General features: G+C 35.3%; 49 protein-coding genes (1 of these 49 running past the window's edge). 28 read left to right on the top strand and 21 right to left on the bottom strand.

All coding sequences use genetic code 11. The annotated features are described in order from the left end of the window. From rlmN to A6I66_RS00235, 3 genes are all read left to right on the top strand, one after another. Positions 1–287, top strand: the 3' end of a protein-coding gene (gene rlmN / locus A6I66_RS00245; protein WP_067144678.1) for a 23S rRNA (adenine(2503)-C(2))-methyltransferase RlmN. It extends 754 nt beyond the left edge of the window; the window shows 287 of its 1,041 coding nt (coding positions 755–1,041); the start codon falls outside the window, past its left edge; its stop codon occupies positions 285–287. 46 nt (positions 288–333) lie between these two features. Next, the gene (locus A6I66_RS00240; protein ID WP_067144676.1) at positions 334–1,311 is read left to right on the top strand and encodes a polyprenyl synthetase family protein; all 978 of its coding nucleotides are present in this window, start codon (positions 334–336) and stop codon (positions 1,309–1,311) included. A gap of 85 nt (positions 1,312–1,396) precedes the next feature. Then, positions 1,397–2,650 carry a DUF2254 domain-containing protein gene (locus A6I66_RS00235; RefSeq protein ID WP_067144674.1) on the top strand — a complete coding sequence of 418 codons (1,254 nt, stop codon included), beginning with the start codon at positions 1,397–1,399 and terminating at the stop codon, positions 2,648–2,650. 48 nt (positions 2,651–2,698) lie between these two features. Here the strand turns inward: A6I66_RS00235 and A6I66_RS00230 are convergent, their stop codons facing one another. Genes A6I66_RS00230 through A6I66_RS00220 form a run of 3 tightly spaced genes read right to left on the bottom strand, consistent with a single transcriptional unit; the run spans position 2,699 to position 6,044 of the window. Then, positions 2,699–3,652 carry a transglutaminase family protein gene (locus A6I66_RS00230; protein ID WP_067144672.1) on the bottom strand — a complete coding sequence of 318 codons (954 nt, stop codon included), beginning with the start codon at positions 3,650–3,652 and terminating at the stop codon, positions 2,699–2,701. A gap of 8 nt (positions 3,653–3,660) precedes the next feature. Continuing rightward, positions 3,661–4,587: an alpha-E domain-containing protein gene (locus tag A6I66_RS00225; protein WP_067144670.1), complete on the bottom strand. Its 927-nt coding sequence runs from the start codon at positions 4,585–4,587 to the stop codon at positions 3,661–3,663. 14 nt (positions 4,588–4,601) lie between these two features. Then, positions 4,602–6,044: a circularly permuted type 2 ATP-grasp protein gene (locus tag A6I66_RS00220; protein WP_067144668.1), complete on the bottom strand. Its 1,443-nt coding sequence runs from the start codon at positions 6,042–6,044 to the stop codon at positions 4,602–4,604. Between the two features lie 258 nt (positions 6,045–6,302). On the opposite strand from A6I66_RS00220, the gene dnaG reads away from it, so the two are divergent. Beyond that, positions 6,303–8,261, top strand: a complete 1,959-nt coding sequence (gene dnaG, locus A6I66_RS00215; protein ID WP_067144666.1) for a DNA primase — start codon at positions 6,303–6,305, stop codon at positions 8,259–8,261. On the opposite strand, the gene A6I66_RS00210 is transcribed toward dnaG, so the two are convergent. Together A6I66_RS00210 and nadE are read right to left on the bottom strand one after the other, a co-directional pair. Further along, entirely contained in the window at positions 8,256–8,885 is a 630-nt protein-coding gene (locus tag A6I66_RS00210) for a response regulator (RefSeq protein ID WP_067144665.1), read from the bottom strand. The two genes, dnaG and A6I66_RS00210, sit on opposite strands and share 6 nt — an antisense overlap. Positions 8,886–8,988: 103 nt before the next feature. Beyond that, positions 8,989–9,777, bottom strand: a complete 789-nt coding sequence (gene nadE, locus A6I66_RS00205; protein ID WP_067144663.1) for an NAD(+) synthase — start codon at positions 9,775–9,777, stop codon at positions 8,989–8,991. 92 nt (positions 9,778–9,869) lie between these two features. Between nadE and gldB the strand changes: the two genes are divergently transcribed. Both gldB and gldC read left to right on the top strand, forming a co-directional pair. Then, positions 9,870–10,826, top strand: a complete 957-nt coding sequence (gldB, locus tag A6I66_RS00200; protein ID WP_067144661.1) for a gliding motility lipoprotein GldB — start codon at positions 9,870–9,872, stop codon at positions 10,824–10,826. Beyond that, positions 10,826–11,164 (top strand): gliding motility protein GldC, encoded by a 339-nt coding sequence (gene gldC, locus A6I66_RS00195; protein ID WP_067144659.1) that lies wholly within the window; start codon positions 10,826–10,828, stop codon positions 11,162–11,164. Before gldB ends, gldC begins: the two co-directional genes overlap by 1 nt. Before the next feature lie 14 nt (positions 11,165–11,178). Here gldC and def read toward each other — a convergent pair whose 3' ends face one another. The 8 genes from def to A6I66_RS00155 all read right to left on the bottom strand — a co-directional run bounded on the left by def (position 11,179) and on the right by A6I66_RS00155 (position 19,902). Then, positions 11,179–11,799, bottom strand: coding sequence for a peptide deformylase (gene def / locus A6I66_RS00190; protein WP_067144657.1), 621 nt, complete (start codon positions 11,797–11,799; stop codon positions 11,179–11,181). 126 nt (positions 11,800–11,925) lie between these two features. Further along, complete coding sequence (gene rodA / locus A6I66_RS00185) at positions 11,926–13,203, bottom strand: rod shape-determining protein RodA (RefSeq protein WP_067144655.1); 1,278 nt, start codon at positions 13,201–13,203, stop codon at positions 11,926–11,928. Beyond that, entirely contained in the window at positions 13,184–15,139 is a 1,956-nt protein-coding gene (gene mrdA, locus A6I66_RS00180; RefSeq protein WP_067144653.1) for a penicillin-binding protein 2, read from the bottom strand. Before mrdA ends, rodA begins: the two co-directional genes overlap by 20 nt. Then, positions 15,136–15,642: a rod shape-determining protein MreD gene (gene mreD / locus A6I66_RS00175; protein WP_067144651.1), complete on the bottom strand. Its 507-nt coding sequence runs from the start codon at positions 15,640–15,642 to the stop codon at positions 15,136–15,138. The genes mrdA and mreD overlap by 4 nt, the downstream gene beginning before the upstream one ends. Beyond that, complete coding sequence (gene mreC, locus A6I66_RS00170) at positions 15,635–16,459, bottom strand: rod shape-determining protein MreC (RefSeq protein WP_067144649.1); 825 nt, start codon at positions 16,457–16,459, stop codon at positions 15,635–15,637. Before mreC ends, mreD begins: the two co-directional genes overlap by 8 nt. 18 nt (positions 16,460–16,477) lie before the next feature. Then, positions 16,478–17,506 (bottom strand): rod shape-determining protein, encoded by a 1,029-nt coding sequence (locus tag A6I66_RS00165; RefSeq protein WP_067144647.1) that lies wholly within the window; start codon positions 17,504–17,506, stop codon positions 16,478–16,480. A gap of 189 nt (positions 17,507–17,695) precedes the next feature. Continuing rightward, positions 17,696–19,228 (bottom strand): bifunctional phosphoribosylaminoimidazolecarboxamide formyltransferase/IMP cyclohydrolase, encoded by a 1,533-nt coding sequence (gene purH / locus A6I66_RS00160; protein WP_067144645.1) that lies wholly within the window; start codon positions 19,226–19,228, stop codon positions 17,696–17,698. Between the two features lie 218 nt (positions 19,229–19,446). Next, a complete protein-coding gene (locus A6I66_RS00155; RefSeq protein WP_067144643.1) occupies positions 19,447–19,902 on the bottom strand; it encodes a GAF domain-containing protein in 456 nt (151 codons plus the stop codon). Between the two features lie 131 nt (positions 19,903–20,033). On the opposite strand from A6I66_RS00155, the gene xrtF reads away from it, so the two are divergent. The 9 genes from xrtF to A6I66_RS00110 all read left to right on the top strand — a co-directional run bounded on the left by xrtF (position 20,034) and on the right by A6I66_RS00110 (position 29,969). After that, positions 20,034–20,591 (top strand): exosortase family protein XrtF, encoded by a 558-nt coding sequence (gene xrtF / locus A6I66_RS00150; protein WP_067144641.1) that lies wholly within the window; start codon positions 20,034–20,036, stop codon positions 20,589–20,591. After that, positions 20,578–21,006, top strand: coding sequence for an exosortase F system-associated membrane protein (locus A6I66_RS00145; RefSeq protein WP_067144640.1), 429 nt, complete (start codon positions 20,578–20,580; stop codon positions 21,004–21,006). The genes xrtF and A6I66_RS00145 overlap by 14 nt, the downstream gene beginning before the upstream one ends. A gap of 68 nt (positions 21,007–21,074) precedes the next feature. After that, positions 21,075–21,476, top strand: a complete 402-nt coding sequence (locus A6I66_RS00140; protein WP_084399350.1) for an HYC_CC_PP family protein — start codon at positions 21,075–21,077, stop codon at positions 21,474–21,476. 115 nt (positions 21,477–21,591) lie between these two features. Then, positions 21,592–23,838 (top strand): TonB-dependent receptor, encoded by a 2,247-nt coding sequence (locus tag A6I66_RS00135; protein WP_067145558.1) that lies wholly within the window; start codon positions 21,592–21,594, stop codon positions 23,836–23,838. A gap of 26 nt (positions 23,839–23,864) precedes the next feature. Next, a complete protein-coding gene (locus A6I66_RS00130) occupies positions 23,865–24,227 on the top strand; it encodes a heavy-metal-associated domain-containing protein (RefSeq protein ID WP_067144636.1) in 363 nt (120 codons plus the stop codon). 277 nt (positions 24,228–24,504) lie between these two features. Continuing rightward, positions 24,505–26,889 carry a TonB-dependent receptor gene (locus tag A6I66_RS00125; RefSeq protein ID WP_084399348.1) on the top strand — a complete coding sequence of 795 codons (2,385 nt, stop codon included), beginning with the start codon at positions 24,505–24,507 and terminating at the stop codon, positions 26,887–26,889. A 30-nt stretch (positions 26,890–26,919) separates the two neighbouring features. Continuing rightward, entirely contained in the window at positions 26,920–28,140 is a 1,221-nt protein-coding gene (locus A6I66_RS00120; RefSeq protein WP_067144634.1) for a DUF4374 domain-containing protein, read from the top strand. Between the two features lie 83 nt (positions 28,141–28,223). Then, complete coding sequence (locus A6I66_RS00115; protein WP_067144632.1) at positions 28,224–29,408, top strand: PepSY-associated TM helix domain-containing protein; 1,185 nt, start codon at positions 28,224–28,226, stop codon at positions 29,406–29,408. 162 nt (positions 29,409–29,570) lie between these two features. Continuing rightward, positions 29,571–29,969 (top strand): hypothetical protein, encoded by a 399-nt coding sequence (locus tag A6I66_RS00110; protein ID WP_067144630.1) that lies wholly within the window; start codon positions 29,571–29,573, stop codon positions 29,967–29,969. A gap of 207 nt (positions 29,970–30,176) precedes the next feature. On the opposite strand, the gene groL is transcribed toward A6I66_RS00110, so the two are convergent. The 7 genes from groL to miaB form a co-directional block, all read right to left on the bottom strand. Further along, a complete protein-coding gene (gene groL, locus A6I66_RS00105; RefSeq protein WP_067144629.1) occupies positions 30,177–31,805 on the bottom strand; it encodes a chaperonin GroEL in 1,629 nt (542 codons plus the stop codon). A gap of 102 nt (positions 31,806–31,907) precedes the next feature. Beyond that, the gene (locus A6I66_RS00100) at positions 31,908–32,183 is read right to left on the bottom strand and encodes a co-chaperone GroES (protein WP_067144628.1); all 276 of its coding nucleotides are present in this window, start codon (positions 32,181–32,183) and stop codon (positions 31,908–31,910) included. A gap of 154 nt (positions 32,184–32,337) precedes the next feature. Then, positions 32,338–32,688, bottom strand: a complete 351-nt coding sequence (secG, locus tag A6I66_RS00095) for a preprotein translocase subunit SecG (protein WP_067144627.1) — start codon at positions 32,686–32,688, stop codon at positions 32,338–32,340. A 2-nt stretch (positions 32,689–32,690) separates the two neighbouring features. Next, positions 32,691–33,653 carry a hypothetical protein gene (locus A6I66_RS00090; protein ID WP_067145554.1) on the bottom strand — a complete coding sequence of 321 codons (963 nt, stop codon included), beginning with the start codon at positions 33,651–33,653 and terminating at the stop codon, positions 32,691–32,693. Between the two features lie 27 nt (positions 33,654–33,680). Further along, complete coding sequence (gene lptE / locus A6I66_RS00085; RefSeq protein WP_067144625.1) at positions 33,681–34,190, bottom strand: LPS assembly lipoprotein LptE; 510 nt, start codon at positions 34,188–34,190, stop codon at positions 33,681–33,683. Positions 34,191–34,233: 43 nt separating this feature from the next. After that, positions 34,234–35,505: a sigma 54-interacting transcriptional regulator gene (locus A6I66_RS00080; RefSeq protein ID WP_067144623.1), complete on the bottom strand. Its 1,272-nt coding sequence runs from the start codon at positions 35,503–35,505 to the stop codon at positions 34,234–34,236. A gap of 116 nt (positions 35,506–35,621) precedes the next feature. Next, positions 35,622–37,061, bottom strand: coding sequence for a tRNA (N6-isopentenyl adenosine(37)-C2)-methylthiotransferase MiaB (gene miaB, locus A6I66_RS00075; RefSeq protein WP_067144621.1), 1,440 nt, complete (start codon positions 37,059–37,061; stop codon positions 35,622–35,624). A 195-nt stretch (positions 37,062–37,256) separates the two neighbouring features. Here miaB and A6I66_RS00070 point away from each other — a divergent pair, with 195 nt between their 5' ends. From A6I66_RS00070 to A6I66_RS00030, 9 genes are all read left to right on the top strand, one after another. Further along, positions 37,257–38,018 (top strand): hypothetical protein, encoded by a 762-nt coding sequence (locus tag A6I66_RS00070; protein WP_067144615.1) that lies wholly within the window; start codon positions 37,257–37,259, stop codon positions 38,016–38,018. A 139-nt stretch (positions 38,019–38,157) separates the two neighbouring features. Next, positions 38,158–40,665: a type I DNA topoisomerase gene (topA, locus tag A6I66_RS00065; protein WP_067144613.1), complete on the top strand. Its 2,508-nt coding sequence runs from the start codon at positions 38,158–38,160 to the stop codon at positions 40,663–40,665. 6 nt (positions 40,666–40,671) lie between these two features. Next, the gene (locus A6I66_RS00060) at positions 40,672–41,838 is read left to right on the top strand and encodes a formimidoylglutamase (RefSeq protein WP_067144611.1); all 1,167 of its coding nucleotides are present in this window, start codon (positions 40,672–40,674) and stop codon (positions 41,836–41,838) included. A gap of 164 nt (positions 41,839–42,002) precedes the next feature. Then, positions 42,003–43,367 (top strand): T9SS ring complex lipoprotein PorK/GldK, encoded by a 1,365-nt coding sequence (porK, locus tag A6I66_RS00055; RefSeq protein ID WP_067145552.1) that lies wholly within the window; start codon positions 42,003–42,005, stop codon positions 43,365–43,367. Positions 43,368–43,426: 59 nt separating this feature from the next. Further along, a complete protein-coding gene (gene porL, locus A6I66_RS00050; protein ID WP_067144609.1) occupies positions 43,427–44,065 on the top strand; it encodes a type IX secretion system motor protein PorL/GldL in 639 nt (212 codons plus the stop codon). A gap of 53 nt (positions 44,066–44,118) precedes the next feature. Next, positions 44,119–45,681, top strand: coding sequence for a type IX secretion system motor protein PorM/GldM (porM, locus tag A6I66_RS00045; protein ID WP_067144607.1), 1,563 nt, complete (start codon positions 44,119–44,121; stop codon positions 45,679–45,681). A 153-nt stretch (positions 45,682–45,834) separates the two neighbouring features. Then, complete coding sequence (gene porN, locus A6I66_RS00040) at positions 45,835–46,725, top strand: type IX secretion system ring subunit PorN/GldN (protein ID WP_067145550.1); 891 nt, start codon at positions 45,835–45,837, stop codon at positions 46,723–46,725. A 158-nt stretch (positions 46,726–46,883) separates the two neighbouring features. Continuing rightward, positions 46,884–47,690 (top strand): hypothetical protein, encoded by an 807-nt coding sequence (locus A6I66_RS00035; protein WP_067144605.1) that lies wholly within the window; start codon positions 46,884–46,886, stop codon positions 47,688–47,690. Between the two features lie 128 nt (positions 47,691–47,818). Beyond that, the gene (locus A6I66_RS00030; protein WP_245683407.1) at positions 47,819–48,889 is read left to right on the top strand and encodes an NAD(P)/FAD-dependent oxidoreductase; all 1,071 of its coding nucleotides are present in this window, start codon (positions 47,819–47,821) and stop codon (positions 48,887–48,889) included. A gap of 179 nt (positions 48,890–49,068) precedes the next feature. On the opposite strand, the gene A6I66_RS00025 is transcribed toward A6I66_RS00030, so the two are convergent. Further along, entirely contained in the window at positions 49,069–49,455 is a 387-nt protein-coding gene (locus A6I66_RS00025; protein WP_067144599.1) for a DUF983 domain-containing protein, read from the bottom strand. An 86-nt stretch (positions 49,456–49,541) separates the two neighbouring features. On the opposite strand from A6I66_RS00025, the gene A6I66_RS00020 reads away from it, so the two are divergent. From A6I66_RS00020 to A6I66_RS00005, 4 genes are all read left to right on the top strand, one after another. Beyond that, positions 49,542–51,455, top strand: coding sequence for an ABC-F family ATP-binding cassette domain-containing protein (locus A6I66_RS00020; protein ID WP_067144597.1), 1,914 nt, complete (start codon positions 49,542–49,544; stop codon positions 51,453–51,455). A 75-nt stretch (positions 51,456–51,530) separates the two neighbouring features. Next, positions 51,531–52,664: an efflux RND transporter periplasmic adaptor subunit gene (locus tag A6I66_RS00015; protein WP_067145548.1), complete on the top strand. Its 1,134-nt coding sequence runs from the start codon at positions 51,531–51,533 to the stop codon at positions 52,662–52,664. Next, positions 52,664–55,861: an efflux RND transporter permease subunit gene (locus A6I66_RS00010; protein WP_067144595.1), complete on the top strand. Its 3,198-nt coding sequence runs from the start codon at positions 52,664–52,666 to the stop codon at positions 55,859–55,861. Before A6I66_RS00015 ends, A6I66_RS00010 begins: the two co-directional genes overlap by 1 nt. Further along, positions 55,851–57,167, top strand: a complete 1,317-nt coding sequence (locus A6I66_RS00005; protein WP_067145546.1) for a TolC family protein — start codon at positions 55,851–55,853, stop codon at positions 57,165–57,167. The genes A6I66_RS00010 and A6I66_RS00005 overlap by 11 nt, the downstream gene beginning before the upstream one ends. Positions 57,168–57,671 lie beyond the last annotated feature (504 nt).

Raw genomic sequence — 57,671 nt, 5'->3', positions numbered from 1 at the left:
ACCTAAAAACAAAACGTAAAATAAGTTACGAATACGTTGTTTGGAGGGGGATTAATGACACCCAAAAAGATATTGATGCTTTCGTAAAGTTTTGTAAATATGTGCCTTGTAAAGTAAATATTATAGAGTACAACCCTATTGATGATGGCGAATTTCAGCAAGCTAGTAATGAAGCTCTAGAAAATTATATTTCCACCTTAGAAAAAAATAGAATTGTGGTGAATGTTCGCCGCAGTCGTGGTAAGGATATCGACGCTGCATGCGGACAATTAGCTAATAAATCTTAAAATATTATTTTCAATCCTTATATTTGAATATTCATAATCGCATCGTTTGAAAATAGTAGAGCAAATTAAACAGCCCATAGCCTTTGAAATGGATCTTTTTGAACAAAAGTTCCTGTTATCAATGTCTAGTAAAGTGGCTTTACTTAACCGAATAACCACCTATATTGTAAATAGAAAAGGGAAGCAAATGCGTCCCATGTTCGTGTTTTTAGTGGCTAAAATGGTCTCTAACGATGAGGTTAACGAGCGTACCTACCGTGGAGCTTCGGTTATAGAGCTTATACACACCGCAACTTTGGTTCATGATGATGTGGTAGACGATAGTAACCGTCGTCGCGGATTCTTCTCTGTAAATGCCCTTTGGAAAAATAAGATTGCCGTTTTAATTGGCGACTTTTTACTGTCAAAAGGTTTGTTGTTGTCTATTGATAACAATGACTTCGATTTACTTAAAATCATTTCTATTGCTGTTCGTGAGATGAGCGAAGGTGAACTGCTTCAAATTGAAAAGGCTAGAAAACTAGATATTACCGAAGACATTTATTACGAAATTATTCGTCAGAAAACCGCAACTTTAATTGCTGCTTGCTGTAGTTTGGGAGCTGCTTCGGTAAAACCAGAATCTACCCATGTAGAAACCATGCGTAAATTTGGAGAGCTCATAGGTATGGCCTTTCAAATTAAAGATGATTTGTTTGATTATGGTGATACTAAAATTGGAAAACCGACTGGTATCGATATTAAGGAGCAAAAAATGACGCTACCTTTGATTTATGTTCTTAATCAAGCTTCCAAAGAGGATAAAAAATGGTTGATCAACTCCATTAAAAATCATAATAAAGACACAAAACGTGTTAAAGAAGTGATTGCTTTTGTGAAAAATAACGGTGGTTTAGATTACGCCGTTGAAAAAATGAAACAATTTCAATCTGAAGCGCTTCAGATTTTAAATACCTACCCAAGCTCAAAATATAAAGACTCCCTAGAGCTTATGGTCAATTATGTGATTGATAGGAAGAAGTAACATTAAATTATCGTTTTACTAAAAGAAAACGTAACTTCATAGTTGATACGTTGTGGAAGCTCACATCTAATTATATAATCAAGTTATGAAAACAAAGTTTGTTATTTTAATCAATAGAATTCAAGAACATTTATGGTTTAGGCCTTTTGTTTTCTGTTTATTATCGGTCGCAGCGGCACTTTTTGCACATCAGGCCGATGAAACTTCGCTTAACGAACTGGTTCCCGAAATTAAAACAGAATCGATTGAAGATCTCTTGGACATTTTATCAGCGAGTATGTTGGTAATCGCCATCTTTGCAGTAGGTTCTATGCTGTCGGCATATTCAGCAGCGGGTAGGACAGCAACACCACGTTCGTTTAAAATTATTATTACCGATGATGTTTCCCAATACGCGCTTTCAACATTTATAGGTGCCTTTATATTCAGTATTGTAGCAACCGTAGCATTGGGCAATGGCTATTACAATAAAGCAGGGAAGTTTATCCTATTCGTGATTACCTTGATATTTTTCACTGCAGTGATTCTCATTTTTTTAAGGTGGGTAGACCGCATTTCAAGATTGGGCAGGTTAGAGCATACTATTTTGCAAGTTGAAAAAGTGGCGGAGAAATCAATATCCAAGTACAATAAAAATCCGCTACGGAATGCCTTACCTGTTTCTGGAGAATTTATAGGAGGACAAGCCATATTGGCGCATAAAACAGGCTATGTTCAAAATATAAACATGGAGGCTTTACAAGAGTTGGCAGAATCTTTAGATTTAAAAATAAGATTGAATTGCTTGCCCGGAAAATTTGTAAATGAAAATTTTGAGATCGTACATTTGCGTTCGACTGGCGATACAGAAATAACTAAGGAGGTTGAAAAGAAAATAAATCAAACCATTGAAATTGGTCATACAAGATTGTTTGATGAAGACCCGCGATTCGGACTCATAACATTAACAGAAATTGCAAGTAGAGCGTTGTCTCCTGGGATTAATGATCCGGGAACCGCCATTCAGATTATTGGTTGTCATGAGAAGCTCTTTTATTTATGGAACAATCCTGAAAAAACAGAAAATGACCTGTTATACGATCGTTTGGAAATTCCTCAAATAGAAATAAGTGATTTTTTTGATGATGCTTTTAAGCCAATTTCTAGAGATGGTGCTGGTTTTATGGAAGTGATGCTACGCCTACAAAAGGCATTTTGTGCCTTAGAAAAGATAAATCATAATGCTATAAAAACAGCCTCAAAGCAACATTCTAAATATGCTTTTAAAAGAGCCCAAATCACCATGGATATGGAAGAAGACCTCGAAATTTTAGAAAAAGCATCTTTGTTCAGAAAATAGTTTTTTCAGTTGAGTTCTTCTTTTAGACTAACGCATCTCAATTTTTATTTATTGTTGCTGTTGGTTTGGGATGTTTTGAAGACTTTGTCTGTAACTGTTTCGATTCTTTATGTGTTCTCCTTCATTATGGTGGTAAAGGTTTGGATTAAGCATACTTTTTGTCGTGTTAATTTCAACCTTAACGAATAAGTCTTCTTCGGCTTGACCGGTATAAACACCTTTAACCGGGGTGCAATCTTTAAAATTTCGGCCTACAGCCAGTCTTACATGATATTGATTAGCAATCACGTTGTTTGTTGGGTCTAAACCTAACCAACCGTAAAATGGAATGTAGACTTCTACCCAGGCATGTGTAGCCCCTTCACCACGAGAACCAGCTTGATTCGGACAAATATAACCGCTAACATAACGTGCTGGAATGCCTAACATTCTCACCATTTGAATTAATAATATTGAAAAATCTTGACATACTCCAGCCTTTAACGCCCATACATCATTTAGGTTTGAATCCACATTGGTTATACCTTGTATGTATTTAAAGTTGTTATAAATGTAATCACACAGGGTCATTGTGGCCTTAAAAGGGGAGGTGCTCAATAGTTTTTCGTCGTTAATAAGATTTGAAATCACACTTGTACCATCGAAAGGTTTATGGTTTAAGAAATCCATAAAGGATGGGTTGTATTGCAACTGTTTATAGGTATCCCATTGTTGTTCTAAAGGTGCTTGATCTTCTGGTAGCGCACGCTCAAAGGTTACAGCCTCAATTTCCGAAATAATGGAAAGTTGATTGTGAGGTTCAATAATCATAAAAGTAGCCACCGTATTACCAAAAAAGTCTTTACGCGTTTCAATTTTAGGATTATTAGTAATGCTTAATGTATGCGAGGGAATGTTTTGGTATTCGTCTTGAATAGGGTGCAACATCATTTGACTTGCAGCATCGTAAACCGGATCACTATAATTATATTCCGTAATATGTTTGATATAAAATGTTGGCATAAGTCTAATTAATTAATTTCAGAAAAATAGATGGTGTTTATATTAATTGAAATATCTCTAATGTCCTTTTTAATTTGTGTTATGAAATTATCAAGACCTTGATTGTTAATGCTTTCAATTGTCGTGTATTTGATGGTGCTCTCTAGCTTTCCTAATGAAAATTCGATATAGTTTTTATCTAATTGGCCACCTTCAATAAGTTTTCCAACGCTAAGGTTTAATTTGTTAACGCAATAATATAGCGATCTAGGAAAAAGCTTTTCTTGAAAAACCATCGATATAATATGGTCTTCTTTAAAGGCCGATTTATATTTTTTAAGATATAACTGGTAGCCTCCCATAGAGAGTAGTAAGTTTTTCCAATAGAAACTCTGCTCCAGTTTATCGGTGGTTTTGGAGATTTCGGTCAATTTTATGGCCGTAAAATCGGAAACTAAAATCATCCGTTCTAAGTACTTTCCCAGATTTAAAAAATAGTAAGGTGCCCCGCGTTCTTGAGTGATATCCATAGTGCCATAAAACATTAAGTGAAAATTCCTTAAGTTGTCTATAAATTCAATCGGGTCTTCGGTATTCAGCTTTTTACGCAGATTTTTTTTAGTTAGAAAAAGGTAATAGTTATTTAAACAAATCCACAGTTCCCTAGAAATATGTTCTTGGACACCTCTGGCGTTTTCTCTAGCTCTAGTAACAATATTTAAAATAGAATTAGGGTTTTCTGTATTAAAAACCATAAAATCTAAGCATTCAACGGTATTTTCTGTATAAAAGGTGTTATTTAAATCGGTGTAGTTTTTTATAATGGGTGTCCACGGAAAAAGCTCTGGTGAGTCTTGGTTTGCATAAAAATTGACTTTAAGCAAACTCAATATGCCATGGCCTCGCTCCATATAACGTTCTAACCAAATTAAATTATTTGCAACTCTACTAAGCATATTTTATTTTTTAATTATTGAATAACCCAGGTGTCTTTACTACCACCACCTTGCGAGCTGTTTACCACCAACGAACCTTCTTTTAAGGCTACACGGGTTAAGCCACCTGGTGTAATATCGATACCATCTGTACCCGTTAAAGCAAAAGGCCTTAAATCGATACACCTTGGCGATAAAACCCCATTAATGCAGCACGGTGCTGTAGATAAACTGAGGATAGGTTGAGCAATAAAGTTTTCAGGTTTTTTGTCTACCGTAGCTAAGTAATCGGCAATCTCCTCATCCGAAGCTTCGTGGCCCATGAGCATACCGTAACCACCGCTACCATCGGTCTTTTTCAAAACCATTTTCTTTATGTTTTCAACTACATATTTATAGTCTTCAGGATTGGCAAGTTGGTATGTTTTGATGTTGTTTAAAATAGGTTCTTCATTTAAGTAATACCGAATCATATCTGGTACATAAATGTAAATGGCTTTATCGTCGGCAATCCCAGTTCCCGGAGCGTTTACAATATTGACATTACCTTTTCTATAGGCTGCCATGATACCAGCAACACCTAAGGCACTCGATGCATTAAACTCTAAGGGATCTAGAAAATCATCATCCACACGACGGTAAATCACATCAACCCGTTTTAATCCGCTAGTCGTTTTCATATACACGACATGATCCTGAACAACGAGGTCGCTGCCTTCAACCAATTCTATACCCATAAGTCTAGCTAAAGTGGTATGCTCATAATAGGCAGAATTATAAATTCCAGGTGTTAAAAGCACGACATTCGGATTACTTTGGTAGGATAACTCCTTAAGTTTTCGATATAATAAATTCGGATAGTCTGATACCGGCCTGATATTATTTTTAGGTAATATTCCAGGAAATATACGTTTTGAAATTTCTCTGTTTTCAAGCATATAACTGACACCTGAAGGCGTTCTTAAATTATCTTCAAGAACATAAAATTCACCATCACTATTACGAATTAAATCGACCCCCGCAATATGTACATAAATGTCATGAGGCACATGTACACCTTTCATTTCTCGTAGAAAGTAGGGGCAGGAGTATATTAATTCGGCTGGGATAATGCCATCTTTAATAATAAACTGGTCGTGATAAATGTCTTTAATAAATAAATTAAGAGCCTTTAAACGTTGCTTAATACCTTTGTCTATATGGTCCCATTCTGATGCGGTGATAATTCTAGGCACAATATCGAAAGGAAATATTTTTTCAACGCCTTCCTTGTTATTGTAGACGGTAAAAGTCACACCCTGACTCATAAATAACTGTCTGGAAAGTTCTTCTTTTTTATATAAGACCTTAGTTGATGTATTTCGCAAATAATCGTTGATAATTTCGTACTGCGAACGAATGTTAGAATTGTCGCTGTACATTTCATCCCAAGTGTTAGGAAGTAATTGGTATGAAGAAAATAATTGTTTATTCGTCATTAGCTTCACTTTTTTTAAAGATAGTTAATTTTGAATTAAATTCAATGAATTGTCTTGTTAACAAATAATTAATCATGAAATTTTAAAAAACGATAAATATTTTATTATAAAAACTAAAATTTGAGTGGTAATTTTGTTATTTATTCATTTATTAAGGGCTAACCCGAGGAATGTAAGGGTATTATGAATGAAGCAGGTTTATAGTTAAATTTACCGGTAGAATTCTTTAATTTTGTGTCATAATATTATAACTGCATTTTGATATCACCATCTTCCATAGATCAAATTTTTGAAACCGCCCGTGTTGAGGAGGTTATTGGCGATTTTGTACAATTAAAAAAAGCCGGGAGTAACTATAAAGGCTTGAGTCCTTTTAGCGACGAGCGCTCTCCTAGTTTTATGGTATCGCCAGTGAAGCAGATTTGGAAGGATTTCTCAACTGGTAAAGGCGGAACAGCTGTGTCTTTTTTAATGGAGCATGAGCATTTTACCTATCCTGAAGCTTTAAGGTATTTAGCGAAAAAGTATAATATTGAAATTGAAGAAACGGTTCAGTCCGACGAGCAAAAGGAAAAAGCAAACGAGAAAGAAAGTTTGTACTTGGTGAGTGAGTTTGCTAGTAATTATTTTAAAAATATTCTTCATAAAACCGATCAAGGGAAATCTATAGGACTTAGCTATTTTAAGGAGCGTGGATTTACTGAAGAGACTATAGATAAGTTCGACTTGGGTTACTCATTAAATGAGTGGCAGGCCTTTACCGATGAAGCTCTAAAAAAGGGTTATAACATCGATTATTTGGCTAAAACTGGACTCACTATTGTAAAGGAAGATAAGCGTTTTGACCGTTTTAAAGGCCGCGTCATGTTTCCTATAAAAAGCATGAGTGGTCGTGTTTTAGGTTTTGGAGGTCGAATTTTAATTACCGACAAAAAGGCCGCCAAATATGTGAATTCTCCCGAGAGCGAGATTTACTATAAAAGTAAGGTGTTATACGGTATTCACCTCGCGAAACAAAGTATAGCAAAAGAGGATAATTGCTATTTGGTTGAAGGTTATACCGATGTGATTCAGTTTCATCAAACAGGAATCCATAATGTGGTGTCTTCCTCAGGGACGGCATTAACCTCCGAGCAAATTCGTTTGATTAATAGGTTAACCAAAAACATCACCGTACTTTTTGATGGTGATGCTGCAGGGATGCGCGCCTCTCTTCGTGGAATTGACTTAATCCTTGAGCAGGGAATGAATGTTAGGGTTTGTACGTTTCCAGAAGGGGAAGATCCAGACAGCTTTGCTAAGCAAAATACCTTAGAAGAATTATCGGATTATTTAAATAGTAATGCGAAAGATTTTATACAATTTAAGGCTTCAGTATTGTTTGAGGAGTCTAAAAATGATCCGATTAAAAAGGCTGAAACGGTTAGAGATATCGTTAATAGTATTTCTAAGATTCCAGATCGTATAAAAAAGGAAATTTACATTCAGGAGTGCGCTAAAATCATGGACATTAGTGAAGCCGTGTTGTTTTCAACTTTAGCCCAGATTAATAAAAAGGACAATCAAGACGTAAATAAAAGAGAACAACCGGATCAACAGGCTTTTGAAGTAATAAAAAACCAAGAGGCTCCGAAAAAAGTTGACGTTCAGTACATTTTAGAACGAAAAATAATTGAGCTTTTATTGCTCTATGGTGATAAAACCAAAGATTTTGAAGATTTAGTTCTTAAGGAATCCGAGAGTGGTGAGTTAGAATTAGAACCTGTTATTCAGCAAGCTAAAGTGTTTGAAAAAATATTTTTAGACCTGCAAGATGATGAGATGGAATTTAGTAATCCGCAGTTTAAATTGATTTACTACACGATTATTGAAAGGTTGAACCAAGAGGCCGAATTCGATTTGAAATCCTTTGTAAATTCTGTCGATCAAGACATGGCCAACGAAATCACTTCTATTTTAATGGAGGATGAACGCTATACGCTTGATAATTGGAATCGCATGGATATTTTTCCTAAAGAAAAGGAAACCACCATAGCTCAAATTGTAAGTGAAACGATATTGAGTTTGCGGTGTTTCCTAATTGATCAAAAAGTAAAAGGTTTCCAACAGGAAACCCTACAAAATAAAATAGACACGAATAGAAATATACTTGAAGAAGTAAAAGACTATTCGAGTCTAAAAATGTTATTGTCAAGAAAACTTAACCGCGTTTTATAATTGCTGAGTTAGTTTCGCTTGATTAACTAAATCAACTAAGTTAGTAACTTTTAATTTACGCATTAAACGTGCTTTGTAAGTACTAACTGTTTTTTCGTTAATATCTAATTCCTTTGAAATTTCTTTGTTTTTCTTACCAATAGTTAGAAGTTTTAATACTTCAGATTCTCTGGTTGAAAGTTTCTTGTAAAAAGCTCCTCCTTTATTTACTCGAGAACCAAAGGCTAACTGTTGGGTTAAGTCATTGCTTAAGTAAATACCACCATCAGCTACCTTTAAGATGGCTTCATTAATGGTAATAACATTAACCGATTTATTTAAATATCCAGCAGCTCCAGCTTTTATAGCGTTTATAGCATAAACTTCTTCTGGCTGAGCACTAAAAATAATCGTTTTAATGTCTGGGTAGTCATTTTTTAAATAACGCAAAACAGTTAATCCATTAAGTTTTGGAAAATCTGTTTCCGTTAGAATAATGTCTACTGGGTTCTTCTTTACAAATTCTAAGATGGCATCGCCATCGTCTACGCTACCAACAATATTAATGTTAGGAGATGCCGAGAAAAGTACTTCGAGTCCCTTTCTTGTAATCGGGTGATTGTCTGCTATTAATAAATTTATCATAATTTTAAGAGAGCTTCGTTTTAAGTAACAGATTAGAGAGCGCGTTACTTTGAGAGATAAAGCCTACTGCAAAAGTAATGATTTTATACATTAATTGCAATTCTTATGATAAATTTGTAGGTATTTTACAGATTGGTATAGGAATCATTTTGTGTTTATTGGCATTGTTGAAACGTTTGTAAATGTTAAATACCTCTTGTTTTCTGTCGGAAAAGTCGCTAGAAACCTTGCCTTCGGCATCCATTTGCATGGCCCATTCTAATTCTGGGTAGCTGGCTCCAATTTGATCTTCATCACTTCTTGCATCGCCAAATAATCCATCACTTGGGGTAGCATTTAATATAGATTCAGGAACATTTAAGGCTTTTCCAAGTTCGTAAACTTCCGATTTTAGTAAATCGGCAATCGGACTCAAATCAACACCACCATCACCATACTTCGTATAAAAGCCAACACCAAAATCTTCCACTTTGTTCCCAGTTCCTGCAACAAGAAGCTTGTAGAGGCCTGCGTAGTAATAAAGTGTTGTCATACGTAATCTCGCTCGCGTATTGGCTAAAGCCATATCTATAGTTGCTTGATCGCCATCAAAAAATACTTCTGTCTTAAATTCTTCAAATACAGGCGTTAAATCTGTTCTGGTTTCGCTAACATTATCAAAACGCTCTTTGAGTTGTGCAATGTGTTCTTGGGCTCTAGATACATGACTTTCTGCTTGGTGTATTGGCATTTCAATACATAAGACATTAAGTCCTGTTTTGGCGCATAAAGTCGAGGTGACTGCAGAGTCGATGCCTCCAGAAATCCCTATTACAAAACCATTTACTCCAGCTTTAGTAGCATAATCTTTTAGCCAATTTACGATGTGATCAATTACTTTTTCTGTTTGCATTTTAAATGAATTTAAGTCAAAGAATAGTACCTTTGCAAACAAAAATAACCCAAACACTTAATTAATAAAAATTTATGGCCTTTAAGTTTTTAATGAAATTATTGCTTGTGTTTGTTTTAGCAACAGTGGTTTCTTGTAAGACTGAAAATGGTTTAGAGCACAGCATCGCTAAAATAAATACCGATATACAAGTAGAGCGCTTTGATAGGTTATTTGCTGAAACCACTCCGGAAAATTTAGGGAAGCTAAAACAGGACTATCCGTTTATGTTTTCAAATAAATATCCAGATACCTTTTGGTTGGAGAAGAAAGAGGATTCATTACAGGTAGAATTGTTTGGTGAAGTCAATCAAACTTTTACTAGTTTTGATCCTGTGGAATTCGAAATCGAATCTCTGTTTAATCATCTAAAATATTACTTTCCAGAATTTAAGGTACCAAGAGTTATTACTGTTACCAACGATGTGGATTATAGAAACCGTGTTATTGTTACCGATACCATCGCTGTTATTGCACTCGACGCTTATCTTGGTCGTGACCATAAATATTATGGTAGTATTCCCATGTATTTGAGGGAACAACTTGATAAAAAACAAATTGTTGTTGATATGGCTACGGCCTATTCCGAGAAGATTATCTTTCAACCTAAGCGTAAGTCCTTTTTAGATGAAATGATATACTTCGGAAAACAACTCTACTTTAAAGATGTCATACTTCCTTTTAAAACTGAGGCCGAACGTATAGGGTATACAGAATCGCAATTGGATTGGGCTAAAGTTAACGAAGCTTATATTTGGCGTTATTTTGTAGAGCGCGAACTCCTATTTAGTACCGATTCAAAGCTTCCGAGCCGTTTTATAAATCCAGCACCGTTTTCTAAGTTTTATCTTGCCGAAATTGATGCAGATTCTCCAGGACAGATTGGTCAGTACATAGGCTGGCAAATTGTTAGAGCTTATATGGAAAATAATGAGGTGTCTTTTAAAGACATGCTCCAAAAAAGTAGTGAAGAAATTTTTAATAACTCAAAGTTTAAACCACGTAAATAATGGCCAATACACATAAATCTAGAATTGAACTTAATGTAGAACTTGATGAAAACCGTATTCCTGAAACCCTGCACTGGACGGCAGAAGATGGAGGCATTACTAATGAAGAAGCAAAAGCTATGATGCTTGCTGTTTGGGATGCAAATGCTAAGGAAGCCCTACGAATCGATTTGTGGACAAAAGATATGCCTGTTGATGATATGAAAGTATTTTTTCATCAAACTTTAGTGTCTATGAGTGATACGTTTTATCGTGCGACACAGGATGAAAAAATGAGTGCCACAATGAAGGATTTCTGTGACTATTTTGCAGAGAAGCTGGAGCTGAAGAAAAATTAATCTTTATTGGTTTTTCATTCAGAAGAGTTGTTAGCGTCTTGAATTTCTTTTTCTAGATGATCTAAATAGAGTATGCCGCTTAAGTGGTCTATTTCATGCTGAAAAATCACCGCGGTAAACTTTTCTACAGTTTCTTTCCTATGTTCGTTATCCATCGTATCGTATTCAATATCTATTTGGTTGGAGCGACAGTTTAAAACGTCACTACGGTTTGGAATGGATAAACAGCCCTCTTTTACGGTTTGTTTTCTTTTAGAATAACGGGTTATTTTAGGGTTTAAGTACACCTCAAAAGGAATATTCTCTTTATCAAAACGCTGTACCCAAATAATTTGTTTTAAGACCCCAACTTGCGGTGCTGCGATACCAACACCTAAAGACATGCTATCGCGAACGGTAGCATAAAGCCTGCTTACAAAATGCTTAATTACTGGATCTGTCGGATCTGCTTTTATAGCTTTACTTTTAGTTCGAAGTAGTACGGAATCTTGTTTATTGGTGATTTTGTAAACACGCATAGGGGTTAAGCTATCCGCACTCATAATGAGTTTTGTTTCTTCTTCAGAGAAGGAATGTGATGATGAACAACTCACCACTAGAAATGCAACTAGTAGTATAAAGAAAAAATACTTCATTAAATATGGATTAAGCTAAGTGTTGTTTGTATCCAATTTAGTGAAAATAAATGACTTGTGAATACAAATTTATGAGACACCTTTCTGAGAAGAATGCTTAAACAGACTATGCTGCCTAAACAAAATTTACCACTCGTTAATGCGGTTAGAGTCTAATTTTACAAAAATGAAAATCAATATGGTAAAGGCCCACAGACCCGATCCCCCATAACTAAACATGGGCAAAGGAATACCAATGGTTGGAATTAAGCCCATCACCATACCAATATTAATCATGAAATGGATAAAAACGATACCGGCAACACTGTATCCATAAATTCTACTAAACTGTGATTTTTGTAATTCCGCTAAATGAAGAATTCTTAATAATAATAGCAGAAAAGTAATCACAACCATACTACTCCCTATAAAGCCCCATTCTTCACCTACGGTGCTAAAAATGTAGTCTGTATGCTGTTCTGGAACAAACTTTCCTGTAGTTCGCGTACCTTGCATAAATCCTTTTCCCCATAGACTACCTGAACTTATGGCTTTTTCAGATTCGTTAAGGTTGTATGCAAACGTATGTTTCATTCTTTCAAGCTTTATAGGGTCTTTTTCAAGGCGTAGCCATAAGCTTATTCTGTCTTTTTGATGGGGTTGTAATACGTTGTTATAGAATATTTTGATACTAAAAGATATCGCGATTGCACCAATCAACATTAAAATTAAGTGGTGAATTCTAAATTTCTTTTTGTTAAAAAAGTAAATAGTTATGGTGACTACTGCAGCCAATACTGAAGTGATAACGGCCCCAAATTTTAATGATAAAATGGTTATTAAAATGAGTGACACCGCAATGTTTAAATAAAATTTTGGCAACCCCTCTCGATATAAAACAAAGAAGAAAGCACCATATACAATCGTACTTCCTGTGTCATTTTGAAGTAACACTAATACGGCAGGTGTTGCGATAATAGCAAAAACTTTAAGTTGATCTTTAAAGAAAGACATATTGGTGTTAAGGTCGCTTACATATTTCGCTACGGCCAATGCGGTAGCAGCTTTAGCGAATTCACTGGGTTGCAAAGTAAAGCTTCCAATCCCATACCAAGAGGTGGCTCCGTTTACATTTTTTCCAAAAATAAAGAGGCCTACCAACGAGAGCATGGATATGATATAAATCACGCTAGCAAAACGTTCATAGAACTTGGCATCAATTGCTAAAATAAAAACAATCATGACAAGGGTAAAGGCTATGAAAGCAAGTTGCTTACCGTAAGGTTGGGAGAAATCAAAATAATTTACTTCGGTGCCTACATGGGATGCAGATAGTATATTTAGCCACCCAAAACCAGCTAATAAAAGAAATAGTAAAATTGTAATCCAATCGAATTTAAAATATCTATTTGTCTCCCTTACCATCCTTTTTCGTATTATCTAGTGCATCTACTTTAGCCTTCAGTTTGTGGTATTCCTCATCTGAAACAACCTGGAATGCAGAGTGACCGTTTATTCCAAAAGGTTTTCCAGAATATGGTTTTGCATATTCTGCTTCTAAGCTGTGTTTAAGTAGCCAGGTTTCTAAATCTGTTCTTGTGATGTAGCCTTTAATATGTTTTTCAATCATTAAACTGGCAATTTTTCCAGCATATCGACTTCCCCAATAGCCATTTTCAACAAACACAGCTATAGCAATTTTCGGATCGTCTTTTGGTGCAAAAGCAAGAAAAATGGAATGATCGGTGAGCTGCATTTTCACGCCATCTACTTTGGTAAAATTTTCTACAGTACCTGTTTTACCACAAATATCAATGTCTTTCACTTGTAACGCAGCAGCCGTACCTCTTCTGTATACTTGTAGCATGCCTTCAATTACTGGCTCGAAATGTTGCTTGTCAATAGTCGTGTGTTTAGGCACGGTAAATTGATCAGGTAACGTTTCGTTTTCTATTTTTTTAATGATATGTGGGGTATAAAAGTGTCCGCGATTAGCAATGGCAGCGGCCATATTAGCCAATTGTATAGGAGTCGTAGCAACTTCACCCTGTCCGATAGCATTGGAAACCGTATATGAGGAATAAAACGTTTTAGGATAGGCGTATTTATAGTATTCACGGTCTGGAATTCTTCCTTTTTGACCAACAAATAAATCGTTATTTAAGTATTCTCCTAATCCAAAACTTTTAGCATGTTCGGCCCAAACATCTATACCTTTAGAAGCATTTCCATTTTTATCTAATATTTTACGATAAACTGTAGCGAAATAGGCATTACAAGAGTGTTGTATACCAGAAATTAAATTATTTCTCGTACCATAAGCACAGTGGCATTTCATGAAGCTTCTTCCATAATGGTAACCACGATAGCATGTAACGATATCTGGTGGTGACATAACCCCTTCTTGTAAAGAAATTAAAGCGTTCATCAGTTTAAAAGGTGATCCCGGAGAGTAAACACCTTGTAAACTTCTGTTGAAAAGCGGTTTGGCTATAGAGTCATTGTAGAGTTTGGTGAAGTTTTTTGAGCGATCCCTTCCAACTAAAATATTAGGGTCGTAAGTAGGAGCTGCTACCATGGCTAGAATTTCTCCAGATGCAGGTTCAATGGCAATAACCCCTCCACGTTTGTTTGTCATTAAGATCTCACCATAGGCTTGCAAGTCGGCATCAATAGTAATCGTGATGTCTTTTCCAGGCTCTGGAATGGTGTCGTATTGTCCGTCCTTGTAAGGTCCAATATCTCTGTTAAATCGGTCTTTTTGGATGAATTTGATGCCTTTAACACCACGTAGGGTTTTTTCGTAAGAGGCTTCAACGCCTTGCTTACCTATCAAATCACCCATTTTGTAGTAAGGTTGTTTCTCTATAGTACGATTGTTTACTTCTCCAAGATCCCCTAAAACATTAGCTCCTATAGTGGTTTCGTAATTTCTTAAAGACCTTTTTTGAATATAAAATCCATGAAATTTTCGCATTTTTTCTTGTAAAACAGCGTAATCTTCTTTGGATAAATGCGAAACAAAAACTGAAGGAAGTCTTGGTGAATAGTGTTTGGCTTTATTAAATTGTTTCAGAAAGCGGGCTTTATCTATTTTTAACAAGGAGCAGAACTCTAAAGTATCTAAAGGTTCAACTTCACGAGGAATGACCATCACATCGTAAGACGGTTGGTTGGCAACAAGGAGTTTGCCGTTTCTGTCAAATACAAAGCCTCGTTTGGGGTAGTCGTAAACTTTCCTAATCGCATTATCTTCAAATAGACTGTGAGAACCTCCACTATAAATTTGTAGGTAAAAAAGTCTAGATATAAAGATTAGGGCAACTACAATTATGGTGATAAATAATAAAAATTGTCTCATTTAATTTTCCGACTAAAAATAATGGTCATTAAAACGCCTAATAAAATAGTAAATATACTTGAGTATAACGTTTTTTCTAGGATTAAAATTATTTTTGAAAAACTAAAAACCTCCAATAAAAATAAAATAAAATGATGGGTTACCGTCAGTAAGGAAAAATAAGTTAGCTTGGATCCAAACTCTACGGTGTTAAATTTAATGATTTGGTGTTCAAACATACTTCCGAAAGCAAATTTCAAAAATAACGGTCTTGCGTATGCTACAAAAACCGATGCTCCGGCATGAATACCTCCAGAATCTAGAAAAATATCCAAAATTAACCCTAACAAAAAACTTAGTATAATTATAGCTAAACGGTTATTTTTTATAGGGAATAAGGCAATGAAAAGGATGTATAAATAAGGGTTTATATATCCTAAAAAATTAATATGATTTAATATTAAAACCTGTAAAATGATTAGAACGATAAAACGGACGGTATGAACGGATAAAATACTATTCATCTGCACTGTCGTTTAAAAGGTTTTTTATTTCCTCTGATCCTAAATTTTCGATAATATAAACATGTTCAAGATTGGTCATATCATTAAATAACTTAATCTTAATTTCATAGTAATTTTCGGCACGGTCTAAATTAAAATCGTTTACGGTACCAATAGGGACACCTTTAGGAAATATAAACGAACGACCAGAGGTTATAATGGTGTCTCCAACTTGAACAGGCGCTATTTTAGGAATATCTATTAGCTTGATAAAAGCAGGTGAATCGGCTTCCCAAATTAACGTGCCAAAATGATTGGTCTTTTTTAACTGCGCACTAATTCTACTCGTTGTGTTTAGAATGGAGAGTACACTGGCATAGTTTGCACTTGTTTTTTCAATAATTCCAATAATACCTTTTGAGGAAATAACACCAAAATCCTGCTGAATACTATCCGAATAGCCTTTGTTTAGAGTGATAATATTATTTGCAATGTTATAGCTGTTTTTAATAACTTTTGCGGTAAAGACTTTGTAATTGTGATCGTACGAAGCGGTATCTGTGAAAATAGAATCGGATGTTGCGACATTGTTGTAAAGAGCATCACGAAGGTTTCTATTTTCTTCAGACAATAAGTCATTTTGCGTGTTTAAATCTAAATAACTATTAATATGATGAAAAGATTCGTAAAAACCACCTGTGAAAAAATTGGCAGAATTAATAAACTTACTGGTATGGTACGAATGAGATAAAATTGTAAAGGTTAGCGAGATACAAAACAGCAACAAAAACAGTAAAAAGTTTTTAAACCGAATTATAAAATTAATAATTTGCTGCATGGTGTTTTATAAAGAATCTTATTTGATCAATACGCTTTTAAATTTAGGTAGGTTTTTAAGTGTAATACCCGTACCTCTAACTACAGCTCTTAATGGATCTTCAGCAATATATACTGGTAAATCTGTTTTTTGAGATAAACGTTTGTCTAAACCACGTAGCATAGAGCCTCCTCCTGCTAAATAAATTCCTGTATTGTAAATATCTGCAGCTAATTCTGGAGGTGTTTGAGATAAGGTTTCCATTACGGCATCCTCAATTCTTAAAATCGATTTATCTAGGGCTTTAGCAATTTCTCTATAAGAAATAGATACTTGTTTAGGTTTACCAGTAAGTAAATCTCGTCCTTGAACACTCATATCCTCTGGAGGTAATTCCAAATCTTCAGTAGCAGCACCAATTTGAATTTTTATCTTTTCAGCCGTACGTTCACCAACATATAAATTGTGTTGTGTACGCATGTAATACACGATATCACTAGTAAACACATCACCTGCAATTTTAACCGATTTGTCGCAAACAATACCACCAAGGGCAATAACAGCAATTTCGGTAGTACCACCACCTATATCCACTACCATATTTCCTTTAGGTTGCATGATGTCTACACCAATACCGATAGCTGCAGCCATTGGTTCGTGAATTAAGTAAACTTCTTTTCCATTAACGCGTTCTGCACTTTCTTTTACCGCACGCATTTCAACCTCTGTAATTCCAGAAGGAATACAAATTACTAATCGTAAAGCAGGGGTAAAGAACTTCTTTTTTAATGCTGGAATGTTTTTAATAAACATACTCATCATTTGTTCTGAAGCATCAAAATCGGCAATCACACCATCTTTTAACGGGCGAATGGTTTTAATGTTCTCATGAGTTTTACCTTGCATTAAGCTGGCTTCTTGACCAACGGCTATAATTTTTCCTGAAATCCTATCTCGAGCAACTATGGAAGGCGCATCAACTACGACTTTGTCGTTGTGTATAATAAGAGTATTCGCGGTACCTAAGTCCATCGCAATTTCCTCGGTAAGGAAGTCAAAAAAGCCCATGTGCTAATAGTAGTTTAATAGTAGATTAAAAACGAATTCCGTAAATGTAATAAAAGTATATAAATATACACCTTTTACCGACTTCATTTTATGATTAAAATATAAGTTCTGAATCTTATACGATATTCATCGGTTTTTAGATGCTAGGAAAACATTTAAAAACCGATGAGATCGTTTTTGTTTTAAAATTTAGTGTTTGAAATGACGCGTTCCTGTCATGACCATGGCCACATCATTCGCGTTGCAATAATCAATACTTAACTGGTCTTTTATAGATCCTCCTGGTTGGATAACCGATGTGATTCCAGCGTTTTTAGCAATTTCTACACAGTCTGGGAAAGGGAAAAATGCATCACTTGCCATAGCCGCTCCATTTAAATCGAAGTTAAAGGATTCTGCTTTATGAATGGCTTGTTGTAAGGCATCTACACGACTTGTTTGTCCAGTACCGCTAGCACATAATTGATTGTTTTTTACAAGTACAATAGTGTTGGATTTGGTATGCTTACAAATTTTTGAAGCAAATAATAAATCGTCAATTTGAGCTTGCGTTGGTGCTAAATTAGTCACGTTTGTAAGATCTTCAGCTTTATCTGTAATGTTGTTTCTGTCTTGAACTAAAACGCCGTTTAGACAGCTTCTTACATTCGTTTGTGGTAATTCAATATCGTGAATAACTAATAAAATTCGATTCTTTTTACCTTGAAGTAATTCTAAAGCTTCCGCTGAAAAAGAAGGTGCGATAACCACTTCACAGAATAATTTATGAATCTCTTCTGCCGTAGCTAAGTCAATTTCAGTATTACAAATTAAAACCCCTCCAAAAGCTGAAACAGGGTCGCCAGCTAAGGCGTCTACATAAGCTTGATGTAAGGTGTCACGCTGTGCTAAACCACAAGCATTGTTATGTTTTAAAATGGCAAAAGTAGGCGCTTCGTTTTTAAACTCGTTCATTAAATTAACGGCAGCATCAACATCTAATAAGTTGTTGTAGCTTAACTCTTTTCCGTTCAGTTTCGTGAATAGTTCATCGAAATTACCAAAGAAATAGCCTTTTTGGTGAGGGTTTTCACCATAACGAAGCACTTTACCGTTTTGATCACTAATTTTTAATACAGTTTCTTCATTATTTTGGTTGAAATAGTTGAAGATGGCCGTATCGTAATGCGAAGACACATTAAAAGCTTTACCAGCAAAACGTTTTCTGTCTTCTTCAGAAATGCTTCCGTTGTTTTTAGAGATGATTTCTAAAAATTCAGCATAATCGTTAACTGAAGATACACAAATAACGTCTGCATAATTTTTAGCAGCAGCACGAATTAAAGAAATACCTCCAATATCAATTTTTTCAATAATATCTTGGTTACTTGCTCCTGAAGCTACTGTTTTTTCAAAAGGATATAAATCAACAATAACCACATCAATTTGTGGAATGTCGTATTCTGATAATTCGGCAACATCACCCTCGTGATTTTGTCTATTTAAAATACCACCAAAAACTTTCGGGTGTAATGTTTTAACACGTCCACCAAGAATAGAAGGGTATGAGGTCACATCTTCTACAGGAACAACGTTAATACCTAAATCGTTAATAAATTTTTCGGTACCACCAGTAGAGTAAATGGTAACACCTTGTTTGTTAAGTTCTTTAACTATGGGCTCTAAACCATCTTTACTGAATACTGAAATTAAGGCCGACTTAATTGTTTTTTCGTTGCTCATTTCTATTGTGTTATGTTTTTAATTATTCGTTATTAAAAATAACTTTATGTTGTTTATCAGTGTGTTACACTGGGTTTTGAAAATAAGTGCAAAAGTACTTATTTCTTCTAAAAAACAAGCTGTGATTTGTTAAAAAAAGACAATTAGAATTTGAGATTTATGGATGCGTTTCAGAACTTCTGCTTGAAATAAATGCGACTATGTTTTATTTTTACTTGCTAAAGTATGCTTGCTACTTTTTCGCAAACAAATTCTAAAAACTGTTCGTCTAATTCTGTAAAAGGATCAGCGGTATTAGAGTCAATATCAATTTGTCCTATGTTTTTACCATTTACAAAAATAGGGATGACTATTTCGGCTTTAACGGTAATGCTACAAGCAATATAGTTGTCTTGAGCTTTTACATCGGGCACAACAAAGTTCTTGTTACTTAATGCGACTTGTCCGCAAATACCTTTTCCGAAGGGAATAATTGTATGATCTGTAGGTTCGCCTACATAAGGGCCAAGGTGAAGTTCTTCTTTTGAAGGGTGACTAAAATAAAAGCCTACCCAATTGTAATAGGCGATATTTTTTTCGAGTAATTCACAAATACTGTATAAGCGTTCATCAACCGTTTTTATCTCATTTGAAATAATGGCTTCTACTTGTGGTTTTAATGCTTCAAAAATCATAATTTTAAAAGTTTTGGTAAAAGTATTTAAAAAGACGTAATTTGAACTTTCATTAAGATAAGATTAATACATTTCTTAATCTGAAATTCTATGACAAAGGAGTCGAAAATATAAAAATTGAAGAAAAATCAGTGTCATCACTTTTAAAAAAAAACAAGGCGGTTATTAGATTTATACTCACCTTTTTAGTAGTATATATTACCTTATCGGTCATTTATAGTTTTTATTTGAAGCTTTCCGATGGTAGCGTTTTTTATCCTGATTATTTAACCCATTTGGTAGGCCTACAATGTGTAGAATTACTAGAGTTTTTTGGTTATTCTAGTGAGGTGGTTAAGCATCCTAATGAGCCCTCTTTAAAACTTATTGTAAACGGGCAGTATTTAGCGCGTATTATCGAAGGTTGTAATGCCTTTAGTGTTATTATTTTATTTGCGTCTTTTATTATAGCATTTTCAACAAGACTAAAACCAACCCTTATTTATGTGCTAACGGGAAGTGTTTTAATTTACATCGTAAATTTATTTCGTATTACCATTTTGGGGATAGGGATGTTTCATTATCCAAAGTATGAAGAGGTCTTGCACAATATCATTTTTCCAGGAATTATTTATGGAATGGTATTTTTACTTTGGGTAATTTGGGTTAATATGTTTTCTAATTTAAAGAAGAGTAATGTCGCGAATTAATAAAATGATACTGCTTTCTGTTCTATTTCTATTGCTAATATTAATTCGATATTTTGAAGGCAGCCTGTTTTACGATCCGTATTTGTCTTTTTTTAAAGCTGATTATTTATATATAGATAGCCCGCGTAGGGAATTGGCTAAACTGGTTGGTTTTACTTCATTGAGGTATTTTTTAAATAGCATAATTTCATTAGCCATTATAGCTGTGATATTTAGAGATAAAAATATGGTCAAGTTTTCTGGAATTCTTTATATCCTAGCTTTTGTCGTTATTATGATAATCTATTTATATTTTGTAGTGCATCCTAGACAAGAGGATTATTACATGTTTTTTAATGTACGACGGTTTTTAATTCAACCCATCATTTTAATATTGCTGTTGCCAGCGTTTTACTACCAAAAAATGATAAAATGAAAGTCTTTTAGAATGTTAAACATTTTAAAAAACCATTTATTAGTTGGTCATTTTTGTAGTTTTGTAGCGTGATAAAGTTAATGTTACATAAAGTATTTACAAGTTTGCTAGCCTTAATCGTATTGTTTTCAACGGTTTCATTTACTATTGAAAAGCATTTTTGCGGTGATGTGTTAGTAGATGTCGGGGTTTTTGTTGAAGCTGAAAAATGCGAAATGGAACCTTTAGAAGTACTGATGCAGAAAAACTGTTGTAAAGATGAAGTTGATGTTGTTATAGGACAAGATGAACTGAGTATGTCATCTATAGATGATTTAGATTTTGAGCAACAACAATTTCTTTACGCTTTCACTTACAGCCTTATTTTTGGTTTTGAAAGCTTACCAAAACAAAAGGTTCCTCATGCCAATTATTCACCACCCCTTATAGTTTCCGATATTCAGGTGTTAGATCAGGTTTTCATCATTTGATTTATAATTCATTATCCAATTTTTTAAAAAGAACACGCATATTCTAATTGTTAAGCGTGGCAAGTGGTTTGTAACCACGAAAATTATTTGAATTAAAAATTAAATGTCATTAAATATGAAACCTATTATATTTATGCTTTTACTGATGCCAGCCTGGCTCTTTTCGCAAGACCAACTAGAAGGCGTCATATTAGAAGCAGATAAAGAAAACAAAAACCTTGTTCTAGCAGGAGCAAATGTCTATTGGCTCAATACTACCGTTGGAGCCGTAACAGATATTGATGGAAAGTTTAAAATTCCTTATCAATCCGATTATAAAAAACTTGTTGTCAGTTTCATCGGTTTTCAAACCGATACCATTTCCGTAAGCAGTGCAAAACCCATAAAGCATTGGTTGAAACCAACTGATAATTTAGAGGCCATTACTGTGACATCCCGTAAACAGGCCACAGCAAAATCATATTTGAAAGCCACCAATACTTTTACCGTGAGTAGCGATGAGTTACTAAAAGCGGCTTGCTGTAATCTTGCCGAAAGTTTTGAAACCAACCCCTCAATAGATGTGAATTTTGCCGATGCCCTAACAGGAACACGACAAATAAAAATGTTGGGACTAACGAGTCCGTATATTTTAATAGCTACTGAAAATATACCTTCCATCCGTGGTGCGTCACAAGCCTTTGGTTTGAGTTTTATTCCGGGAACTTGGGTAGAGAGTATCCAAATTACAAAAGGTGCAGGAAGTGTGGTTAACGGATATGAAAGCATAGCTGGGCAGATAAACGCAGAGTTAGTTAAGCCAGCGACCGACGATCGTGTATACGTAAATGGTTACGGTGCTTCTAGTTTACGTACGGAGTTAAATACCCATATTAACAAAAAAGTTAGTGAACGCTGGGATACAGGATTGTATTTACACGGTAATTCGCATCAAGCTGAACATGATGTAAACCACGATGGTTTTCTGGATATGCCTAAGTATAATCAGATTAATGTGATGAATCGCTGGCAATACACCAATCTAGAAAAGGGACTAGTTAGTTTTATTAATTTAAAGTTTTTAAATGATGAAAAACAAACGGGACAATTAAATTTTGATCCTCATACTGATAAACTGACAACCAATGCTTGGGGAAGTGAGATTGATACACGTCGTTATGAAGTTTCCGGAAAAATTGGGTACGTCAATCCTAATATTCCTTATCAAAGTATCGGTGTTCAAGCGGCTTTTAGTAGTCATGAACAGGAATCTTATTTTGGTTTAAATACCTATAATATTACTCAGAATAGTTTGTATACCAATGCCACATATAATTCCATTATTAGCGATTCAAGACATAAAATTAAAACGGGATTGAGTTATACTTACGATCATTATGATGAGTTTGTAAATGCCCTAAACCTGGATAATAATTATGAAAGAACAGAATACGCTATAGGTGCATTTTTTGAGTATAATTACGATAATTTGGAAAAACTTAACTTAACCGCTGGTGTGCGTATCGATCATCATAATTTGTTAGGCACTTTTATAACGCCTAGATTTCATGCTAAATATACACCATGGGAAAAGTCGGCCTTCCGTATGTCTTTTGGTCGTGGTAAGCGAAGTGCTAATATTTTTGCTGAAAATCAAAATATGTTTGCTACGTCTCGTACCTTTAATATATTGAATTCAAATGGAAATATTTACGGATTAGATCCTGAAATTGCTTGGAATTACGGGGTATCTTACTTACAAGGTTTTAATTTATTTGGAAGAAAAGCCGATATCACTTTAGACTACTACAAAACCGATTTTACAAATCAGGTGGTTGTAGACTATGAAAACCCATTAGAGGTTAATTTTTATAATTTAGAAGGTAAAAGTTATGCGAATAGTTTTCAGGCTGAAATGAATTACAATGCTTTTGAACAATTCGATATGAGGTTAGCTTATAAATATTATGAAGTTAAAACGGAATATAAGTCTGGGCTGCTAGATAAACCTTTAGTGCCTAAACATCGTTTGTTTGCTAATCTATCTTATGAAACACAACTTAGTGAAGATGGCAAGCATTGGAAGTTCGATACCACTTTTAATTGGTTGGGTGAACAGCGCTTTTCTTCTACAGCAAGTAATCCTGTAGCGTATCAATTACCGGAATATACGCCTACTGTGACAACCTTAAATGCACAGGTGACTCGCGTTTTTTCTCCGAAATTTGAGATCTATGTAGGGGGTGAAAATATAACCAATGTGAGGCAACCAAACCCGGTTATGGCAGCAAACGACCCATTTGGAGCGAATTTTGATACTACTTTTGTGTACGGACCTATATTTGGGAGCTTGTATTATGCAGGTTTCCGTTTAAAACTATAATACTATAACAATTAAAAACAATTAAAATGAAAAAAACAATATTTCTTATCATGTGTCTTATAGGGACTTTATCTTTCGCGCAAAACAAAAATGCTAGAGCAACCGTAGAAGTTGACGGTGTTTGTTTAATGTGTAAGACGCGTATTGAAAAAGCCTGCTTTAAAACCAAAGGGGTAAAATCTGCAGTATGGGATGTGAAAACCCATGAACTTAGTTTGATTTATGATGAAAGAAAAACAGATTTAGAAACTATAAAAGCGAGTGTACTTGAGGTGGGTCATGATACTAAAGACCAAAAAGCGACCGATGAAGCTTATGCAAGTGTTCACCCTTGTTGTAAGTATCGTGATGAAGCTGTAAAAGACGATCATAACGAAGATACGGATTAATTCATCTTTTTAAACTATTATAAAGTATAAAGCCTCTAAGGTGTCATGTCTTAGAGGTTTTTTTCTGAACCACCCAGATGTAAGTGTATTCTTTAGTGATAGCGTTGCTTTCACGTCGTGTTTTGTAGGTCTTATACTTCGGTTTTGCGGTTTATCGTGTTAAAACTTTCAATTTATTTAGATTTGTTTTAAATAGTTTGCTGATATTAATAGGAGCAGTTATTTTTGCCGGAAATTACTATTTATAATTAGTTTAAATAAGATTTAGATTTTAAGGATGAAGCAACTTTTGGTAGTTATGCTAATTTGGGGTACCTGGTTTACACAGTCAGTTTGGTCTCAAGATAAAAAAAGTGGTCACTTGCAAGGAACGGTTACTACAGAAAATAAGACCCCATTGATAGGCGTCGATGTTGTCCTGTTGCAAACCGGAATTGGGAGTATTACAAATGCCGAAGGGGGGTACAAAATTCAAAATTTACCAGAAGGAACTTATACCGTACAATTTAGTTATATAGGCTTTGTGACCCAGAAAATTACGGTTGCTATTAAAGCCAATGAGACTGTAACTGAAAACATAAGTTTAACCGAAGATGTTACAGAAATTGACGAAGTGACAATAAGAGGCCGCTCTAAAGTCCAAACTGTAGAGCGACAACCGTATACCGTAAAGGCGATTTCCGCAAAACCGTTTTATAATTTGTCTACCGATGTTCAAAGCGTTTTAGGTCGTGTAGAAGGAGTAAAAATTAGAGAAGAAGGTGGTTTAGGATCAAATTCTGAATTTTCATTATTTGGTTTTTCAGGGAATCAGATTAAGTTCTTTATCGATGGGATTCCTATGGATAATTACGGATCGTCTTTAGGTTTAAACACCATTCCTGTTACAGCTATTGAACGTATCGAAGTCTACAACGGCGTTGTGCCAGTGTATTTAGGTACTGATGCTTTGGGGGGCGCGGTAAACATAATCACGAAACAAAATAATAATTTTTTAGATGCAGCTTACACTATCGGATCGTTTAACACACATCGAGCTGAGGTAAATGGCGCTTATACCAATTTGAAAACAGGGTTTACGCTTCGAGGAAATTTCAATTTTAATTATTCCGATAATAATTATGAGGTATTAGCCGATATTACTGATGCCAATGGAAATATTGAAGATACACAATGGGTAGAGCGTTTTCATGATCGTTATAAATCTGGTATGGCAAAAGTGGAAGCTGGTTTTGTAAATAAAACTTATGCCGATCAGCTATTAATTGGGCTTACTGCGGCTAAAGATGAAAACGATGTGCAAACCGGAGCAACAATGGAAACAGTTTATGGCGCTATAGAACAAAACAGCGAATCGTTAATTTCAACTTTAAAATACAGTAAAGCAGATTTGTTTACAGATGGTTTAGATGCGAGTTTCTATGCAGCGTATAATGTTACAAGAACCTTTAATTTAGATACTTTAACGGGTGTGCGCTATAATTGGTTAGGCGATCGTATTTACACGGGTAGTACAGAAGGGGAGCAAGGGGATAGAAATGATGAAACTATGTCTGATAATGAAGTTACAACGCAATTCAACTTAGGGTATCAATTAAACGATACGCATACGGTTTCGTTTAATCATGCTTTTCAATATTTCAATCGAGATGTAAACGATATTTTAAATCCGGATAAAATTGAAAACCAATTTCCAAGGTCTTATTACAAAAATAATTTAGGCCTTTCGTATACCATGTCACCTAACGATAAATGGAATGCTACTTTATTTGGGAAAGGTTATTTTTTAAAGGTTGAAACTAGTAAGCAGTATAATTTTGGAACAGGAGACTCACGAATTGATGCTTATGAAAATTCACAAAACTCATTCGGTTACGGATTAGCGACCACCTATTTTATTCTAAAAAATCTTCAGATAAAAGCCTCCTACGAGCATACCTACAGAATGCCTACACCAGAAGAAGTATTTGGTGATAACCTGTTTGTAACTGCCAATCCAGAGTTAGGGCCTGAACAAAGCAATAATTTTAATGTAAATGCCAAATGGGAATTTGAACCAGCAGAAAAGCATTATGTGCAATTGGACGGGAGTTTTATTTATAGAAATGCTTCCGATTTAATTTATCAACGTGTCACAGTGGCAAGTCCGCAAACGAGTTATGCAAATTTAGCCGAGGTAAGAACAATTGGTTATGCTGGAACCCTTAATTACTCCTTTAAAGATTGGTTGCGTTTAGGTGCTAATGTCACTTATCAGGATATTACAGATCAGGCCGATTTTGTTTATAACGATTATTCTGGGCAACAACCTAATTTTCAGAAAGGATTTCGTATTCCAAATATCCCGTATTTATTCGGAAACTTAAATGCAGGTTTACAATTTAACGATGTGTTTACTAAAGATTCTAATTTAAGTGTAAACTATTTCTTCAATTATATAAAGGAATACTACTTAAGTTGGGCAGAGTATGGATCTAAAGATACCAAGAAAATTATTCCAGAGCAATCGTCTCACGATTTAGCAGTGAGTTATAGCCTTAAAAATGGCAAATACAATATTTCCTTAGAATGTAAAAATTTTACAGATCAGATGTTGTTCGATCAATACAAACTACAGAAACCAGGTCGTGCCTTTTATTTAAAATTACGATACGCATTATAATAACAATTAATAATTTAATATTTAAATACAATGAAAATAACAAGAAAAATAACAGCTTGGAGTTTAGGTCTTATGGCAGCCGTGTCAATCATGTCTTGTAGCTCGGATGATAACGACGATAATTCAGGAAATCCAGATATTACTCAAAAACCCTATGTTTTATCTTTGGCTATTCAAGGTAGTGAAGGCGGATTTACCTATTATACCATACCTTTTGAAAACGTGATGGAAGGTTCGCTAACAGCAGCTGAGGAAGGTATAGATCAACCAGGTTATTACGATTTTACTAAAGTTGATAACACACTTTATAGTATTGGAGGGTTAGACAATACCGATGTATCGGCAATTAGTCAGAATGAAGATCAAACACTTTCTACAGAAGGAAATGTGTCTTTAAGTGAAAGTATTCGTGATTTGGTAAAAGCTGACGATGAAACTTTAATTTCAGCATCAATTGCCGAGGGCGCCGTAACCTTCCGTTTGTTTGATGCAAACACTGTAAGTATTACAGAAACTATAGCTAAACCTACTAGCGACTTACATGCAGCTACAGATGCTAATCCATCATTTTCAGGGATGCGTGTCGTAGGCGATCACGTGTTTTTAAGTTATTATATGAGTAACCCAGATACATGGGCAACTAATTATACAGACCAAGCTCAGGTAGCAGTATATTCTTATCCAGAATTAGATTTCGAAAAAGTGATTACAGACGACCGCGTTGGACCCCTTGGAGGATTTAATATTAAATCTGGTTTAGAAGTTGATGAGGATGGAAACATTTATGCCATTTCGCACTCTAACCCAGCTAATGGATACAGTCAATCTACTAAACCTGCTGGAATTTTAAAAATTAATGCAGGAGAAACAGAGTTCGATCAATCATATTTCTTCGATGTTGAAGACGCTACAGGAGGAAACAACGTATCGCATTTAAAATATTTAGGTAACGGAAAAGCATTTGTAGAAGTAAATACAGCAGCAAGAGCGGAGCAGGGTACATGGTCTGATAGTCCTTTGCGTTCTGCAGTCGTAAACCTAAATGACGAAACTGTTAACTATATAGCTGGAGTGCCAGTGCATAATGGAAATGGTCGTCGTTTAGCTGCTTTACATGACGGTAACTATGTGTATTTATGTATTCCAGAGGAAGGCGGTATTTATGTATATAGAATGGATGTAAACAATTATACATCTACTAAAGGTGCTGAGGTACAAGCTAATTTTGTAGCAGGGTTTTTTAAATTCTAAAATAAACAATTAAGTAACACCTACTGGCTAAGGTTAGAAACCTAGTTAGTAGGTGTTTTTATCTTTCTATGATCCTTTTTTAAATGAATAAAAAGCAAAAAAATCCAAGTAAATTAAGACGGTTAAATGATTGGCTTCACCTTTGGTTGGGGTTAATATCTGGTATCGTAGTATTTATTGTAAGTATTACAGGATGCTTTTATGCTTTTCAGCAGGAAATTAAAGATGTTTTAGAGCCCTGGCGTTTTGTGGAGGTTCAAAACAAAACTTTTGTACCACCTAGTCAGTTGCTAGATACAGCTGCCGTTTATATGCCTAATGCGAAACCAACAGGTTTAACATATGCCAATGTTGATGGTGCTGCCGCAGTTGGTTTTGGTGGAATGGAAAACGGGAAGCGTACTTTCTCTGTAGTTTTTATGAACCCTTACACAGGTGAGTTTCTAAAAAAACAACAAACCATGGGGGGGAGTGAATTTGACTTTTTTAGATTTATAATTAACGGACATAGAGCACTTTGGTTACCTTATAATATTGGTCGTCCTATAGTTGGAGTTTGTACTTTAGTGTTCTTATTATTACTAATTACAGGACTGGTGATGTGGTGGCCAAAAAACTGGAAAAAAAGGAATCGTGATAAGAGCTTTAAAATTAAATGGAAAGCTAAATTTAAGCGTCTAAATTATGATTTACATAATGTGCTTGGTTTCTATTCCTTATTGTTCGGTTTGATTTTAGGTATTACAGGCTTGGTTTGGAGTTTTCAATGGTTCGATCAAGCTGTGTATTTTGTGGCTTCTGGAGGAGAAATAAAAGAGATGGGACACCATCATCCTCATTCCGATTTAGCGAATAAAGATCTAGTCTGGAACGACAGTATTTCACCTATGGATAAGGCCTTGTACAAAACATTAGAGATCGATAAGCGTGTGGCAGGAATCTATTTAACCCCGATTTTAGAGGACGAGGACGATCCAATTGAAATTACCGTGTATCACGATGTAGGGACGTGGTACGATCATAACGAGTATTTTTATGATAGATACACGCTGGAGCCTTTAGAACAAAAAGGCAGTAAGTTTTCTGAAGCTTCTTTCGCCGATCGATTGTCTATGATGAATTACGATATTCATATTGGTTCTATTTTTGGCTTTGCAGGAAAGATTTTTGCATTTTTAATTAGTTTGGTTTGTGCTAGTTTACCTGTTACCGGATTCTTGGTTTGGTACGGACGAAAGTTTAAGAAACAAAAAGAAGTTGTCTCCTAAAGACCTTTTTATGTAGTGTTTGAAAAGTATATTAGAGCTGTATTTATTCTAGAATACTTTTTTAAATTTAACTTCACTGTTAATTTTGGTCAACTAAACAGTGTTGATTTACTATATAAAATATAGTAATATAAGTTGTCTTACTTTCACTATTTTTGATTTATGAAAACGAACATCATAAACTTAGTATTTTTAGCCTTTATTACAACTGGTTTTGCTTCTGAAGGATTACTTTTTAATCTGAAGAATTTCAACAATACCGAACTTGTTCAAATTACTAAAGATGCATCAACTACTGAAGCATTAAAATCTCGTTTTGAAGCTATTCAAAGTGCTTTTAAAACGCAGCAGCATTTATTTTCTACTAAGCACATTTCTGAATCAAAATATTTAAGGCAATTAAAAAAGCTGCGTAAAAAGGAATTAAAACTTTTTAAGGCTGTTAAGAGGCATGAGTTTGGTTCAGATGAAATGACCGACTATAATTTTTGGCATCAGGGTGTTTTAAAATTTCCAACGCAAATCGAGCAAAAACTGTTGCAATATACTTCAAGACCATAGTGCTTTAACATCGCGGTTTTCCTCAAAAGGGTAAGTGTTCTATTGCTTTAAAGGTCTACATTTTAAAAATTTATTTGGTGTTAAGTTCGCATTTTATGTAGTTGAACTTATAGCATTTATATCGTTTTAATTTAGACATAAAAAAACGCTTCAATCCTATATTATCGGGATTGAAGCGTTTTTGTATAATCTATTTATGATGTGCTATTACATCATTCCTGGCATACCACCACCCATTGGAGGCATCGCCGGAGCGTCTTCTTTAATTTCGATTAAAGCACACTCTGTAGTTAAGATCATTCCAGCTACAGAAGCAGCGTTTTCTAAAGCAATACGTGTTACTTTTTTAGGATCGATAATTCCTGCTTTAAGCATGTTTACGTAAGATTCAGATTTAGCATCGTAACCAAAGTCTTTTTTACCTTCTAATACTTTATTGATAACTACAGAGCCTTCGCCTCCAGCATTTTCAACAATCGTTCTTAAAGGCGCTTCAATTGCTTTGTTTACAATTTGAACACCTGTAGTTTCATCTAAATTATCGGTTGTGATTTTAGCTAAAACAGCTTTTGCTCTTACTAAGGCAACACCACCACCAGCTACAATACCTTCTTCAACGGCAGCACGAGTAGCATGTAAAGCATCATCAACACGGTCTTTTTTCTCTTTCATTTCAACTTCACTTGCAGCACCAACATAAAGTACAGCAACACCGCCAGCTAATTTCGCTAAACGCTCTTGAAGTTTCTCTTTATCGTAATCTGAAGTTGTTGTTTCAATTTGTGCTTTAATTTGGTTAACACGAGCCTTAATCGTTTCACCATCTCCAGAACCGTTTACAATAGTTGTATTGTCTTTATCTACAGTTACGGTTTCAGCAGTTCCTAACATGCTTAAATCAGCGTTTTCTAAAGTAAATCCGCGTTCTTCAGAAATCACAGTTCCTCCAGTTAGAATAGCGATGTCTTCTAACATAGCTTTACGTCTGTCACCAAAACCAGGAGCTTTAACAGCAGCAATTTTTAATCCACCACGTAGCTTGTTAACTACTAAAGTAGCTAAGGCTTGTCCGTCTACATCTTCAGCAATGATTAATAAAGGACGACCAGATTGTGCTACAGGTTCTAAAATTGGAAGGATTTCTTGTAAGTTAGAAATCTTTTTATCGAATAATAAGATGTACGGATTCTCTAAATCGGCAACCATTTTGTCTGAATCGGTTACAAAGTATGGCGATAAGTATCCGCGGTCAAATTGCATACCTTCAACAACGTCTACATAGGTTTCCATACCTTTAGCTTCTTCAACAGTAATCACACCTTCTTTACCAACTTTTTCGAAAGCTTTAGCGATTAATTCACCTATCGTATCATCGTTATTTGCTGAAATAGCAGCAACTTGTTTGATTTTTTCTGAAGAACTTCCTACTTTCTGAGCTTGATCTTCAAGATCTTTAGTAATAGCCTCAACAGCTTTGTCGATGCCGCGTTTTAAATCCATTGGATTAGCGCCAGAAGCTACATTTTTTAATCCTTCTTTTACGATTGCTTGAGCTAAAACGGTAGCAGTTGTTGTTCCGTCACCAGCTAAATCGTTGGTTTTTGAAGCGACTTCTTTTACCATTTGAGCACCCATGTTTTCGTGCTCGTCTTCTAATTCGATTTCTTTAGCTACCGATACACCATCTTTGGTTACAGAAGGTGCTCCAAAACTTTTTGAAATAATGACATTACGTCCTTTAGGACCTAAAGTTACTTTTACAGCGTTTGCTAATGCATCAACACCACGTTTTAAACCGTCGCGTGCTTCAATATCAAATTTTATACTTTTTGCCATGATTATGTTTTATTTTTTTATTCCCGCCTGCGCGGGAATCTAATTATTAAAATTTAGTGTGTTTTGTGAGGTTCCCGTCTTCACGGGAACGGAAAAAGTTATTTAAACGATTGCCAAAATATCGCTTTCACGCATGATTAAATAATCGGAACCTTCTAGTTTAAGTTCTGTTCCAGCATATTTACCATATAAAACAGTGTCCCCAACTTTTACAGTAATGGGCTCGTCTTTTGTTCCTGGTCCAGCGGCTACTACAGTTCCTTTTTGAGGCTTTTCTTTTGCGTTATCTGGAATGATAATTCCTGAAGCGGTTTTAGTTTCAGCTGCAGCAGGTTCTATTAGAACACGGTCTGCTAAAGGTTTAATGTTTAATCCCATTTTAATTTATGTTTTTAATTATTAAGTTTAAATTACTAGACTACATGATTACGAAAAATATGCCAATAGCATATAACTGACAAACTTGCAGAAACAAAAAATGCCAACTTAAAAAGTTGGCATTTTTGTCTTGTATATGGTATGCAATGAATACTTATTCTGCTTCTTTAACAGGAGCTGCGTCATTAGTTGCAGCTGGTGTTTCAGGTAAAGCTACAGGTGCTGGAGCAGCTTCAGTATCTAATGCTTTAGATTCTCCTGTACCAGGTCCTCTGTTAATAGCTACATTAGACGCTAAAATTAATACTAAAAGTAAAGTAGCTAAGTACCAAGTGCTTTTATCTAAAAAGTCTGTGGTCTTTTTTACACCACCTAATTGTTGTGTGCCACCACCACCGAAAGATGATGATAATCCGCCACCTTTAGGGTTTTGAACCATGATTACTACGATTAGTAAAAACGCTACCACCACTATAAGGACTAAAAATATTGTAAACGTACTCATTGTTATTTATTATTTTGTTCTTGTAATTGCTCTACTGCTTTAATTTGGTTTGCAAAGAAACTACTTTTTTCTGGATATTTCAAACTTAAAATTTTATAAGATTGAATTGCCTTTTTAAAGTTTTTCTGTTCAACATAAATTCGCGCTAAAGTCTCTGTCATTAACGCTTCCGGCTGTATCATCTGGGCTTGCGCTAAATTTCCCTTTTGCATTAAAGGTTTCGTCGGACTTATTTTAGGGTTTTCAGCAATGAATTTATCAATAAGTTTGAATTTTTTCTCCTTCTCTAAATCGGTTGTTGATGTCGGTTCTGGTGAAGATTCATCACTTTTCATTTCCAGTTTTTCCTTTTCTGGTTCTCTTTCAATAGGTTGAAACCTGGTAAGTTGTAGCCACTCGTTAAAAGAATGTGATTCTTTTTTATTAAAAGGAAGAGGTTTTCCTAACTCCAAAATGGCTTCGGCTGATTTTTCATCAGGGTTTGAGTCTTGCTGTTTTTCTTGACCCTTTTCCGGAGTGTTCGAAATTATAGGTGTTTCTTTTAAAGGTCTAGGTTCTTTAGGTTCAAAGAGTGCTGGATCTAAAACACCATCGGTATCATTAATTTGCTGATTAAGACGATCGTCAATAGATACCTTTTTGTTGATAGAAAGATCTTCAGCTTCAACAGCAAGGTCTCCCAAATAATTACTGTTGCTTTTTATGGTCTCCGAAATTTCATTTTGAAAGAATACTTCCGAAGTAATAAAATCAAACAAAATACTTCTATCGGTTGTATAGGCGGCTGTAATTTTAAGTTCTTTGTTGTACTGTAGACTACTTTGATCTTTTAAACCTTTGAGGTAAATAGCTCTTGCCGCTTGAAAATAAGGGTGTTTTTCAAGAATAGATTTTAATCCATCGGTTTGCTCATGAGTTAACTCCTGGGGCTTTTGAAGGATGTGTATAAAATCTGCTTGTGTCATTTGTGGTTTAAATTTTAAGCCTGCCAATTACCATTTGGCTAATGTAGCGTTAAAGATATCTTGTGTGATACGTTCAAATATTTCTTCTTGGGCTGTTGTTTTTAATGAACCAACTAGTTGATCGGTTCCTGGGTAGTCATAGAAAAACGAAAAACGCTGTTCTAGGTCGTCCTCTGGTTTTTTCTTGTTGAAGAACCGTAGGCTTACACTTATAGTTAATCGGTTTTGAGCAGCTATTTGATCGGAAGTAGCCGTAGTTGGAGAAATTCTGTATTCGGTAATTTCACCTTCGTATACCAAATCACCTCCAGAAGGCACTAAATTTAAATTGGTTTGATTTTGAATTAAGTCTTCTAGCGCCAATTTAAAGTCTCGCTCTAAACCAGGCTCGATAAGTAAAGCGGTATTTTCAAAACGATTTACTTGATATGTCGTTACGCCTGCAGGAATGGAAGCGCCTGTGAAAGAATAGATGCCGCAACCTACAATAGTTAAGCTAAAAAGGATAAAAGTGAAGGGGATAATATATTTTCTCATTCTAAGTACTCCTGATTTTGATGATAAAGGTTTGAGTGTAAACTTAAAGATCGTATTGTTTAATTTTTCTATATAATGTACGCTCGCTAATGCCTAATTCTTGGGCTGCTAATTTACGTTTTCCTTGGTGACGTTCTAGAGATTTTTTAATAAGCTCTAGCTCTTTTTGATGTAGCGATAAGGTTTCTTCTTCTTCAATTTCTTCAGCAAAATGATATTTGTCTTGCACAGGTTGTAAATCCTCTTCCACCGTGTGTTCTGGAATGGAGATCAATTCTGTGTTGGTGTCTAATGATTCTTCATAATCTGTGTCTTCATCATCGGTATCGCCGTAAATTTTCTGAATCAAACTTTCATTGTTTTTTTCAACATCTTTAGTGTTTCCGTTTTTCATCAATTCCATAGTGAGTTTTTTCAAATCGTTCAAATCACTTTTCATGTCAAAAAGGACTTTATACAGAATTTCACGTTCACTACTGAAATCGCTTTCAGATTTTGATGTTTTTATAACCGCTGGCAGGTTGGTCGATGCGGAGTCTGGCAAATAACTACGAAGAATCTCTGAAGTGATTGTTCGGTTTTGTTCTAAAACAGAAAGTTGCTCGGCAATGTTTCGCAGCTGACGAATATTACCGCCCCATCGGAACTTTGTAAGCATGGTTATCGCATTGTCACTAAGTTTTACGGTAGGCATTTTGTATTTCAAAGCAAAATCGCTAGCAAATTTCCTGAATAATAAATGTATATCACCTTGACGCTCACGTAATGGGGGCAGGTTGATATCTACCGTACTTAAGCGATAATATAAATCTTCGCGAAATTTTTCTTTTTCGATAGCTTCAAACATGTTTACATTGGTTGCCGCTACAATACGCACATTGGTTTTTTGAACTTTACTAGAACCCACTTTTAGGAATTCACCATTTTCTAACACACGTAATAAACGTACTTGTGTGGTTAGGGGCAGCTCGCCAACTTCATCCAAAAAAATGGTTCCGCCATCGGCAACTTCAAAATAACCGGCTCTGGTTTGGGTGGCACCAGTAAAAGCGCCTTTTTCATGTCCAAATAGTTCACTGTCAATAGTGCCTTCAGGAATGGCGCCACAGTTAACAGCAATGTATTTGTTGTGTTTTCTATGTGATAACTGGTGTATTATTTTAGGAATACTTTCTTTACCAACGCCACTCTCTCCAGTAACTAAAACCGAAATGTCTGTTGGTGCTACTTGAATCGTTTTTTCAATGGCGCGATTTAAGGCAGGCGTATTTCCAATAATACCAAATCGTTGTTTTATAGCTTGAACTGATTCCATAATTAGCCCCCTAGCCCCCAAAAGGGGAATTTAAAAAGTGAATATTTTGATTCTTTCTATTTTGAGTCATACTTATATTTATTCATTTGAGTAAGAATTCCTCCCCTTAGGGGAGGTTAGGAGGGGCTTATTCCCTCTCCTATAAGTGTTGCACTAGTACAATCTGTGACATTAACATTCACAAAATCGCCAATTTTATAATCGGCTTTAGGGAACACACATACTATATTTTGCGACGTTCTACCAGACCATTGATCGGGTGATTTTTTAGATTCTTTTTCGATTAACACTTCCACAACAGTGTTTAAGTGTTCTTTGGTTCTAATTTCGCTATGAATACGTTGTAAGTCTACAATATCTTGTAGTCTACGTTTTTTTGTTTCCTCAGGCACATCATCTTCCATGTTTCTTCCGGCCATAGTTCCAGGGCGTTCCGAATAGGTAAACATATAGCCAAAGTTGTATTTTACGTATTCCATTAAAGACACAGTGTCTTTAAAGTCTTCCTCGGTTTCTGTAGGGAATCCAACAATCATATCTTGACTAATGGCACATTCAGGAATGATGCGGCGAATATTATCGATTAATTCAAAATACTCCTCACGTGTATGCAGGCGGTTCATGGCCTTTAAAATACGGTTGCTTCCGCTTTGTACTGGTAAATGAATGTGTTTACAGATATTATCGAATTTCGCCATAGTTTCAACCACATCAAGGGTTAAATCTTGAGGGTTAGAGGTAGAAAAACGAATACGCATTTTAGGTTGCGCTTTAGCACAAATCTCTAGTAGTTTTGCAAAGTCAACAGCTGTAGCCTTTTGCATGTCGGTAGCCTTAACAAAATCTTTTTTAAGTCCGCCACCATACCACAGGTAACTGTCTACATTTTGTCCTAATAAAGTAATTTCTTTATAACCTCTTTCCCATAAGTCATTTACTTCTTCGAGAATACTTTGAGGATCTCTACTGCGTTCACGCCCGCGGGTAAAAGGTACCACACAAAAAGTACACATATTGTCGCAACCACGGGTTATAGAAACAAAAGCAGTTACACCATTGGTGTTAAGACGTACTGGAGAAACATCTCCATAAGTTTCTTCTTTGGAAAGAATCACATTAATAGCGTCTCTACCTTCATCAACTTCAGCGAGCAGGTTTGGTAAATCTTTGTATGCATCTGGACCAACAACTAAATCAACAATTTTTTCTTCTTCAAGAAATTTGGTTTTTAGTCGTTCGGCCATACAGCCTAAAACCCCAACTTTCATTTTCGGATTTTGATCGCGTTTTACAGCATTGTATTTTTCAAGGCGTTTGCGAACGGTTTGCTCGGCTTTGTCTCTAATGGAGCAGGTGTTTACTAAAACTAAATCGGCTTCTTCCAATTTTTGAGTCGTATTAAAACCTTGGTCGGCCATAATAGAAGCTACGATTTCGCTGTCACTAAAATTCATTGAGCACCCATAACTTTCAATAAAAAGTTTGCGTTTATTTTCAGCTTTTTGCTCTAAAACTAAGGTGTTTCCTTGTTTGTTTTCGTCTATAATCTTTTCCATAATTTACTGAAACCTTTAACGGTCAATAAGCACGCAAAGATACAATATATTAATGATTTGTGACAAAGTGACAGTTTTATTTTAGCAGAGAATTAAGAACGTTTTTACATATAGTAGACGTTATGCTTTAGTTTGTCTTAAAAAAAATTAATTTTAGGGGCAAATAATAAAAATCAACAAGAACCATCCATTTGTATGAACACATTAGAACACTTATTTAATAAAATTGAAAACGCAAAAGCTTTAGATTTTGGAATCATTATAGACGAGGTTATTACGCTATATAAAATGGTTTGGCAAAAAGGGGCTGTGCTTTTTTTATTAATGATGGTTTGTGGGGCGGCAGTTGCTGTCGTGTTTACCATAATAGGTCTGGCGCCTACTAGTGAGATTTTTGTTAATGGCGAGTTTGATATTGAAGGGTTTGTAAATTCATATTCGAAAAATGCTTTGTATAGCGTCCCTCAAAATATTTTGATGAGTACCTTAACCATGGCCTTTTTAGCCGCCTTTTATAGAATGTGTAGCTTCGAGTTATTAGGAAAACCTTATCAGAACGATTATTTTTATTTTTTTAGAAACGGGTACTTTTCAAAGCTTTTAACTTTAGGTATGATTTACACAGGTATTTCTACAATTGCTCAGTTGTTGTTTTTAATACCATTAATATATGTGTATGTGCCATTGTCGTATATCGCCGTCATTTTTGCGTTTAATCCCGATTTAACCGAAATAGAAATTGTAAAAGCGAGTTTTAAATTAGGAAATAAAAAGTGGTTAATCTCTTTCGGTACGATGTTCGTTGGTGCGTTAATGGGAATGCTAGGGATTTTAGGTTGTGGAATAGGGGTTATATTTACCATAGCTATAGCTTATTTGCCTGTGCTTTTTATTTATAAAGAGGTGATTGGTTTTGAGTATCAAAGTCCAATAGACGAAATTGGTTCTACTTTTTAAGAGGTCTTGTTTTTATCAGAATTGACAATTCACCAATCTAAAAAAAGACCGTTTTTTATTTAATTAATTAACAGATAATGACCAAAATGTTACAGATAACGTTTTTTTCATATACATTTGTAGCTTCAAAAAGTGAAGTATGGCGAAGAATTTAGTGATCGTAGAGTCACCTGCAAAGGCAAAAACCATTGAAAAATTTCTAGGTAAAGATTTTAAAGTTGAATCGAGTTTCGGACATATTTCCGATTTACCATCTAAGGAATTAGGCGTTGATGTTGAAGGTGATTTTAAACCAAAATACGAAGTTTCAAAGGATAAAAAAGCAGTTGTAAAAAAACTGAAGGACCTAGCGAAAAAAGCCGAAATGGTTTGGTTAGCAAGTGATGAGGATCGTGAAGGAGAGGCTATCGCATGGCATTTAGCCGAAACCCTAAAATTGGATAAAGAAAAAACAAAGCGTATTGTTTTTCACGAGATTACTAAATCTGCTATTCAAAAAGCGATTGAAAACCCTAGAGGTATCGATTACGATTTGGTTGATGCGCAGCAAGCCCGTCGTGTACTAGATCGAATTGTGGGCTATGAGTTGTCTCCTGTACTATGGAGAAAGGTTAAAGGTGGTCTATCAGCAGGGCGTGTTCAGTCTGTTTCTGTACGTTTAATTGTTGAAAAAGAACGTGAAATTGAAGGTTTCGAGGCAGTAGCATCTTATCGAATTGATGCTGAATTTTCAAATGAAGATGGGCAAACCTTTAAAGCTAAACTTCCTAAAAACTTTTCAACCAAAGAGGAAGCTCAAAAATTCTTAGAACAAAATGCTACGGCCGATTTTAAAGTAGCAGATCTTCAAAAGAAACCTGCTAAAAAATCGCCAGCAGCACCATTTACAACATCAACACTTCAGCAAGAAGCTTCTCGTAAGCTGTATTTTTCAGTAAGTAAAACCATGACTATGGCACAGCGCCTATATGAAGCGGGTTTAATTACTTATATGAGAACGGATAGTGTGAATTTATCGGATGAAGCACGTCAAGGTGCCGAAGCTGAAATCAAAAATGCATACGGAGCAGAATATAGTAAACCAAGAAATTATAAAGGAAAAGCCAAAGGGGCGCAAGAGGCTCACGAAGCGATTCGTCCAACGAGTTTTGCAACTCATTCCGTAGACATCGATAGAGATCAAGCACGTTTATACGATTTGATTTGGAAACGTGCCATTGCATCGCAAATGAGTGAGGCTGAATTGGAACGTACTAATGTGAAAATTAATGCGTCAACGCATGAAGAAACATTTACTGCTAACGGTGAGGTGATCACCTTCGATGGTTTCTTAAAAGTATATCTAGAAGGAACAGATGACGAAGATGTAGAACATGAAGGAATGTTACCTGCTTTACGTGTTAACGAAGCGCTACTTAATAACTACATCACGGCTACCGAGCGTTATACGCGTCCGCCAGCACGATATACAGAGGCTTCGTTAGTTAAGAAATTGGAAGAGCTTGGTATTGGGCGTCCATCAACTTATGCGCCTACAATTTCTACCATTCAAAATAGAAATTATATCGAAAAAGGCACCGTTGATGGCGTAGAACGTGACTATACGCAACTTACACTAAGTAACGGACAAGTAAAAGATATAACCCTAACAGAGAAAGTAGGTTCAGATAAAGGGAAATTAGTGCCTACCGATATCGGTATGATTGTTACCGATTTCCTAGTGAATCATTTTGATGCGATTTTAGATTACAATTTTACTGCAAAAGTAGAAGCAGATTTTGATGAAATTGCTGAAGGAAACGAGGACTGGACCAAGATGATGAAAAACTTCTATAAAGATTTTCATCCTGTTGTGGAAGATGTAAAAGAGAATGCCGATCGTGAATCTGGTGAACGTATTTTGGGTAAAGACCCAAAAACAGGCAAGCAGGTTAGCGTGCGTTTGGGGCGTTTCGGACCTATGGTGCAAATAGGGACGGTTGATGATGAAGAGAAGCCGCAATTTGCGAGTTTAGGACCAGACCAACAATTAACAACAATTACCTATGAAGAGGCTATGGATTTATTCCAGCTTCCTAAAACTTTAGGGGATTTTCAAGGTGAAGAGGTGTTAGTGAATAACGGACGTTTCGGACCTTATGTGAAGTTTGGTGACGCGTTTGTGTCCCTACCTAAAGGTGTTGATCCGTTAAGTGTGGAATTGGATGATGCTATTGTTTTAATTAAAGAAAAACAAAAAGCTGATGCGCCTATATATATGTATAAGGATTTACCTGTACAAAAAGGAAAAGGGCGTTTTGGACCATTTATTAAATGGAACAATATGTTCATTAATGTGAATAAAAAATACGATTGGGATAACTTATCTGATGACGATATTGTTGAATTAATTGAAACGAAAATTCAAAAGGAAATCGATAAGGTTATTCATAACTGGGAAGACGAAGGTATTCGTGTAGAGAAGGCCCGCTGGGGAAGACACAACGTGTTAAAAGGTAAAATTAAAGTAGAACTACCTAAAACGGTTGATGTTACCGACATGACTTTAGAAGAGGCTCAAGGCATTATTGAAGCCAATACACCAAAGAAAAAAACAACAAAAAGAAAACCAGCAGCTAAAAAGAAACCTGCTGCTAAAAAGAAATAGTATTAGATGAATTTTAATTTCCTTTCGCCGGTTTCAGATTTAGTATTAGCTCATAACGAATTATTATCAACACAAGCTCTAGGAAGAAAACTTAAAATACATTCTGCTCAACTCGGGATTCCAGATCTCGATGGTGTAGATATTGCCATTTTTGGTGTTCTGGAAAATAGAAATGACATCAATTATATTGGAGAGGAATTTCAGTTAAATGAAATTCGTAAAGCCTTCTATAGTTTGTTTCCTGGTAGTTGGAATACTACCGTTGCCGATTTAGGTGATATTCACAAAGGCGAATCTGTTGAAGATACTTATTTTGCAGTTAAGGAAGCTATAAGCATCTTAGTGCAAAAGAAAATCATACCAGTTATTTTAGGAGGATCTCAGGATTTAACCTATGCGAATTATCGTGCTTACGACGATTTAGTCCCTATGGTTAATATTGTAAATGTAGATGCTCAATTCAATTTAGGAGATTCGTCAAAACCTATAAAAAACAACAGTTTTGTAGGTAAAATTATTCTGGATGAACCTTATAACCTTTTTAACTACGCTACTATAGGTTATCAAACCTACTTTAATTCTCAAGAAGAGTTGGACCTTATGGATAGTCTGTATTTCGAATCATATCGACTCGGGCAGGTATCTCACGATATTACTTCAGTAGAACCAGCACTAAGAGATGCGAATATTGTAAGTATCGATCTTAACGCGGTTAAAGGATCTGAGCTTGGGCTTAATCAAAGGTATTCACCAAATGGATTAGACGGCAAGGAAATCTGCGCTATTGCCCGTTATGCCGGAATTAGCAATAAAGTGAGCTCTTTTGGGATTTATGAATATAAACCCTCAAAAGATGATGAGATGACTTCTTTACTCATAGCTCAGATGTTATGGTATTTTATTGAAGGTGTAAACTACCGCGTACTGGATGATGATTTTTCTGATGAAAATAGCTATCAAAAGTTTACAACGCTTATTGAAGAGGAGGATTTAGTCTTCTATAAAAGCAATAAAACAGGGCGTTGGTGGATAGAAATACCTTTTTTATCGGAAGTTAATAATAAATTAAAGAGACATACGTTATTACCTTGCACACATCAAGATTATACTGATGCATGCAATAATATAATTCCAGAGCGTTGGTACAAAGCGTTTCAGAAAAATTGTGTTTAACAACTCGTAGTACGTTAATCCGATATACTACCGTTGAAGTGTTATTTTTTCACGATGAAACGTTATTTTTTTAGATAAATAGTTGTTTTTTAAAAAATATATAAATATGTTTACGCTCTCGGAATCGAAAAGCTAAATAAATTAACCTCGAGTTTACTATGGATATGAAGAAGTTATTATTATTAACCACAGTTCTAGCAGTTCTGGCCAGTTGTGGCTCTAAAGATAGGGGCGAACTAGTTGGTGTGAAAGGAAAAAAATGGCATCCAGAAAAGCCTTATGGGATGCAGCTTATTCCTGGCGGCGCATTTATCATGGGTAAGGCTGATGATGATCTGGCTGGCGTACATGATGCACCTGCGAAAACGGTTACTGTACGTTCTTTTTATATGGACGAAACAGAAATTACTAATAGCGAATATCGTCAGTTTGTAAACTGGGTAAGAGATTCAATTGTAAGAATGAAATTGGCTGTTTTAGCTGATGAGGTTGGATTAACTCCTGAAGATGGAGGTATTGGAGAGTATGCATTTAACGATGTAGATACAACCAATATGTCTGTTTATGAAAAGTATATGTTTGAAAACTATACGGGATTAGGACCAACAGGTTATGAAGGAAGAAAAATTAACAAAGATGTTGATTTGATTTTCGATACTGCCGAATATCCAGATGAGTACTATACAGAGGTTATGGATACTATGTACTTGCCTTTAGAAGAGTCTTTTAACGGACAACGTACTTGGGATGTAACGAAATTTAAATTTCAATACAACCATATGGATATTCAAGAAGCCGCTAGAAATAGAGGTGTGAAGCGTAAAGATGTTATCTTGAAAGAAGAAATTGAGATTTATCCAGATACTACAGTGTGGATTAGAGATTTTGCTTACTCGTATAACGAGCCAATGCATAACGATTACTTCTGGCACGATGCTTTTAGTGATTATCCTGTAGTAGGGGTAACTTGGAAACAAGCTAAAGCTTTTTGTGAGTGGAGAACACTTTGGAAAAATACTTACCAAAAATCTAAAGCAGGATCTTCTCCTGTGAATACATTCAGATTGCCTTCTGAAGCAGAGTGGGAGTACGCTGCTAGAGGTGGACTGCAAGCTGCAACTTACCCTTGGGGTGGGCCTTATACAAAATCGGATAGAGGTTGTTTTATGGCAAACTTTAAACCTGTAAGAGGTGATTATGCAGCAGATCAAGCATTATACACAGTTGAAGCTAAATCATACGACCCTAACGATTACAACTTATACAATATGGCTGGAAACGTTTCGGAATGGGTAAATGCATCTTACGATCCTTCAGCATACGAATATACATCTACAATTAACCCGAGTGTTAATGATAACGATAACCAACGTAAAATCGTTAGAGGTGGTTCTTGGAAAGATGTTGCTTACTTCTTACAAGTAAGTTCAAGAGATTATGAATATGCAGATTCAGCAAGAAGTTATATTGGCTTTAGATCCGTTCAAGATTATATGGGGACACAAGTAACAGCGAACGGTCAAAAGTAATATTCCAATTTTTTTAAAATAATTAAAATTAACCTACTAAAAATTTAAAACCGAACATTATGGCAAAGTCAAAAGCAAGCAAGAAATTTATGAATATGGCATACGGATTAGGTGCCGCAATCGTAATCGTTGGAGCATTATTCAAAATTATTCACTTCGAAATCGGACCATTAACAGGTAACGTGATGTTAACAATTGGTCTTGTTACTGAAGCAATTATTTTCGCATTATCAGCATTCGAACCAGTTGATGAAGATTTAGATTGGGCTTTAGTATACCCAGAATTAGCAGGTGGAGCTAAAGCAGATAAAGCTGAAGCAAAACAAGACGCACAAGGATTATTATCTAAAAAATTAGATGATTTATTAAAAGAAGCTAAAATTGATGGTGAATTAATCTCTAGCTTAGGTAACAGCATTAAGAACTTCGAAGGTGCAGCTAAAAACATCAGCCCAACAGTTGATTCTATTCAAGCTACTAAAAAGTACGGAGAAGAAATGTCTTTAGCAGCTGCTCAAATGGAGTCTTTAAACAGCTTATATAAAGTACAATTAGAAAGTGTAAACAAACAAGCTACTATCAACCAAGAGTCTGTAGAAAATGCAGCTAAGTTAAAAGAGCAAATGCAAGCTTTAGCATCTAACTTATCTTCTTTAAATGGAGTTTACGGTGGGATGTTATCTGCAATGAGTAAATAATTAGGGGAATTAATCTCGAATTAAAATAATTAATCAAGACCTAATTAATAAACATGGCAGGAGGAAATTTATCACCTAGACAGAAAATGATTAATCTGATGTATTTAATATTTATAGCGATGCTAGCTTTAAATATGTCAAAAGAAGTGCTTTCAGCCTTCGGATTAATGAACGAAAAGCTTACAAAATCTAATGTGTCCAATACTGTTCAAAACAACAGTTTTATGGCAAGTTTAGAGCAGAAAGCTACAGATCAACCAGAAAAATACGAACCATTAAAAGCTAAAGCGGTTCAAATTGACGCCTTAGCAAAAAACTTTGATGATTATTTATCAGAATTAAAAGGTAAAATGACCGCTAAAATTGATGATCCTACAGATTATGAGATCATGGATAAAGGTGATTACCTTGATGAAAACTTCTTCCAAGGAGATAAAATCAAAGAAGATGGTAAAGAGTTTTTAAACCAAATAGCAACTTTTAGAGATGGTGTTGTAAACCTTTTGAAAGATGAAAAAGGTATGGAGTCTGTTATTAAAGATGTGCAAGCAGAATTTAATACAGATCCTGTAACTAACAGAGATGGTTTAGAAGTAAACTGGTTAGATTACCACTATAAAGGATTCCCTTTAGTAGCTTCATTAACTAAAATGACGCAACTACAGGCAGATATTAAAACTACAGAATCTGAAGTTTTATCTACAATGTTACAAGGGACACTTTCTAGCGAGGTATCTATGACAAACTATACGACGTTAATGGAAACATCAAAATCAGCTTACTTTAATGGTGAGGAATTTGATGGAAACATTGTTCTTGGTCGTAAAGATGCATCTACTAAACCAACACGTGTAGAGTTAACTTTAGACGGAAAAGCACTTACTGAAGATCAATACGTTATTGAAGAAGGTAAAGTGAAATTAAAAATTGGTACGGGTAATGTAGGAGAGCACAAAATTGAAGGTAAATTAATTTTCGCTCAAGATGGTGAAGAAATTGAAGTACCTGTAAATTCATCTTTCGCAACAGTTTCTAAACCAAATTCAGCGACTATTTCTGCTGATAAAATGAATGTTGTATATAGAGGTGTTAAAAACCCTATGACGATTTCATTTGCAGGTATCCCTGACAATAAAGTAAATGCTAGTGCCTCTGGTTTATCTAGAAAATCTGGAAGTTCATATGTTATGGATGCGACGCGTATTCAAGGTAGAGAAGTAACTATTAATGTTACTGGTACTTTACCAGATGGTACTAAAGTTGGAGATAAAGCTAAATTTAGAATTAAAGATTTACCAAAACCAACAGGTACTGTTAGAGGTGAAGACGGATCTATCAAAATGCAACGTAATAGTTTGAAAATTTCTACTATTGGAGCTAAGTTTGATGATTTCGATTTCGAATTACCTTTACGTGTTACAGGATTTAAATTTAAAGTGCCTGGACAACCAACCATTAATGTTAATGGAAACAAGTTAGATAGTAGAGCACAACAAGCTTTAGCACGTGCTAAACGTGGTTCTGGTGTTCAAATATTTGACATTGAAGCTAAAGCAACTGGAGTAAGTGTAATACTTAAGAAAGTATCTCCAGTGTTTATTGAGCTTACAAACTAAGAGTTCTATAATAATATAACAGAACTTATCGTTAATACATTAAGTATTTAAGGTAAATAAGTACAATATATAACATCCGTAAAGATGATGTTGCTTGCAACGGAAACCATGCGGATGTTTTATAATACCATTAGAAATAATAAATATAAGCAGATGAAATTAAGAAATTTTTTATTAACCCTTGTAGCTGTTTTTACAGTCTCTAATATATTTGCTCAGGCGAATATATTAAATGCAAAAAGCCCTGATGAAATTGGTGTTAGAACAGAAAGTCAAAAAGCTGTAGATAACGATAAACCTTTGGAATATGGCTATGTTGATGATAGAGATATCTTATTTTCAAAAATGGTTTGGGAAAAGATTGTTCTTGATGAACGTGCAAATTTCCCTTTATATTACCCAATCGACACGAATAATATCGGACATGATAGACGTTCGTTATACGATGTGCTTATGAAGAGCATTCAAAATGGTGATATTGAAAATATTTACAGTGATTCTTATTTTACAACAAAAAGAACCCTTAAAGATATTGAAGCGTCATTAGCGATGGTTGATACTACTGAATTGGGTATCGAGCAAATTAATGCTGGTGAAGAATTATCTGCTGAGTATATTAACAGAAGAGATCTTACAGCTGCTGATATTAAAGAGTACCATATTAAAGGATTGTGGTATTTTGACAAACGTCAAGCTGAAATGAAATACCGTTTATTAGGTATTGCTCCTGTGGCTCCGGATGTTAACTTTATTGATACCGATCAACCAGATTTAGTTGAATTATTTTGGGTATTCTTCCCTGATGCTAGAGACGTTTTACACGAAGCGAAATCTTTTAACAATGAAAATAGTTCTATACCTTTTTCTTTCGATCATGTATTAAATGCACGTCGTTTCCACGGTTATATTTATAGAGAAGAGAATGTACAAGGCGATAGAGCAATTTCGGAGTATGTATCAGATAACGCTTTAATGCAATTGTTAGAATCACAAAGAATTAAAGATAAGATTAGAGATTTTGAGTTAGATATGTGGACTTACTAATTTCTATCTTAAAGATAATATTAAAAACGCCTACTTTTAAAGTAGGCGTTTTTTTATTTTAATGAATTCATAATTGATTAGTTTAAAATATCAATCATTATTTAATATGCCTACGGGATATTTATTAACTTTACTTTATTAATCCTTACACTGAAATTATGAAAAAAATTACAATAGCTCTGTTTTGCTTTTTAATTGGTACAACTTTAGCTTGTGGTCAAGAAGCCTCTGTTCCTAAAGATGCAAGTGCGAGTGCTGCTCAAGCTAATAACCCACTAGCTAATATGACAGCAGTTAGCTTTCAAAATTATTATTTCCCTAAATTAGCTGAAGCACCCGATGCAGCTTTTATGAATACAACTTGGGTTCGTTTTGCTAAACCAATTTCTAAAGGGAAGCTGTTACTAAGAGCATCTATGCCTTTTTCTTCTTTAGGAATGCCTAACACCAACGGAGTTGTGAACACCACTAGTGGTACAGGTGATTTTAATGCCTTTTTATCTTATAATTTTGTTTCTAACGCAACAACAACTATGGGTATTGGTCCATCTGTGACCGCGCCAACGGCTTCTGATGATGTCCTAGGAGCTGGGAAATGGCAAGGAGGTTTTGCCTTTGTAGCGTTCGTGGCTAAGTCCCCAATTTTTCAATTTGGTGGTTTAATAACATGGCAGGCTTCATTTGCAGGAGATGAAGATAGAGCAGCAACCAGTTTGGCTGCTATACAACCATTTTATTTTTGGCAATTAGGTAAAGGAACTTATTTAAGAGGTGCTCCAATTTGGGTATTAGACTTTAAAAAGGAGGCTTATTCAGTGCCTATTGCTTTGGGTATTGGTAAAGTTGTAAAAATGGGTAGTACCGTGTTTAATATGTATGTAGAGCCACAGTATTCTATTTATGTAGAAGGTGTTCAACCTGTATTTCAAGTATTAACAGGTGTTAATGTGCAGTTCATGAAATAACACAGCAGGTCATTTGCTGCTGCGTAGTATATAAAATCTCAGGCTTTATGGCCTGAGATTTTCGTTTTTATAGATTTTGATTTCAGCTTTAATTTAACTTATTACTTAGTTAGATATATCTTTTTAAGATGCGTAATTTTGTAAGTATGAAAGTTGATTATATAGTTGTAGGTACTGGTATTGCAGGCATTTGTTTCTGTGAATTGTTAAGTGCTCAAGGGAAGAGCTTCGTTGTGTTAGACAATGGGTCACAAAAGTCATCTGCAGTTGCAGGTGGATTATACAATCCAGTTGTTTTAAAACGCTTTACCTCGGTTTGGAAAAGTGATGAGCAGTTAGCCTTAGCATTACCTTTTTATCAGCAGTTAGAAGAAAAGCTAAGCGTTAAATTGGATTATAAAATTCCTGTGTACCGTAAGTTTGCTTCATTGGAAGAACAAAACAATTGGTTCTTGGCCTGTGATAAGCCTTTACTTTCTAAATGGCTTTCTCCTAAAGTGATTAAAAATTCAAATGCGGCTATTGATGCACCTTTTGGTTTTGGTGAAGTGTTAGATACAGGACGAATCGATGTTAAGACGCTTGTAGATACTTACCAACAAAAGTTAAAAGAAGAAGACCTGTTTATTGAAGAAGGTTTTGACTATGATTTGCTCATTAACAACCCCGATTCGATACGGTATAAGGAGATTCAAGCGAAACACATTGTTTTCTCGGAAGGCTTTGGTATTAAAGAAAACACTTTTTTTAACTTCCTACCTTTAGTTCCAGCAAAAGGGGAGTTACTTATTATTCATGCTCCAGAACTTAAAATTAATTATGTACTAAAAGCAGGAGTGTTTCTAATTCCATTGGATAATGATCACTATATCGTAGGGGCAACTTATGAGTGGAAAGATTTAACAAATAAAACTTCCGATAAGGCTCGAACAGAACTTTTATCAAAATTAAAAAAACTGATTGATTGTCCGTTTGAAGTCGTTAATCAAGTTGCAGGGGTTCGACCTACAGTGAAAGACCGTCGCCCTTTGGTGGGACAACACCCCCAATTTAAAAATCTTTATGTTTTAAACGGACTTGGCACCCGAGGCGTTATGATAGGTCCTTATGTAGCAAAGCAGTTGTATGACTTTATAGAATACCAGACTCCTTTAGAAGACGATATTGATATTAAAAGATTTCAAGATTTGATGGCTTAAATAGAAAGGTGTTGTTACAGATTAGTAGATGCTTGCGTGAGGGATTGAGGCATTTGTTGAAGCTCTTTTTTTGTTTTTCTCAAAAAAAAGCGACTGCCGAAATATTTATATTCATGAGCTCTTTAATTTAATTTAGAAAACAGTGAATAAAGCCCGACCCTTGTGGTAACGCCAAAATCTTAATTTTCCTTAGTAATCGTCTTATCGTAGTGCATAAAAATATTAATCCATATGTTTCGGGAAAGCCTTAAAATTATAGGCATACATACAATTAACGTGATGACTATGGATATGAAAATAGCATTTACTCCAGCGTTAAACACAAAAAAAGCGATAACAAAAGCAGCCACTGCAAAAGCAATACCTACAGCGTAGCTTACGTACATGGAACCGTAGAAAAACGAAGGCTCTATTTTGTATTTGGTATGACAATGTGAGCATTTTTCATGCATATCCAAGGCTTCCGAGAGGATGTAAGGATTTGTGTTTTTAAACATAGATTCTCCATGACATTTCGGACAGGCTCCTGTGAAAATACTATATAATTTAGATCCTTTTTTAAACATATAATTTAATGTATTTTTGCGGCTTCAATCGCAAGACAAAAATAGCGTATTAAACATATAACACTTGTGATAAAAGTTACATTTCTATGATGAACATTCATAATTTATCGATTTCATTTCAAGGGGAATACCTGTTTGAAGATATTACATTCAAACTGGGTAATGGTGATCGTATAGGGTTAATAGGGAAAAATGGTGCCGGTAAATCGACAATGCTTAAAATCTTATCGAAAGAAATGGAGCCTGATACCGGACAAATTGCGGCCGATAAAGATCTTAAAATAGGATTTTTAAAGCAGGACATCGATTTTATTTTAGGGAGAACTGTTCTAGAAGAATCCTATGAGGCTTTTACTGAGATTAAAGAAGTTGAAGCTAAAATGGCTGCCGTTAACAATGAAATGGCAGAGCGTACCGATTATGAAAGTGAAGGTTATCATCAATTAATGGTCGATATCAACGAGCTTCAACACCAGTATGAGATTTTAGGAGGTTATAACTACCAAGGTGATACCGAAAAAATACTTCAAGGTTTAGGTTTTAAGCGTGAAGACTTCGATAAGTTAACCGATACTTTTTCTGGTGGATGGCGAATGCGTATTGAATTGGCGAAATTATTACTTCAGAATAACGATATATTACTTCTTGATGAGCCTACCAACCACCTCGATATTGAATCTATTATTTGGTTGGAAGGGTTTTTAAGAAATTATTCGGGTGCCGTGGCCATTGTGTCTCACGATAAAATGTTTTTAGATAACGTTACAAACCGAACTATCGAAATTTCATTAGGACGTATTTACGATTACCCAAAACCTTATTCACAATTTTTGGTATTGCGTGAAGAACTGAGAACCCAACAACTGGCTTCGCAGAAAAATCAGCAAAAGCAAATTGAGCAAACCGAAAAGTTAATTGAAAAGTTTCGTGCTAAAGCTTCTAAAGCGACTATGGCACAATCCTTAATTAAAAAGCTGGATAAAATTGATAGAATTGAAGTTGATGAGGATGATAATAGTGTGATGACGCTTAATTTCCCGGTATCTATTACGCCAGGGAAAGTGGTTGTTGAGGCTGAAGGCGTTTCTAAAAGCTATGGCGATAATCAGGTTTTAAAGAATATTGACTTATTGATTGAACGTGATAGTAAAACTGCTTTTGTTGGTCAAAACGGACAAGGAAAGTCAACATTAGCCAAAATTATGGTTGGTGATGTGAAATATAACGGACATTTAAAGCTTGGGCATAATGTTCAAATTGGATATTTCGCCCAAAATCAAGCTGAGTACCTTGACGGAAATAAAACCGTTTATGATACCATGGTTGATGCCGCTAATGAAACTAATAGAAGTAAGGTACGTGATATTTTAGGATCCTTTTTATTTCGTGGTGAAGAAGCCGATAAATATGTGCGCGTACTTTCTGGGGGTGAACGAAACCGTTTAGCCTTAGCCAAATTGATGCTGCAACCATTCAATGTTTTGATTATGGATGAGCCTACCAACCACCTTGATATTAAATCTAAAAATGTCTTGAAGGATGCTTTAAAACGTTTTGAAGGGACTTTAATTTTAGTATCTCACGATCGTGATTTTCTACAAGGTTTAACCAATGTAGTTTACGAATTTAAAGATCATAAACTTAAGGAGTATTTGGGTGATATTGATTTTTACTTAGAGCAGCGTCAAGTAGAAAGTTTAAGAGAAGTTGAAAAGCGCACCGTGGTTAAAACCGAAGCGCCAAAGGAGAAAAAACAGCATTCTTACGAAGATCAAAAGAAACTCAAGTCTTTAAATAATAAGCTGAGTAATGTCGAATCTAAAATCAATCAGTTAGAACGAGATATTAAAGCCATTGATCTTGAACTTGAGGTGAATTACGAAGAAACCACATCGCAACCTAACTTTTTTGATAACTATCAGAAAAAGAAAACGGATTTAGAAGCGCTTGTAGAGAAGTGGGAAGCCATACACATGGAGATTGATACTTTCGAGTTGTAACTTTTTAAGCTTTTTTTAACTTTTCGCGGAAAAGTAATGGGTAATTTTGGCGACTACACCGCTAAAATATTGATAATGCGAAAAATTATACTTTCTGTAATAGGCGTTTTACTTATTGCCCTTTCCTTCTTTGGAGCTCAAAAATTAATTGCGAGTAAAAACAAGCCAAAGCCTGTAAAAGAAAAGATTATTAAAACGGTTTTTACCGATACAGTAAAGAATACAACCGTAAAAATTATCATTCCAGCTACGGGCAGCTTAGTTGCCAAGCAACGTGTTGAATTGTATGCTGAAGTGGAAGGGATTTTTAAACCTTCACGAGTGTTATTTAAACCTGGGCAAACCTATAAAAAAGGACAGACTTTAATAAGTATTGATGCACAAGAGCATTATGCCAGTGTACAATCGGCAAAAAGTAGTCTTTATAGTTTGGTGTCTTCCATTATGCCCGATTTACGCTTAGATTTTCCTAAGGTGTATCAGAAATGGCAAAACTATTTAAATGGCTTCGACTTAAACAAGACGACACCTGTACTTCCTGAAATTTCATCAGATACAGAAAATTACTTCATCACAGGTCGTGGTATTGTAACGAGCTACTATAATGTTAAAAATTTAGAACAGCGTTTATTAAAATTCAAAATTCCAGCACCTTTTACAGGAATCTTAACGGAAGCTTTAGTAACTGAAGGCTCCTTAGTTCGTAACGGACAAAAATTAGGCGCGTTTATTGATCCGTCGGTTTACGAGATGGAAGTTGCACTAAGTGAAAATTATGCAAGCCTATTAAAAGTTGGTGAACCTGTTGTTTTAAATAGTTTAGATGAAACAGAAACCTATAAAGGTTTTGTTTCCCGTGTAAACGGAAGTATTGATGCCACGACTCAAACCATTACAGCTTATATTGATGTGGCCGACAAAACCTTAAAAGAGGGTATGTATTTAGAAGCCCAAATTGATGCTAAGGAAGAAGAAAATGCCATTGAGATTGATAGGAACTTATTATTAGAAAATGATGAAGTTTTTGTGGTACGCGATAGCATTTTAGGAACCATACCTGTAAAACCTGTTCATTTTTCTGAAACTACCGTGGTTTTAAAAAATATTCCAGATGGAACCGTGATACTACAAAAAAATGTTCCAGGCGCATATGCTGGGATGCTAGTAAAACCATTTAAAGAAGTAACATCTAAAAAAGACGCTGAGTAATGAGGAAACTAATAGCTTATTTTATTAAGTACCACGTTGCTGTTAATGTGTTTCTTTTAGCGTTTTTTGTGTTTGGTGTTATTGGATTGTATTCACTTAAATCGTCCTTTTTCCCTTTAGTAGATTCTAAAATCATAACGGTTAATATCACATACCCTGGAGCTTCACCTCAAGAGATTGAAGAGGGTGTCGTTTTAAAAATCGAAGATAATCTTAAAGGCCTTCGAGGCTTAGATCGTGTGACTTCGGTATCCAAAGAAAATAGTGGAACCATAACCGTAGAAATTGAAAAGGGTGAAAATATAGACTTCATGCTTTTGGAGGTTAAAAATGCGGTAGATCGTGTTCCGTCGTTCCCCGTTGGCATGGAACCTCTAATTGTAGCTAAACGCGAGGAAGTTCGTGAAACAATCTCTTTCGCGTTAAGCGGAAAAAATGTGCCACTAGCCACGTTAAAACAAATAGGGAGGCAGGTAGAAAATGATTTAAGAGCCATACCTGGTATTTCACAAATTGAAGTGACTGGTTACCCGGAAGAAGAAATAGAAATAGCCGTAAACGAAAGTAGCTTATTGGCTTATGATATTAGTTTTTCTGATGTATCTCAGGCCGTAAGCGCTTCTAATATATTGGTGACAGGTGGGAATATAAAAACAGATGCCGAAGAATATTTAATTCGTGCAAACAACCGCTCCTATTATGGCGACGAATTGTCTAACATTGTAGTTAAGGCTACAAATGAAGGGAAAACAGTTAGACTTAAAGATGTAGCTATCATTCGTGATCGTTTTTCTGAAACCCCTAACGCTACATTCTTTAATGAAGATCTAGCAGTCAATGTCACAGTTACCAGTACGAATAATGAAGATTTAATATCTTCTGCCGATAGGGTTAATGAATATATAGAAGGCTATAACCAAAGTCATAATAATGTGAGACTTAATGTTGTTCAAGATCGATCGATCACACTAAAGCAACGTACGCAGTTATTAACCGAGAATGCTATTGTTGGGATGCTACTTGTTTTGGCGTTTTTATCGTTGTTTTTAAATACACGTTTAGCTTTCTGGGTTGCTTTTGGTTTGCCGGTTTCTTTCTTGGGGATGTTTATTTTTGCTGGTCAGTTTGATGTCACCATTAATGTACTATCCCTTTTTGGGATGATTATCGTAATAGGTATCTTGGTTGATGACGGTATTGTTATTGCCGAAAATATTTATCAGCATTACGAAAAAGGAAAATCTCCTGTGCAAGCAGCCATCGATGGTACTATGGAAGTGATTCCTCCTGTAGTATCTGCCATCATAACAACGTTATTGGCCTTTTCATTATTTCTGTTTTTAGACAGTAGAATTGGTGAGTTTTTTGGTGAAGTCTCTGTTATCGTTATTTTAACTTTAGTAGTTTCTCTAGTAGAAGCCCTAATTATTCTTCCGGCTCACTTGGCACATTCTAAAGCTTTAATGAAACCGGTTGAAGAAGAAAATCCTTCAAAAATAAAACTATTTTTTGCCAAAATGCGAGGCATCAATAGGCTAGGGGATAAGTTTATGGCTTTTCTAAGAGATAAGGTTTACAGTCCTGTTTTCGATTTTGTGTTAGAATTTAAGGTGTTATCGCTTGGTATTTTTGTAGCCATTTTAGTTTTAACCTTCGGAGCTATTGGAGGTGGTATTATAGGTATGACCATCTTTCCTTCTATTGCGAGTGATCGTGTAAGCGTAGAACTCGATATGCCTAACGGAACCAATGTGAAAATCACGGATTCTATTATATCAATGATTGAACAAAAGGCATTCATAGTAAATAAAGAATTTACCGAAAAGTATTTAGAGGGTACAGATAAAGAGTTGTTTGAAAATACCATTCTAAAACTAAACAGTTCCTCCAGTGCCAGTTTGCAATTAAATATGCTTCCTGGTGAAGAGCGTCCAGATGCCATTAGTGCTAGTTTGGTCGCCAACCGTTTAAGAGAATTGGTGGGACCTATTATAGGTACCGAGCGTTTAATTTTTGGTTCAGGAGGTAATTTTGGTGGTAGTCCGGTTTCTGTTTCGTTATTAAGTAATAATATCGATGATTTAAAAGGAGCGAAAGTGGCATTAAAAAATGCGCTTCAAGAAAACCCTTTATTAAAAGATATTGAAGATAATGACCCGGCAGGTATCAAAGAGATTCGTTTAGAACTCAAAGAAAGTGCTTACTTATTAGATCTGGATTTAAGAACCGTTATGGATCAAGTTCGAGCAGGATTTTTTGGTGCTCAAGCACAACGCTTTCAACGTGGTCAAGATGAAATTCGCGTTTGGGTGCGATACGATCGTTCTAATAGAGAATCTATAAATAATTTAGACGATATGCGAATCGTTACGCCTTCAGGAAGCCGAGTGACTTTAAAAGATATTGCAAGTTATACCATCGAACGTGGTGATGTAGCCATTAATCACTTATCTGGACAACGTGAAATTCAAGTGTCGGCCGATTTAAAAGACCCTAGTACGAGTTCTACAGATATTCTTGACGATATTAAAGCCAATATAATTCCTACCATTCAGTCTCAATATCCTACCATATCAACTTCCTATGAAGGTCAAAAAAGAGAAGCCAATAAATTATCATCGTCATTAACTAAAGCAGGAATTCCCATATTATTACTTATTTATATCACCATAGCTTTCACCTTTAGAAGCTATAGTCAGCCATTGTTGTTAATACTATTAGTACCCTTTAGTTTAACAGCCGTAGGTTGGGGGCACTGGTTGTTAGGATTCCCTGTAAATGTGCTTTCTCTTTTAGGTATCATTGCCTTAATAGGGATCATGGTAAACGATGGCTTAGTGTTAATTGGTAAATTTAATAGTAATTTGAGAGAAGGTATGGCCTTTGATGATGCCTTGTCTGAAGCTGGCAAGTCAAGATTTAGAGCCATCTTCCTAACCTCATTAACCACCATAGCTGGTTTAGCGCCATTACTATTAGAAAAAAGTAGACAAGCACAGTTTTTAAAACCTATGGCTATTTCCATTTCCTTCGGAATTGGTTACGCTACCATTTTAACCTTATTAGTATTACCATTGTTTTTATCCTTTAGTAATGATATTAAAAGACATACCAAATGGTTAGCAACAGGTAAAAAAGTTACAAAAGAAGAAGTTGAACGCGCGATTAAAGAGCAAAATGAAGAAAATGCACATTAAAACCATTATTGCTACTTTCCTATTATTTACACAGGCATCGCTAGTAGCTCAAGAAGTCCTGACCCAGGAAAAAGCTGTGAGCTTAGCTTTGGAAAATAACTATGGAATTAAATTAGTTAATAAAGATCTAGAAATAGCAAATAATAATGCAGACATATTAAATTCGGGTTACCTACCTACATTAACAGGAAATGCAGGTGCCAACATTAACAGAGATAATACCGAAGCCGAGTTTTCAGATGGCAGGGTTACCGAACTTAAAGGGGCCGAAAGTTCTCGATATAATGCCTCTGTAGATTTAAATTATGTGTTGTTTGATGGGCTAGGTCGCTCATATAATTACAAACGCCTAAAAGAAACTAAAGCGTTAACCGAGCTTGAAGTGCGTGCTACTATAGAAAATACGGTCATGCAATTGTTTACCATATATTATAATGTTGCCGAGATTGCCGATAATTATAATGCCATTACTCAAACTTTCGAAATTTCTAAAGATCGACTAAAGAGATCCCAATATCAATTTGAGTACGGACAAAACACAAAACTCGATGTTCTTAACGCCGAAGTAGATATCAATAATGATAGTATTACGGTGTTAAATACCAGGCAGCAGCTTAGAAATTATAAAAGAGACCTAAACTTGGTATTAGGTAACGCTGTGTCCCATGAATTTGATGTTGACACCAATATCGGTTTTAATACCATTTACGATAAGGAAGCGCTTAAGCAAAAAGCCATAGCAAACAACATAAGTATTCTACAAGCCAATAAAAATATAGACATTAGCGAGCTGGGGATAAATTCCGAGAAATCGGCCTTTTTGCCTACAGTAGGTTTAATAGGTAGTTATGGTTGGAATAAAAGCGATAATAATGCCGCATCATTTGTATCGGTTTCTACTACAACTGGATTGTCAGGAGGAGTTAACCTGAGTTGGAACCTGTTCGATGGCGGTAACACGATAACCAGAGTGAAGAATGCTAAAATTAATTTAGAAACCCAAAAACTTCAAAAGGAACAGTTGCTCCTTACATTAGAGCGCGACTTTAATAATGCTTGGGATAACTATCACAACCGATTAAATATATTTCGATTGGAAGAAGATAACATCCGAACTTCACAAAACAACTTCGATCGTACACAAGAGAAATTCAAATTGGGACAAGTCAATTCTATTGAGTTTCGTCAGGCGCAACTCAATTTATTAAATGCAGAACTCAATAGAAACAAAGCCAAGTACCTGGCTAAAATTGCCGAATTAGAAATGCTACAAATCAGTGGTGAACTTTTAAATGTAGAATTTTAAAGAATGACTACTGCCTAAATCTTTATTACAGGGGAGAGGCAAGCAATTTTGTCATTAACCTATATATTAGGTAAAGTGGCATTCAAAAATATAAGGTTATATAAGGATGCTTAATCTTTATATAACCTTTCTTTTTTTGTGAAAGTTAGCATATAGACTTTTATTAGCCTTTCGGCGGAAGTCCCCGCGTTAAGTTTTATCATAGGTATTTCATTATTATAATAAGAGGGGACTTCATGTTTTTTTGGTTTGGTTTCCAGCTGAAGCCTAATAACGGTTGTCATCTTAAGCTTGTCAGAGGGCTATCCAAGGTAGAAGTTAGATATTAGAAGTTAAAAGTTTGAACTCGGCACACAACGTTTCATCGGTCAAACCAATCAATAGATAAAGGATTTGTTTTAATTTACTCCAATCTGCCGAATTGGAAACGAAACTCATTTCCCCCTTGAGGGGGTTTGGGGGTGTTTAGAGATAGTCAATAGTCAAAAGTTTGAAGTGTAAATA

The sequence above is a fragment of the Pseudotamlana agarivorans genome, from assembly GCF_001642835.1.
In the GTDB taxonomy this organism is placed as follows: domain Bacteria; phylum Bacteroidota; class Bacteroidia; order Flavobacteriales; family Flavobacteriaceae; genus Pseudotamlana; species Pseudotamlana agarivorans.
This window is presented reverse-complemented; position numbering and strand designations above follow the sequence as displayed.

Bases quoted from the DNA above. Each gene is read 5' to 3' on its own strand.
- A6I66_RS00230 (WP_067144672.1), bottom strand. From the start codon at position 3,652: ATGCCAACATTTTATATCAAACATATTACGGAATATAATTATAGTGAT.
- A6I66_RS00060 (WP_067144611.1), top strand. From the start codon at position 40,672: ATGAATTTTAATTTCCTTTCGCCGGTTTCAGATTTAGTATTAGCTCAT.
- A6I66_RS00165 (WP_067144647.1), bottom strand. From the start codon at position 17,506: ATGGGCTTTTTTGACTTCCTTACCGAGGAAATTGCGATGGACTTAGGT.
- A6I66_RS00220 (WP_067144668.1), bottom strand. From the start codon at position 6,044: ATGACGAATAAACAATTATTTTCTTCATACCAATTACTTCCTAACACT.
- A6I66_RS00145 (WP_067144640.1), top strand. From the start codon at position 20,578: ATGTCGCGAATTAATAAAATGATACTGCTTTCTGTTCTATTTCTATTG.
- A6I66_RS00115 (WP_067144632.1), top strand. From the start codon at position 28,224: ATGAATAAAAAGCAAAAAAATCCAAGTAAATTAAGACGGTTAAATGAT.
- A6I66_RS00090 (WP_067145554.1), bottom strand. From the start codon at position 33,653: ATGACACAAGCAGATTTTATACACATCCTTCAAAAGCCCCAGGAGTTA.
- mrdA (WP_067144653.1), bottom strand. From the start codon at position 15,139: ATGAGACAATTTTTATTATTTATCACCATAATTGTAGTTGCCCTAATC.
- porM (WP_067144607.1), top strand. From the start codon at position 44,119: ATGGCAGGAGGAAATTTATCACCTAGACAGAAAATGATTAATCTGATG.
- A6I66_RS00210 (WP_067144665.1), bottom strand. From the start codon at position 8,885: ATGATAAATTTATTAATAGCAGACAATCACCCGATTACAAGAAAGGGA.
- A6I66_RS00125 (WP_084399348.1), top strand. From the start codon at position 24,505: ATGAAGCAACTTTTGGTAGTTATGCTAATTTGGGGTACCTGGTTTACA.
- nadE (WP_067144663.1), bottom strand. From the start codon at position 9,777: ATGCAAACAGAAAAAGTAATTGATCACATCGTAAATTGGCTAAAAGAT.
- gldB (WP_067144661.1), top strand. From the start codon at position 9,870: ATGAAATTATTGCTTGTGTTTGTTTTAGCAACAGTGGTTTCTTGTAAG.
- A6I66_RS00225 (WP_067144670.1), bottom strand. From the start codon at position 4,587: ATGCTTAGTAGAGTTGCAAATAATTTAATTTGGTTAGAACGTTATATG.
- A6I66_RS00010 (WP_067144595.1), top strand. From the start codon at position 52,664: ATGAGGAAACTAATAGCTTATTTTATTAAGTACCACGTTGCTGTTAAT.
- A6I66_RS00015 (WP_067145548.1), top strand. From the start codon at position 51,531: ATGCGAAAAATTATACTTTCTGTAATAGGCGTTTTACTTATTGCCCTT.
- lptE (WP_067144625.1), bottom strand. From the start codon at position 34,190: ATGAGAAAATATATTATCCCCTTCACTTTTATCCTTTTTAGCTTAACT.
- A6I66_RS00030 (WP_245683407.1), top strand. From the start codon at position 47,819: ATGCGTAATTTTGTAAGTATGAAAGTTGATTATATAGTTGTAGGTACT.
- A6I66_RS00130 (WP_067144636.1), top strand. From the start codon at position 23,865: ATGAAAAAAACAATATTTCTTATCATGTGTCTTATAGGGACTTTATCT.
- def (WP_067144657.1), bottom strand. From the start codon at position 11,799: ATGAAGTATTTTTTCTTTATACTACTAGTTGCATTTCTAGTGGTGAGT.
- miaB (WP_067144621.1), bottom strand. From the start codon at position 37,061: ATGGAAAAGATTATAGACGAAAACAAACAAGGAAACACCTTAGTTTTA.
- purH (WP_067144645.1), bottom strand. From the start codon at position 19,228: ATGAGCAACGAAAAAACAATTAAGTCGGCCTTAATTTCAGTATTCAGT.
- A6I66_RS00155 (WP_067144643.1), bottom strand. From the start codon at position 19,902: ATGATTTTTGAAGCATTAAAACCACAAGTAGAAGCCATTATTTCAAAT.
- porL (WP_067144609.1), top strand. From the start codon at position 43,427: ATGGCAAAGTCAAAAGCAAGCAAGAAATTTATGAATATGGCATACGGA.
- porN (WP_067145550.1), top strand. From the start codon at position 45,835: ATGAAATTAAGAAATTTTTTATTAACCCTTGTAGCTGTTTTTACAGTC.
- A6I66_RS00035 (WP_067144605.1), top strand. From the start codon at position 46,884: ATGAAAAAAATTACAATAGCTCTGTTTTGCTTTTTAATTGGTACAACT.
- topA (WP_067144613.1), top strand. From the start codon at position 38,158: ATGGCGAAGAATTTAGTGATCGTAGAGTCACCTGCAAAGGCAAAAACC.
- A6I66_RS00020 (WP_067144597.1), top strand. From the start codon at position 49,542: ATGATGAACATTCATAATTTATCGATTTCATTTCAAGGGGAATACCTG.
- A6I66_RS00025 (WP_067144599.1), bottom strand. From the start codon at position 49,455: ATGTTTAAAAAAGGATCTAAATTATATAGTATTTTCACAGGAGCCTGT.
- rodA (WP_067144655.1), bottom strand. From the start codon at position 13,203: ATGGTAAGGGAGACAAATAGATATTTTAAATTCGATTGGATTACAATT.
- A6I66_RS00005 (WP_067145546.1), top strand. From the start codon at position 55,851: ATGCACATTAAAACCATTATTGCTACTTTCCTATTATTTACACAGGCA.
- A6I66_RS00080 (WP_067144623.1), bottom strand. From the start codon at position 35,505: ATGGAATCAGTTCAAGCTATAAAACAACGATTTGGTATTATTGGAAAT.
- mreC (WP_067144649.1), bottom strand. From the start codon at position 16,459: ATGCAGCAAATTATTAATTTTATAATTCGGTTTAAAAACTTTTTACTG.
- A6I66_RS00135 (WP_067145558.1), top strand. From the start codon at position 21,592: ATGAAACCTATTATATTTATGCTTTTACTGATGCCAGCCTGGCTCTTT.
- A6I66_RS00100 (WP_067144628.1), bottom strand. From the start codon at position 32,183: ATGGGATTAAACATTAAACCTTTAGCAGACCGTGTTCTAATAGAACCT.
- A6I66_RS00120 (WP_067144634.1), top strand. From the start codon at position 26,920: ATGAAAATAACAAGAAAAATAACAGCTTGGAGTTTAGGTCTTATGGCA.
- secG (WP_067144627.1), bottom strand. From the start codon at position 32,688: ATGAGTACGTTTACAATATTTTTAGTCCTTATAGTGGTGGTAGCGTTT.
- A6I66_RS00070 (WP_067144615.1), top strand. From the start codon at position 37,257: ATGAACACATTAGAACACTTATTTAATAAAATTGAAAACGCAAAAGCT.
- mreD (WP_067144651.1), bottom strand. From the start codon at position 15,642: ATGAATAGTATTTTATCCGTTCATACCGTCCGTTTTATCGTTCTAATC.
- gldC (WP_067144659.1), top strand. From the start codon at position 10,826: ATGGCCAATACACATAAATCTAGAATTGAACTTAATGTAGAACTTGAT.
- A6I66_RS00110 (WP_067144630.1), top strand. From the start codon at position 29,571: ATGAAAACGAACATCATAAACTTAGTATTTTTAGCCTTTATTACAACT.
- A6I66_RS00235 (WP_067144674.1), top strand. From the start codon at position 1,397: ATGAAAACAAAGTTTGTTATTTTAATCAATAGAATTCAAGAACATTTA.
- groL (WP_067144629.1), bottom strand. From the start codon at position 31,805: ATGGCAAAAAGTATAAAATTTGATATTGAAGCACGCGACGGTTTAAAA.
- porK (WP_067145552.1), top strand. From the start codon at position 42,003: ATGAAGAAGTTATTATTATTAACCACAGTTCTAGCAGTTCTGGCCAGT.